This is a genomic window from Pseudomonas sp. IT-P100, from assembly GCF_949767185.1.
Classification (GTDB): domain Bacteria; phylum Pseudomonadota; class Gammaproteobacteria; order Pseudomonadales; family Pseudomonadaceae; genus Aquipseudomonas; species Aquipseudomonas fluorescens_B.
Genome location: NZ_CATKQK010000011.1, coordinates 341,698 through 399,368, shown reverse-complemented (window position 1 = coordinate 399,368; position 57,671 = coordinate 341,698). Strand labels below are relative to the sequence as shown.

At 57.6% G+C, this 57,671-nt stretch carries 47 protein-coding genes, 2 other RNA genes and 1 pseudogene (2 of these 50 only partly in view); 14 read left to right on the top strand and 36 right to left on the bottom strand.

The genetic code is table 11. From position 1 onward, the window contains the following. Positions 1-999, bottom strand: the 5' portion of a protein-coding gene (gene dnaX / locus ACM6IQ_RS09985; RefSeq protein ID WP_414878639.1) for a DNA polymerase III subunit gamma/tau. 1,095 nt of this gene lie to the left of the window's left edge; 999 of the gene's 2,094 nt are visible here — the first part of the coding sequence; the start codon lies at positions 997-999; the stop codon falls past the left edge of the window. Positions 1,000-1,141: 142 nt separating this feature from the next. Here dnaX and ACM6IQ_RS09980 point away from each other — a divergent pair, with 142 nt between their 5' ends. Then, positions 1,142-1,879 (top strand): substrate-binding periplasmic protein, encoded by a 738-nt coding sequence (locus ACM6IQ_RS09980; RefSeq protein ID WP_414878638.1) that lies wholly within the window; start codon positions 1,142-1,144, stop codon positions 1,877-1,879. Positions 1,880-1,925: 46 nt separating this feature from the next. On the opposite strand, the gene ACM6IQ_RS09975 is transcribed toward ACM6IQ_RS09980, so the two are convergent. Beyond that, positions 1,926-3,614, bottom strand: a complete 1,689-nt coding sequence (locus ACM6IQ_RS09975; RefSeq protein WP_414878637.1) for a putative bifunctional diguanylate cyclase/phosphodiesterase — start codon at positions 3,612-3,614, stop codon at positions 1,926-1,928. Positions 3,615-4,030: 416 nt separating this feature from the next. Between ACM6IQ_RS09975 and ACM6IQ_RS09970 the strand changes: the two genes are divergently transcribed. Beyond that, positions 4,031-4,345 (top strand): helix-turn-helix domain-containing protein, encoded by a 315-nt coding sequence (locus ACM6IQ_RS09970; RefSeq protein WP_017337518.1) that lies wholly within the window; start codon positions 4,031-4,033, stop codon positions 4,343-4,345. Between the two features lie 184 nt (positions 4,346-4,529). On the opposite strand, the gene ffs (ACM6IQ_RS09965) is transcribed toward ACM6IQ_RS09970, so the two are convergent. Beyond that, positions 4,530-4,626, bottom strand: an RNA gene (ffs, locus tag ACM6IQ_RS09965) — signal recognition particle sRNA small type. 370 nt (positions 4,627-4,996) lie between these two features. Between ffs (ACM6IQ_RS09965) and ACM6IQ_RS09960 the strand changes: the two genes are divergently transcribed. Beyond that, on the top strand, positions 4,997-5,380 hold the full coding sequence (locus tag ACM6IQ_RS09960) for a hypothetical protein (protein ID WP_226298892.1): 384 nt from the start codon (positions 4,997-4,999) through the stop codon (positions 5,378-5,380). A gap of 183 nt (positions 5,381-5,563) precedes the next feature. Here ACM6IQ_RS09960 and ACM6IQ_RS09955 read toward each other — a convergent pair whose 3' ends face one another. Both ACM6IQ_RS09955 and ACM6IQ_RS09950 read right to left on the bottom strand, forming a co-directional pair. Beyond that, a complete protein-coding gene (locus ACM6IQ_RS09955) occupies positions 5,564-7,303 on the bottom strand; it encodes a DUF262 domain-containing protein (protein WP_414878636.1) in 1,740 nt (579 codons plus the stop codon). A gap of 1,501 nt (positions 7,304-8,804) precedes the next feature. Next, positions 8,805-9,899: a HEPN domain-containing protein gene (locus tag ACM6IQ_RS09950; protein ID WP_226298890.1), complete on the bottom strand. Its 1,095-nt coding sequence runs from the start codon at positions 9,897-9,899 to the stop codon at positions 8,805-8,807. A 250-nt stretch (positions 9,900-10,149) separates the two neighbouring features. Here ACM6IQ_RS09950 and ACM6IQ_RS09945 point away from each other — a divergent pair, with 250 nt between their 5' ends. The 4 genes and pseudogenes from ACM6IQ_RS09945 to ACM6IQ_RS09930 all read left to right on the top strand — a co-directional run bounded on the left by ACM6IQ_RS09945 (position 10,150) and on the right by ACM6IQ_RS09930 (position 13,282). Continuing rightward, positions 10,150-10,377 (top strand): hypothetical protein, encoded by a 228-nt coding sequence (locus tag ACM6IQ_RS09945; RefSeq protein WP_414878635.1) that lies wholly within the window; start codon positions 10,150-10,152, stop codon positions 10,375-10,377. A gap of 163 nt (positions 10,378-10,540) precedes the next feature. Further along, positions 10,541-11,119 carry a recombinase family protein gene (locus tag ACM6IQ_RS09940; protein WP_150631645.1) on the top strand — a complete coding sequence of 193 codons (579 nt, stop codon included), beginning with the start codon at positions 10,541-10,543 and terminating at the stop codon, positions 11,117-11,119. Between the two features lie 555 nt (positions 11,120-11,674). After that, entirely contained in the window at positions 11,675-12,391 is a 717-nt protein-coding gene (locus ACM6IQ_RS09935; protein WP_150631647.1) for a hypothetical protein, read from the top strand. A gap of 360 nt (positions 12,392-12,751) precedes the next feature. Next, positions 12,752-13,282 (top strand): annotated as a pseudogene (locus tag ACM6IQ_RS09930) (ribonuclease H family protein). 160 nt (positions 13,283-13,442) lie between these two features. Here ACM6IQ_RS09930 and ACM6IQ_RS09925 read toward each other — a convergent pair. The 9 genes from ACM6IQ_RS09925 to ACM6IQ_RS09885 form a co-directional block, all read right to left on the bottom strand. Then, positions 13,443-15,404, bottom strand: a complete 1,962-nt coding sequence (locus tag ACM6IQ_RS09925; RefSeq protein WP_414878634.1) for a hypothetical protein — start codon at positions 15,402-15,404, stop codon at positions 13,443-13,445. Between the two features lie 40 nt (positions 15,405-15,444). Next, positions 15,445-15,810 carry a hypothetical protein gene (locus ACM6IQ_RS09920; RefSeq protein WP_150631649.1) on the bottom strand — a complete coding sequence of 122 codons (366 nt, stop codon included), beginning with the start codon at positions 15,808-15,810 and terminating at the stop codon, positions 15,445-15,447. A 302-nt stretch (positions 15,811-16,112) separates the two neighbouring features. Then, entirely contained in the window at positions 16,113-17,519 is a 1,407-nt protein-coding gene (locus ACM6IQ_RS09915; RefSeq protein ID WP_150631650.1) for a site-specific integrase, read from the bottom strand. An 80-nt stretch (positions 17,520-17,599) separates the two neighbouring features. After that, positions 17,600-17,696, bottom strand: an RNA gene (ffs, locus tag ACM6IQ_RS09910) — signal recognition particle sRNA small type. Between the two features lie 127 nt (positions 17,697-17,823). Further along, a complete protein-coding gene (locus tag ACM6IQ_RS09905; RefSeq protein WP_414878633.1) occupies positions 17,824-18,987 on the bottom strand; it encodes a putative zinc-binding metallopeptidase in 1,164 nt (387 codons plus the stop codon). Between the two features lie 229 nt (positions 18,988-19,216). Then, positions 19,217-21,574 (bottom strand): NAD-dependent DNA ligase LigA, encoded by a 2,358-nt coding sequence (gene ligA / locus ACM6IQ_RS09900; protein WP_414878632.1) that lies wholly within the window; start codon positions 21,572-21,574, stop codon positions 19,217-19,219. A gap of 156 nt (positions 21,575-21,730) precedes the next feature. Beyond that, entirely contained in the window at positions 21,731-22,585 is an 855-nt protein-coding gene (gene zipA, locus ACM6IQ_RS09895; protein ID WP_017337515.1) for a cell division protein ZipA, read from the bottom strand. Between the two features lie 258 nt (positions 22,586-22,843). Continuing rightward, on the bottom strand, positions 22,844-26,332 hold the full coding sequence (gene smc / locus ACM6IQ_RS09890; protein WP_017337514.1) for a chromosome segregation protein SMC: 3,489 nt from the start codon (positions 26,330-26,332) through the stop codon (positions 22,844-22,846). A gap of 2 nt (positions 26,333-26,334) precedes the next feature. Continuing rightward, positions 26,335-26,994 (bottom strand): GntR family transcriptional regulator, encoded by a 660-nt coding sequence (locus ACM6IQ_RS09885; protein ID WP_031318616.1) that lies wholly within the window; start codon positions 26,992-26,994, stop codon positions 26,335-26,337. Positions 26,995-27,262: 268 nt separating this feature from the next. Here ACM6IQ_RS09885 and xdhA point away from each other — a divergent pair, with 268 nt between their 5' ends. The 4 genes from xdhA to guaD all read left to right on the top strand — a co-directional run bounded on the left by xdhA (position 27,263) and on the right by guaD (position 33,386). Beyond that, positions 27,263-28,717, top strand: a complete 1,455-nt coding sequence (gene xdhA, locus ACM6IQ_RS09880; protein ID WP_414878631.1) for a xanthine dehydrogenase small subunit — start codon at positions 27,263-27,265, stop codon at positions 28,715-28,717. Then, positions 28,710-31,109, top strand: coding sequence for a xanthine dehydrogenase molybdopterin binding subunit (gene xdhB / locus ACM6IQ_RS09875; RefSeq protein ID WP_414878630.1), 2,400 nt, complete (start codon positions 28,710-28,712; stop codon positions 31,107-31,109). Before xdhA ends, xdhB begins: the two co-directional genes overlap by 8 nt. Before the next feature lie 118 nt (positions 31,110-31,227). Then, positions 31,228-32,073 (top strand): xanthine dehydrogenase accessory protein XdhC, encoded by an 846-nt coding sequence (xdhC, locus tag ACM6IQ_RS09870; protein WP_017337510.1) that lies wholly within the window; start codon positions 31,228-31,230, stop codon positions 32,071-32,073. 8 nt (positions 32,074-32,081) lie between these two features. Continuing rightward, positions 32,082-33,386 carry a guanine deaminase gene (guaD, locus tag ACM6IQ_RS09865; protein ID WP_414878629.1) on the top strand — a complete coding sequence of 435 codons (1,305 nt, stop codon included), beginning with the start codon at positions 32,082-32,084 and terminating at the stop codon, positions 33,384-33,386. A gap of 178 nt (positions 33,387-33,564) precedes the next feature. Here the strand turns inward: guaD and ACM6IQ_RS09860 are convergent, their stop codons facing one another. After that, positions 33,565-34,329, bottom strand: coding sequence for a GntR family transcriptional regulator (locus ACM6IQ_RS09860; protein WP_008027375.1), 765 nt, complete (start codon positions 34,327-34,329; stop codon positions 33,565-33,567). A gap of 291 nt (positions 34,330-34,620) precedes the next feature. Here ACM6IQ_RS09860 and ACM6IQ_RS09855 point away from each other — a divergent pair, with 291 nt between their 5' ends. Beyond that, entirely contained in the window at positions 34,621-35,811 is a 1,191-nt protein-coding gene (locus ACM6IQ_RS09855; protein WP_017337508.1) for a benzoate/H(+) symporter BenE family transporter, read from the top strand. A gap of 60 nt (positions 35,812-35,871) precedes the next feature. On the opposite strand, the gene ACM6IQ_RS09850 is transcribed toward ACM6IQ_RS09855, so the two are convergent. Beyond that, entirely contained in the window at positions 35,872-36,216 is a 345-nt protein-coding gene (locus tag ACM6IQ_RS09850; RefSeq protein ID WP_007896965.1) for a YggL family protein, read from the bottom strand. Between the two features lie 233 nt (positions 36,217-36,449). Here ACM6IQ_RS09850 and dacB point away from each other — a divergent pair, with 233 nt between their 5' ends. Then, entirely contained in the window at positions 36,450-37,910 is a 1,461-nt protein-coding gene (gene dacB / locus ACM6IQ_RS09845; protein ID WP_017337507.1) for a D-alanyl-D-alanine carboxypeptidase/D-alanyl-D-alanine-endopeptidase, read from the top strand. Between the two features lie 126 nt (positions 37,911-38,036). Here dacB and ACM6IQ_RS09840 read toward each other — a convergent pair whose 3' ends face one another. Together ACM6IQ_RS09840 and rlmKL are read right to left on the bottom strand one after the other, a co-directional pair. Then, positions 38,037-40,427 (bottom strand): diguanylate cyclase, encoded by a 2,391-nt coding sequence (locus tag ACM6IQ_RS09840; RefSeq protein ID WP_414878628.1) that lies wholly within the window; start codon positions 40,425-40,427, stop codon positions 38,037-38,039. A 143-nt stretch (positions 40,428-40,570) separates the two neighbouring features. Then, positions 40,571-42,841, bottom strand: a complete 2,271-nt coding sequence (rlmKL, locus tag ACM6IQ_RS09835; RefSeq protein ID WP_414878627.1) for a bifunctional 23S rRNA (guanine(2069)-N(7))-methyltransferase RlmK/23S rRNA (guanine(2445)-N(2))-methyltransferase RlmL — start codon at positions 42,839-42,841, stop codon at positions 40,571-40,573. A 531-nt stretch (positions 42,842-43,372) separates the two neighbouring features. Here rlmKL and rmf point away from each other — a divergent pair. After that, positions 43,373-43,588: a ribosome modulation factor gene (gene rmf, locus ACM6IQ_RS09830; protein ID WP_003223300.1), complete on the top strand. Its 216-nt coding sequence runs from the start codon at positions 43,373-43,375 to the stop codon at positions 43,586-43,588. Positions 43,589-43,893: 305 nt separating this feature from the next. Here rmf and ACM6IQ_RS09825 read toward each other — a convergent pair whose 3' ends face one another. From ACM6IQ_RS09825 to sctE, 18 genes are all read right to left on the bottom strand, one after another. Beyond that, on the bottom strand, positions 43,894-44,913 hold the full coding sequence (locus ACM6IQ_RS09825) for a quinone-dependent dihydroorotate dehydrogenase (protein WP_017337504.1): 1,020 nt from the start codon (positions 44,911-44,913) through the stop codon (positions 43,894-43,896). Positions 44,914-44,995: 82 nt separating this feature from the next. Continuing rightward, entirely contained in the window at positions 44,996-46,381 is a 1,386-nt protein-coding gene (locus ACM6IQ_RS09820) for a hypothetical protein (protein WP_414878626.1), read from the bottom strand. 45 nt (positions 46,382-46,426) lie between these two features. Continuing rightward, on the bottom strand, positions 46,427-46,873 hold the full coding sequence (locus tag ACM6IQ_RS09815) for a hypothetical protein (RefSeq protein WP_017337502.1): 447 nt from the start codon (positions 46,871-46,873) through the stop codon (positions 46,427-46,429). Beyond that, positions 46,870-47,556 carry an oxygen-regulated invasion protein OrgB gene (locus tag ACM6IQ_RS09810; protein WP_414878625.1) on the bottom strand — a complete coding sequence of 229 codons (687 nt, stop codon included), beginning with the start codon at positions 47,554-47,556 and terminating at the stop codon, positions 46,870-46,872. Before ACM6IQ_RS09810 ends, ACM6IQ_RS09815 begins: the two co-directional genes overlap by 4 nt. Beyond that, positions 47,528-48,097 (bottom strand): secretion system protein, encoded by a 570-nt coding sequence (locus ACM6IQ_RS09805; RefSeq protein ID WP_414878624.1) that lies wholly within the window; start codon positions 48,095-48,097, stop codon positions 47,528-47,530. The genes ACM6IQ_RS09810 and ACM6IQ_RS09805 overlap by 29 nt, the downstream gene beginning before the upstream one ends. Next, positions 48,081-48,803, bottom strand: coding sequence for an EscJ/YscJ/HrcJ family type III secretion inner membrane ring protein (locus ACM6IQ_RS09800; protein ID WP_414878623.1), 723 nt, complete (start codon positions 48,801-48,803; stop codon positions 48,081-48,083). Before ACM6IQ_RS09800 ends, ACM6IQ_RS09805 begins: the two co-directional genes overlap by 17 nt. Next, positions 48,800-49,108: a type III secretion system inner rod subunit SctI gene (sctI, locus tag ACM6IQ_RS09795; RefSeq protein ID WP_017337498.1), complete on the bottom strand. Its 309-nt coding sequence runs from the start codon at positions 49,106-49,108 to the stop codon at positions 48,800-48,802. The genes ACM6IQ_RS09800 and sctI overlap by 4 nt, the downstream gene beginning before the upstream one ends. Positions 49,109-49,165: 57 nt before the next feature. Next, positions 49,166-49,426: a type III secretion system needle filament subunit SctF gene (sctF, locus tag ACM6IQ_RS09790; protein WP_017337497.1), complete on the bottom strand. Its 261-nt coding sequence runs from the start codon at positions 49,424-49,426 to the stop codon at positions 49,166-49,168. 16 nt (positions 49,427-49,442) lie between these two features. Continuing rightward, entirely contained in the window at positions 49,443-50,609 is a 1,167-nt protein-coding gene (locus ACM6IQ_RS09785; protein WP_414878622.1) for a PrgH/EprH family type III secretion apparatus protein, read from the bottom strand. 118 nt (positions 50,610-50,727) lie between these two features. Further along, positions 50,728-51,219 carry a transglycosylase SLT domain-containing protein gene (locus ACM6IQ_RS09780; RefSeq protein WP_414878621.1) on the bottom strand — a complete coding sequence of 164 codons (492 nt, stop codon included), beginning with the start codon at positions 51,217-51,219 and terminating at the stop codon, positions 50,728-50,730. After that, complete coding sequence (locus ACM6IQ_RS09775; protein WP_414878620.1) at positions 51,216-52,454, bottom strand: winged helix-turn-helix domain-containing protein; 1,239 nt, start codon at positions 52,452-52,454, stop codon at positions 51,216-51,218. The genes ACM6IQ_RS09780 and ACM6IQ_RS09775 overlap by 4 nt, the downstream gene beginning before the upstream one ends. 413 nt (positions 52,455-52,867) lie before the next feature. After that, entirely contained in the window at positions 52,868-53,089 is a 222-nt protein-coding gene (locus ACM6IQ_RS09770; RefSeq protein WP_144425233.1) for a hypothetical protein, read from the bottom strand. After that, positions 53,068-53,454 (bottom strand): class I SAM-dependent methyltransferase, encoded by a 387-nt coding sequence (locus tag ACM6IQ_RS09765; protein ID WP_144425232.1) that lies wholly within the window; start codon positions 53,452-53,454, stop codon positions 53,068-53,070. Before ACM6IQ_RS09765 ends, ACM6IQ_RS09770 begins: the two co-directional genes overlap by 22 nt. 14 nt (positions 53,455-53,468) lie before the next feature. Then, on the bottom strand, positions 53,469-53,867 hold the full coding sequence (locus ACM6IQ_RS09760) for a hypothetical protein (protein ID WP_144425231.1): 399 nt from the start codon (positions 53,865-53,867) through the stop codon (positions 53,469-53,471). Between the two features lie 47 nt (positions 53,868-53,914). Then, positions 53,915-54,208 carry an acyl carrier protein gene (locus ACM6IQ_RS09755; RefSeq protein WP_414878619.1) on the bottom strand — a complete coding sequence of 98 codons (294 nt, stop codon included), beginning with the start codon at positions 54,206-54,208 and terminating at the stop codon, positions 53,915-53,917. Positions 54,209-54,284: 76 nt separating this feature from the next. Then, a complete protein-coding gene (locus ACM6IQ_RS09750; RefSeq protein ID WP_017337489.1) occupies positions 54,285-55,373 on the bottom strand; it encodes an IpaD/SipD/SspD family type III secretion system needle tip protein in 1,089 nt (362 codons plus the stop codon). Between the two features lie 14 nt (positions 55,374-55,387). Beyond that, complete coding sequence (locus tag ACM6IQ_RS09745) at positions 55,388-56,455, bottom strand: cell invasion protein (RefSeq protein ID WP_414878618.1); 1,068 nt, start codon at positions 56,453-56,455, stop codon at positions 55,388-55,390. A 24-nt stretch (positions 56,456-56,479) separates the two neighbouring features. Then, positions 56,480-57,671 carry the 3' portion of a type III secretion system translocon subunit SctE gene (sctE, locus tag ACM6IQ_RS09740; protein ID WP_414878617.1) on the bottom strand. The gene runs 572 nt beyond the window's last position, so 1,192 of the gene's 1,764 nt are visible here — the last part of the coding sequence; its start codon lies off the right edge, out of view; its stop codon occupies positions 56,480-56,482.

Below are 57,671 nucleotides of genomic sequence, written 5' to 3'. Positions count from 1 at the left end.
GATCAGGCCCATCTGGTAGTAGAACTGCACGTCTTCGGCCGGCAAGGCCTGGGCCAGCGCCAACACTCGGTCGCGGTCGCCGTGGCCGTTGTCGACGCCTTCAGGCAAGGCCTGGGCGATGGCGACACGGTGCAATACGTTAAGAATTTCCGAGAGCACGCCATTCCAGTCGGGGCCTTGTTCGGCCAGATGACGCACGGCTTCGAGCAACGCCTTGGCATCGCCTTCGATCAGCGCATGCAAAACGTCATACACCTGGCCGTGATCAAGCGTGCCGAGCATTGCCCGCACGTCGGCGGCCATGACTTTGCCTTCACCGAAGGCGATCGCCTGATCGGTGAGGCTCATGGCGTCGCGCATCGAGCCATCGGCGGCGCGGCCCAGCAGCCACAGCGCGTCGTCTTCGAACGGCACGTTCTCGACGCCCAGCACGTGGGTCAAATGCTCGACCACACGTTCCGGGGTCATGTTTTTCAGGGAGAACTGCAGACACCGCGAAAGAATGGTTGCAGGAAGTTTCTGCGGGTCAGTCGTCGCCAGAATGAATTTGACGTAGGGCGGCGGCTCTTCAAGGGTTTTCAGCAGCGCATTGAAGGAATGGCTGGAAAGCATGTGCACTTCGTCTATCAGGTAGACCTTGAAGCGCCCGCGGCTAGGGGCGTACTGCACGTTATCGAGCAGCTCACGGGTGTCCTCGACCTTGGTCCGGCTCGCGGCGTCGATCTCGATCAGGTCGACGAAGCGGCCTTCATCGATCTCACGGCACACCGAGCACTCGCCACAGGGCGTCGAAGTGATACCTGTTTCACAGTTCAGGCATTTGGCGATGATCCGCGCGATGGTGGTCTTGCCGACCCCGCGCGTCCCGGTAAACAGGTAGGCGTGGTGCAGCCGCTGGCTGTCCAAGGCATTGATCAGAGCCTTGAGCACATGGGTCTGGCCGACCATTTCGCGGAACGAGCGCGGACGCCATTTACGTGCAAGAACCTGATAACTCATCGAAAACCGTCGCCACGAAGGAACACAAGCGGCTAATGCTAGCGGAGCAAGGCCAAAATTGCATCCGGCGCGCTCGTCTAATCTGGCTAAGATGCACTTTGGGGCTTTTATCGGCTCGGGTTTCATCAGTACCGGAGCGTTTATGCGGCTGGCCTTGGGGGCACTGCTGTTGATGAGTCTGAACGGCGCGGCTGCCGAAACGCCGTTGCGCTTCGTGGTGCCTGATAGTTGGGCGATGCCGATGGTGCAACTGGAGCGCGGCCAGCCGACCCAGGGCATCCTGCATGACGTGATGGTCAGCCTCGCCACCCAGGTCGGCGTTCCGGCCGAATTTCACGTACTGCCCCGAGCGCGGGTGCAAGGCGCAATGGAACACGGCGAGGTCGATGTCCGCTGCTATGCCGCGCAATCGTGGCTGCCGAATCAGTCAGGGGACTACCTCTGGAGCATTCCACTCTGGACCCAGCCCGACGTGCTGATCAGCCGGCGACAACCGGAGATCGCGGTGACTCCGGCAAACTTGCCGCGACAAACCATCGGTACGGTGCTCGGTTACAGCTACCCGACCCTGCAACCGCTGTTTGACGCCAGCCACCTGCTTCGCGAAGACGCGCGCAACCAGGAACAAGTGCTGGAAAAGCTTCTGGCCGGACGCTATCGCTATGCCGTGAGTAACCAGTGGACACTGGACTGGTTCAATCAACGCTTGCTGCCTGAGCGGCAACTGCAAGGCGTGGCGGTGCTACAGGAGCAAAGTGTCGGTTGCTACGTGCGCAACGATCCGAAAGTGCCGGTGCAGCGAATCCTGCGCACCTTGCTGAGGATGAAAATGTCCGGGGAAATCGATGACATCATCCGGCTTTATGTTGGTAAACCCTGAAACCGCTCGCTCCCACATGCCTGACAAACGAAGTCGGGAGATTTGATCAAGCCCCCCGCCATTGCTGCGGCGCAACAAACCCTTCGACCCACTCCGGCACCTCCGCTGCCGGCATCGGCCGGGCGATGAAATAGCCCTGGGCAACCTCGCACCCCAGTTGCAACAGCCGCTCACCATGCTCAATGCTTTCCAGCCCCTCGGCGATCACCTGCCGGCCAAACGCCCGGGCCAGGCCAATGACCGCCGTGGTCAGGGCCAGGTCATCGTGATCATGCAGAATGTCGCGGATGAACGACTTGTCGATCTTGATGGTCTGGGTGCGCAAGCGCTTGAGGTAGCTCAGCGATGAGTACCCGGTGCCAAAGTCACCCAATGAAAACTGCACCCCGAGGGCCTGACAGGCCTGCAAACAAGCGCTGACATGCTGGATGTTTTCGATGGCCACCGACTCGACGATTTCCAGGTCGAGCATCTGCGGCGCGACCCGGGCATGCCGGGCGAGCATCTGGCTGAGGCGATCGACGAAATCGGCCCGCTGAAAATGCCGGGCGGCAATGTGGACGCTGATCGGCCAGCTCTGCCCCGCTTGCTGCCAGCGATCCAGCTGCAGCAACACCTGATCCATCACCCATTCACCAATATCGATGATCAGGTCCGTTTCCTCCACCAGCGGCAGAAACTCCCGGGCCGGCACCGTACCGTTTTGCGGGTGTTCCCAGCGCAACAGCGCCTCGAAGCCAACGACAACACCATGACGCATATTGACCTTGGGCTGGAAATACAGGCACAGCTCACCAGCGGCCAGCGCCTGGCGTACGCGTTCGACGGTCTGGTGAGTGGCCTTGACCTCTTGATCCCGGAACACATCGAACAAATGGAAGCGATTGCGCCCGCTCTGCTTGGCCACGTACATGGCCTGATCGGCATGACGCAGCAAGGTTTCAGCATCTTCATTGTCGTGGGGAAACAGGGTGACGCCGATGCTGGCATAGACATTCAAGACCTTGCCCTGCAGCGCGTACGGTGCAGAAATCGCCCCCAGCACTCGGATCAGCGCCGCACGCAGCTCCGGCACATCACGCACATAACGCAACACCAGCACGAACTCGTCACCGGCGAGCCGCGCCACTACATCCTCGCCGCGAACGATGTCGCGCAGACGCTTGGCCACCTCCACCAGCAGCAAATCGCCACTGGCGTGCCCGTAGCCGTCGTTGACCGCCTTGAAGCCGTCGAGGTCGAGCATGCACACCGCCAGCGGAATGTTTTCCTCGCGGGAGAAGGCCAGCGCCTGATCCAGCAGATCCGAGAGAAACGCGCGGTTGGGCAGACCGGTCAGCACGTCATGGCCGACTCGCCATTGCAAGGAATGCAACAGTTGGCGTTTTTCGCTGATGTCGAAGCGAATCGCCAGGTAACGGTGAATACGCCCGGTGGCGTCATCCAGCACCGGCACCAGCGTGCTTTCAACCCAATACAGACGGCCATCCTTGGCGCGATTGCAGATCTCGCCCTTCCAGACATTGCCCAACGCGATGGTGCGCCACATCCCGGCAAAAAAATCAGCGGAGTGCAGACCGGAGTTGAGCAGGCGATGGTTCTGCCCGAGCAGTTCGTCGCGGCTATAGCCGGATACGGCGCAAAACTGATCGTTGACGTAGGTAATCCGGCCGGTCAGGTCCGTCTCGGAAAAAATGGCGGCGGCATCCACGGCCCTGCGGTATTTCTCATCCATGAGTCAGGCTCACTGTCGCTAGCGGTGGTACCGCTCGACCAGCGCACAATGCCCGGAAGAGATGTTTTGAATCGTCCTGCGCAGAGCCACGTGATCACTCCATTTACAGCGATTGATGGCCCATTGGCAGCCGAACATCAACTAGGCTCAAAGACCCTGATAAAGGGCAGGAACAACGATTTCGGTAACATTTTGCAAGGCCTCAGGATCGCATCACGGCTCCGCATACCGCTCGCAGGAGCGCAATGCGGGCTCATCCATATCAGCCGAACTTCCGAAAACAGATCACCGAATACCCCTTTGGATCGGCGATTCTACGAAATGCATCACATTTTGCAAAGCAAGGTGATGGATCATGCAGTTGTCTAATGCAAAAATCTATCGTTAAGTTCTTGATTCTAAATGGGAATTGAGCGATGCAAATTTCAAGTTTGGGTCCAGCCATCCGGCGTTACCGCAAGGTCGCGGGGCTTACTCAGGCTGAACTCGGCGAAAAAACCGGTTTTGACCCCAAAACCATCAGCCGCTTCGAAACCGGCACCTACACTCCCAGCGTGGAAGCTCTGTTCCTGCTTGCCGACGTGCTGGACGTGAAGCTGAAAGCCTTTTTCGCAGATATGGGCGACGAAGACGAACAGCGGGCGTACCTGTTCGCAGTCATACACAAGGCCACCCCGAAGGATCTGGGAAAGCTGATTGCAGCGGTTGACCAGGCCTTGTCCAAGCCTTAGTGGCAGAAATGAAAAAAGGAGGCCGACTTGTCGTGATTCGACAGGTCGGCCTCCTTTTTTTGCGTCCGCTTTTCAAAAACCCAAACGACGAAAATCCGCCCTGGATGAAATCCATGGCAGAGCGACAAGACGGTTTTTTTGATGGATAACGCGAGAGAAGGCTCGCGAGGCGTTATGGAGGCAACCCCACCAGCCACACCCCGGCACACAATGTTCCCGCTGTGGCTGCTTCCTTCCGGATCTGACCAGGTTCACGGGTAATCGTTGCGGGGGGACCGATGGGGTCACCATAACGACGCTCACCTGTCTAAAAGGCTTTATAAATCAAAGACAAAAGCAAGGCCGCATTTATTCTTGGTTCTTCACACCCCTGACGCGGACATGATTGATGACGGTATTGTAAATCAGCAAGGTGTGCGCTTGGCAACCGCCTGTACCACTCTTATGCCCCACTTTTGTACCATAAGAGTCTAGGACCTAGACCGTTCGGCATTGAAATAAAATCCTATTACAACCAGGAAATATATCCGGTTCCGGCATTATTTTTTTTCGTTTTATAGATACCAATGGTTGGGTTACACAGGCAATCGAATGCGGCCACTTTGGGTCGCATGAAACTCGTTATCTGAATCAACCATAAGGAAAATCGATGTGAGCGGACAACATCCCTTTCAAGCAGTGATCGATGAGCTAACTGTTGCCGGAGTTCGGATCACCGGCTCCGAAAACGCCCACCGCCTCCTGTTCAAGCTATGCAGGCATAAGGGCATGCAAATGAATGGATCAGCAACCACTGCAGCAAGAAATGGTAACGTGAAAAGGCAGAAGGTAATTTCTCAGGCGAGGGCATTACTGGTCGAGTATCTCAAGACCGGCTTAATCGTACTGCCAGCTCACCTGATGGCCAAAGGAGCGGAGCAAAAGTACAAGCATGACGGAAATGCCACCGCGAATCGTAATCTGTGGCGAACCGGGTGGAAGTCACCCGCCCCAGCAAACAAAACCTATGGCGGTTTCAACACAGTTAAAGGCTGAGTTGCGACACCCACAAGGTTGAGATGCCCAGCTCGCCGCCGGGCACTCGTTACCTAAAGCCTCATTTTATTTTTAGGAGGCGGCTTGATGGTTTCGACAACAAGTAGTTGTCTTCGGACGAAGTTTCGCGTCTACGACAGGGATAAAACCTCTGCTAGATAATTTCTCTTCCTCCATAATACGTTACAACGACTGCGACCAACGGAACACTGCCCATTCGGCCAAAATTTTAGACCGTTGCTCGATAGACTTCGGCCCCCAACTTGACCACTTACTAGCTAAATCCCTAGGGGTGGTAAACATCGACTCTTTTTTATATCTAGTCTTTTTAACGGAGTACGGTGAATCCTGAAGAGAGGAGTTAAGCGGTGAGGACAGCGGTACGACATTCGCCAATAGATCCTTCATCTGCTTATGCTGTTCTTTGGTAAAAAGATTCGCCCATTCAGAATCTTCACTCAGGGTCTGGGGTAAAACATGCTCAATGGTAGGTGACAACGGCGGATTGTCTCCTTTCATATCACGATCGTATTCAACTAAAAGATAGCTACAGATATTCGCCCGACCGAGCGCTCGCTTCTCAACCGCACCCCTTACATCCGCATCATTCGGCCACTGTATAGTAGGCCTAATTTTAATCTGCCGCTTAAACTCACTAACGGTATGTTTCTTCATCTGCAACCAGAGACCTTTGAATACGGCATGCAGCCCCGTTGGCTCTAACCCTACTATAGCTCGCCTTACTAGAAAAGACTCTAATGCATCGAGCAGATCTACGACCGTTTTCTCAGTTATAGAAGCGTCCTCGAATGCAAGTAGCATAGACATAACATACGGGTATATTGAAGCAGGACGACGCAATCTCACCAAGCGCTCAAGGCGTTTGGAAATCTCTTTGCTCCCTGGCTGATGCCCTGTCTGGTCAATCGCTAAAAACGGACCTTGAAGGGGCTTCATATCCTTAATCATCTGCTCGGGAGTCAGTCCCTTCCAAGAAGCCCTAAGCTGCATAAAAAGCTCCGACTTTCTTGTATTACTATCTTGAATTAGGCAATAGGGAAAAAAGAAATACTCAGCCCTACCAACAAATGCCTCTTCAAAGGGTCTCCACACATGATCAAAAATGCGCTGCGCCTTAATTTGATTATCTGCTAAGCTTGCAAATATTTCATTCCTAACTAAGTCCACGACTCCAACTTTAACACCTCTAAAATTTAGCCTTTCGAAAATCTTTGTCGCTGCCGAAGCATCAGTGAGTTTAAGGTGTACAAACGAGAGATGGCGAGTGACGACAGCAACCGTCTCACGTAGAAAATTTCCGGCCTCATCGAGGTCCGCATGCGATTCAGCTCTCAGATGCCTAAGTATTCGGTAGTACTGAGTTACAAGATCACCATCTGCCTCACCACTCGGAGGTGGCAAATGTAGTTGCATTTCCGATAATTCGCTCTGTAAAACAGAGGGGCTATTGATCCGATCCCAAATAATTCGAAATTGACTTCGATCAGCAAAGGCAGGAACAACTCGTGTATTGATATCGAGGCCTCGTCGAGGAGCCAGGAGGAGGTACTCTCGCACCAGCTCAAGAGCTTCCTCCTTATCAATCGGAGCAATACACTCTACTACCGCCATCACAAAAATATATAAAGTCAGTATACGTTGCTGCCCATCAACTATCTCTAAAGCACGCATACGACCAACTGTATTCCCGCTGCGTGGCTTCTCATAAGCGACGATCGCCCCCATGAACTGAGTTTCCTCGACTTCAGATCTAACTTGATCTATGTCAGCCAGCAACTCAGAAAGTTGCTTCTGCCTCCAAACATAACTGCGTTGAAATATCGGAATATGAATTTGATCCGCATCTCGCAAAAGGCCTTCAAAATTTTGTTCATCCTGACTGTCTGTTATCCACTCCGACATAAAAAATCCTTATCTAGAAAATTAATTTTGACCGACCCAATGGGCCAGACAATACCCAATTCTCAAGGATGCACGCAAGCAAAATCGCGTTACCAGCCAGCACCGAAAATACGTGAACCCACCTAACAGCCAGGACTGCACACCATAACTGTAAATTTATTTGCTACCCGCAACGTAACATCACAAGTCACTACCAACATCTAATAGAATAATAAGCATAGCAACCCATATCTGATACGGATTACTTTTAGGCAAAAATGATAAACACACTATGAAAGTAAGGTGACAAATACGCTTCCCCTCACACCTGTTTTAGCAACTTGCCTAGCGAAGATTATTTACTTGGGGTGCTATGCATCTACTCCCGCCCAACTGGAGTGTTGGTCGGGCTTTCAGTCACGTTATCAAGGCGAGTAGATTAGGGCTATGAAGTAGCTCGTCGGCAAACCGACGCAACATCCTGAAGTGAGTGTCCCCTATAGACTCACGTACCTTCAGTCCACGGGCGTCCCTCCACTCCTTCATCCAGAAACCTTCTCGGAGGGCTTTAAGGTGTACATCTGGCTCATCGACGTGAGCGCCGCCATCCTTGTGAGCGGCAGCTCGAACGACATCTCCCCGGGTGTATGGCGCGTCATCACGAATAAGGACGGGCTGACTCCACCAATCAGGGCAAGCGAGCGTTGGTGAGCCTGCAGATATAGGGGCGTAGTGGATTGTCTCGCCAAAGACCATACCTGACAGCAACTCGCCAAACTCCAGAGGGCGTGGGAAATTGGGTGGCAAGTCTTTCGCAGTGGTCACCAACTGAAGAGTGTCTTTCCTGCCCATGTGCTTGAGCAGAGAGGTACAACTGCGCGTGTCGTAGAAAAGCACACGGATGACGACAGCGATCCGGAGGGCCTCCTCATGGGACCCTTGGTCATATGCTGCTACAGAGTTACGAAGAAAAATAATCTGGCGCTTAAGGTGCTGAGCTAGTTCTTGTTGGTTCATTTTCGAAACAGCCTCTAAATGGGCGTATCAAGGGGCAGGAGACGCAACTGTTTTCAGCCCAAAAATCTGTGACTGCTTTTAGTTAGGGACTGCCGTACCCTTTTCCTAGGAGGGGGCACGTACCTTCCCAATAAGCTAACCTGCCCAGACCACCCACTGGAATGGAAACCCACTATGACTACTTCCCACCACATACTACCCGACATCTTGCGCACTCTTAATGAAAACCAACTGGCCATAGCTGCTGCCGTCGAGGAGCTATCCAAATGGGCGGCTGAACGCGGTTCTCACGCGGTCGCTGGCCACATCCAGGATTGTCTGTCACATCTGGACAAGAACGCTGACTTCCTTGCCACGGCCATCGGTAGCCTTTACTTAGCATCTCCGCCTGCCTAACTCCTGAAAAGCCTGTCATTCAGCTTGGTTATTAGGCCTGTCTGACAGGCCTGCTTGCAGAGGAGCTTCATACGGTTCTTCAATTTTAACGAACCCTACTGCGACCAAATCACTCCTCAGATTCCAAACCAAACGGTAACTTAGAGAAATCCGCCAACCCTTTTGATTCAATCATCCGCAGAAGACAGTAGCGAATAAGCCTTTCAAGACCTTGGAAGGTTGGAGCCTTCTCCAAAATGCGTGCGTAGTCCCTATCAGGTTCAACAGGTTTTCCAAATTGCACATCCCCCCCACCAACCGAAGTTCTAATCCACTGCCCGAATGCAACACCTGTATGCACGTACCGACTTCGGAGGTCATATGCCGACTTAATATTCGACTCAATCACATCTGGCTTGAAGCGGGAAAATTCATGCGGAGACTCCGCACCATCAAAAAAATCATCGGCCAACAAGCCAACTAATGAACGTACGAATCTTCTTTTGACGGAAAGCATACGTCCACGCAGGTGTCTTGCAATTTTTTCACCTCCCGTCAAACCTACCCGTATAGCCTCCAACATATTAACGGTTTCAGAGTCCAAAATCTCCTCGTCGGAAAACTCAAAACAACTCGACATTATTTCGCCAGCGGTTATGAGGTTCAAATATGCAATCTCAGGATCATGTTCAGCGCTCTGGAGAGCCTGATGATAAAATTTGCATGCAGTTCTCACAATGGAAGTCAACTTTTCATCTACTGCACCCTTATACAAGAGCGCACTTAAGACAGATATGTTTTCCAGACGCAAAGGAACTCCAAAACACATCCGCCTCTGATGGGAGTTAAATGAAAGCCGATGATTGCAAATCCCGTTATACAAGTTTAAATCTGGCGTGTGAAAAAATCCTGAGCCTTCAAGGAGACCATGACAGTCAAATCTTTTACCGAACAAAACCGAGAGATATGAACATACTACATCCCCAACTGGCGAGTAATCGGGAACCATCACGCCTGCTGCCTTCTCGTAAGGCTGCGTTCTAAATGAAACGATAAAAGCGCTGCGTGAAGCTGGATTTTCTTCCCATCTTATGGACGCTAGCGGACTAGTAAACCCTCCCCAAGCATGCGTCACTAGAAGATCAGCGCTTTCGTACTCACCTACAAATCTACTTGTTGTAGAAATTAGAATTTTCTGAATAGTTTCATCCGGCCTTAGAGACATCTATTTTTCCTTGTGACTAGAAAACAAAAAATATTATTCTTTTATTCAGAAACATTTTAACAAAAGTCACACTCTGCCTACCGTTAAGCCGGCTATTTTTTCGTGAAAAATCTGAACACTCTAGATAAACATGTAGGCGGATTTCTTCCCCCCCTCCCCGCCCCCCATCCCATTATTTACCTTGTGAAGATTGCGCACTTAATATTCTATGGCCCTTCCTCCTTCCTCGATCGACCTTGGAGAACTACCCGTGAATCTGAAACCTATCGCAATCGCATTGTTAGTGCTGACTACAGCTCCAAGCATCGCTTCCGCCGGAGAAGGGTATGACGCTGGATACGATTGGGCGGAAGCAAATGACATTGATGACGCATCCGATTGTAGTACTCCTTCACCCTCATTCAACGACGGCTGCGAAGATTACGTGAATGAGAACACTCTAACTGCTAATAGCATCGAAGACGAAGACGAGGAATAACCCGCTCCTCTGCTTGGCTCAGTAAGTACACCCCACGAGCCAGGTCTTGACCACGAATTAGCCAACGAGAAGATGCGGCCTTCAGGCGGCTCAGATGTGTTGAAATTTACTGATCCACCCCATAGAATTCCGAGCCAACACATTGAGCCAGGACTGCATCGCCATGACCACAACCATCGCATATGTCCGCGTCAGCACCGACGACCAAACCACCGACGCGCAGCGCCACGGCATAGCAAAGCTCTACACGATTGCGAAGTGGTTCAGCGACGAGGCGACTAGCGGAGTGACCAAGGCGCTGCAACGGCCTGGCTTTGAAGCTCTGTACAAGTACGTCAGGAACGGTGACACAGTCGTTGTTGCGGCCATTGACCGCCTGGGTCGGGACACCATTGACGTACTGACTACTGTGGAGATGCTAAAAGAGAAAGGAGTGGCGGTGGTCTCGATACGCGAAGGCTTCGACTTATCGACGCCCATAGGAGACGCGATGCTGGCCATGCTCGCAGCGGTCGCGAAGTTGGAGCGCTCGAACATCAAGGCACGGCAGATGGCGGGCATCGAGCGAGCCAAAGCAGAGGGCAAGAAACTAGGGGCAGTCAAAAAAATCGACGACTACGCTGTCGCAACTTGGAGACGAGAAAACAAAGCAAGCATTGCGGACACGGCGAAGCAGTGGGGTATATCAACCGCAGCGGTCAAGCGTGCATGCGCGTCTACCAAGGCCGTCGAGGAAACATAGCCCTGACGCCGCACCACTGAAAACTCGCGGCGAAGACCCAAATAACGTTGAACTGCACTGTCTCCGACTGCGATAGATAATTACGGCCAGTCTAGGAGAAACCAGAGGCGCCCCTCAGGAATTACGGCCCATCCTTGTATAAGCAAGGGCTGTTGCCACCCCGAAGGGCATTACTGCCAGTCTATGTACAACCAAGCCGGCGTCCCGCCAGGCTGCGCATGACCATCCCATTCCCTGCGACCTAACGACCCTGCCTGGGCAACCACGGCGGGGTGTTTGCGTTTGCTATCACCGGACATCCATCCCATGAAACAACCATCCCCCCTGGTGCGCCTCAACCTGCACCTACGCAAAGATCACCTCGACCGACTAAGCCGTTTAGCTACTGCTATCAGCAAACGGAAAGGGCGCGACACACGGCTCGCGGAAGCCCTGGAGCTGGCCCTGGTTAGCGGCCTAACGTGGACCGAAGCTGACATGCTCGACCTGCTTCAGCCTGATAGAGAGGTGCCTTACTGGTGCGCCCTCGGCCCAGTCGTGCGGGCGAGGTAGACCGTGGTCGAAGAAAAGACACTCACCAACGACGAAACCACAAGAATAAGAACCCTACTGGCCTCAGGAATGACCCAGCGAGCAGTCCATAGAGAAACAGGCTTGAGTCGAAGGCAAATCGCTAAAGTGGGGACAATTGAGACGGCCGACGACAACCCTTTCAGCGACGAACCAGAAAGGTTAACAAAGGCCGCCGCAGCGAAAGCTATACACGCACTTAGCATCAGACCACAGGGTGTGAAGAACTCAGAGCTATCGTCCATTCTGGCCGCCCACTTTGGGTTTCGACGAAACAAAAACGACGGAAGCAGCGAGCTGAACATGTCGGATGGACAATTATCGTACCTGAAGAAAAAATCACGAGAGACTCAAGCTCTCTACCTACCTCCCCTTTTCATTCCTGAGTGGATGCCCCGACAAACACCTATCACTGCGTTCAAAACATTGCTGGAACATGCGAGCCACCTCCAGGATCGAATAAGTGAAATAGTCTTAGAGTTCTGCAGCGCTTATCCCGAATCATCGACTGCCAGGGTATATGAAGAACTCATCTGCATTGCGATTAAACAAGCAACAAAAGAACCTGTGGAGAGGCGGTGCGAGCGAAACATGGCTGCCGCGGAAGCGCTGCAGTCAAGGCTGGGGCCAACATCAGTGTCATTAGCTATCAGACAGACAGAACTCATATCCGACGACGAAATTGATGCTCTCTGCATTTAAGCCATCCAGGGCAGGCGCGAGCCAGGCAGTAGCGAAGCTGCTGCATGGGTCCATGGAGCCTGACCAACAATCACGACCGACTTAGGGAGATATGGTTAGTGATTCAACTACTAAAAATAATTATTTGAGACCCCTTCCTTGTTGGTCGACCTCGTCGGACACCTGACAGCAGCTTCGCTACTGCCAGCTACCACGGTCGCCCTTGTGCCTTGTCACTCAGTCACTCAGTGGCCCGGTGCGCCCCCCTTTTATATATACGTTGAAGTGGCCCGGTGCAGCCCTCTTTTATATATACGTTGAAGTGGCCCGGTGCAGCCCTCTCCTCCTTTCCTCCTTTTCCATGCAAATCCACACCCAGCAATGAGCAACCGCTCCGTCCCCCCCGATAAACCTTCTCCATCAGGAAATCAATGCATGACCACGTACACCATCTACGTCGACGGCGCTTGCCCGAGCAACGGCAAAGCCGGTTGGGGCGCCTACCTCACCAACCCGCATGGCGATACCTTGGAGCTAGCTGGTCCAGTCCCTGCTAACCAACCTCAGACCAATGGTCGAGCCGAACTGCTGGCACCATTGATGGCGCTCCGCCGATGCAAGCCGGGGGTTGCTATCACTATCGTTTCCGACAGCCAGTACGTTGTTAAAGGAGCGATGGAATGGCTTCCGGGCTGGAAGGCTAAGGGCTGGAGAAAGTAGGACAAGAAACCAGTCGAACATCGCGACCTATGGGAACTCATAGATCAAGCCATGCGGGAGCGGGATATCGCTTTCGAGTGGGTCCGTGGTCACAACGGTGATGCCGGCAACGCGCGCGCTGATGCACTCGCTATTCGGGGATCCAGTGGCGAATACATTTCGGAGTTGACCAGGACTGCCAAGACAACGTAACCGTCCAGGGGGATTCAGGGCCTTGTGTCTTCGCCCCCCTGGAGTTTTCAGGCCTTCATCACCCGCACCGTCGAAGGCATCCTGAAGGGCTTCAACAACGCCATCCAAAAGATTGCGAAGTCGTCACGAGCAAACCGAGGAGGCCGTAGGATGAATTCAATCAGTAGCCATGCGACTCGCGGAATCCCTGATAATTGTGATACTCGATCCATTCGACCACATCGTAAGGAACGTAAAGCTGCTGCTTTGCGCGAGAGATTGCGATGTACACGGCACAAATCCTCTGATCGAACTCATAGGCATCCTTGAACTTCACGTTGGTGAGCAACTCAGGCGTCAGCAGCACCCGGTCAAACTCCATCCCCCCCGCCTCTTCTGCCTTCATCAACATGCAGCGCTTACCAGACCGGCCGACCATCCTGTTCAATCGGGTCAAATCGGAAACCTTAAAGCCTTTTTCCAGCTCGGCCTCCACCCATAGAAACGACTCATCGAACAGGTTCGCGTCACGCACCTGTTGCCAGTCGGGCATGTCGCTGAAGTACGGATGCGGTCCCATTTCGCTGTGTTCGGGACTGTAGAAGTCCGGCTTGAACAATGCGATAGCAGTGCTCATGAAATGCCTGAGATCGTCCTGCGCCTTTTTGTCCGACAAACTGAACGCGCAGTTGGAATCGTGCAGTTGAATGGCCCACCTCGCCGTGTCCCAAGGGGACGCAGTCAGCACCACACAACCTTCAGGCGGCACGAAGCGCTCCGGATATATTTCGATACCAACATCAGCATTACGAGCGCCTTCGAAGGGAATCTTACTCTTCTGAGAATGCAGGGAAATCAAGGGGTTGAGCAGTCGCTCGACATTGCGACCTGAGCGCACGGAGTAGCTGACATTACTTTGCCGCACCTCACGCTTTCTTTGGACCTGCACACCGCTAGCTTGCTGATACTCGTCCCCCAGAGTTATCAGCACCTGACGCCCCCGCTCGATAATCTGCAAAAGCGACTCGGGAACGTCCTGACTTTCGTCAATGAGTACATGCGTATAGCGAGCGGGCACCATGCAGCCCGCCAGGCTCGCACGTTTTATCATTAACAATGCCTCGAACCCGGTCTGGCTGCCCCAGCCTGGGTTTGCCTCAAGGTAGCCCCACAGCCGGCTCGAATACTCAAGAAGCACCCTGGCATCTAGGCTGGACAAGGGTTGCTTGAAATGAGGCAGATGCTTGGCCGACAGACTGTGCCCCCTGGAGCGGGAAAAGCGCTCGATCACCTTGAGGCAAACATCAACGGTCGCTTGCGCATCGTGGCTACGAAAACCAAGAATATTCAGGTCCTGCGCCAGCGTCTGCCTGCCTGGGATCCTGACCGGCGTAATTGCGGGTTGAGTCCTGGCGCCGTGCAGCAGCACCTGCGCAAAGCTCCCGAACGTCCAGCCTGCTTTCCTATCACGCGTCCCTCCCATGCGCTCACGAAGGGCCTCCAGTTTTCCAGGCGTGTGCGCCAGCAACAATGTTTTTTCCGGCCGCAGATATTCCATCAAGGCACCAAGCATGTGGCTCTTGCCTATCCCCGCGTAACCCTGAACATGCAGGTCTTCGTCCAGATTCGCGCGGAAGATCCTGACCAACTTGTCTTGTGCAGCGCTCAACCAACGCTCGCGGTGTCTAGGTGTAACCACCTGTTCGCTGAATGGGTCGTTACTTCTACGATGGCGGACCTTGTACGCGACATCCCACCTACCATCTGGCAGCAGGTAATCCCGCGCCGATACTTCATCGGCTAGAAGAAAGCGCAGATTCAAACCTTTGACGGCGTTTAGACCGAAGTACAACTTCCGTGGATCGAACAACCGCCGTGCTTCTGACAACAACCCTATAGCCGCTGACTGTCGGGAATCGACGGACCACGCAATGAGCTTGGACAAAATTGTCTCTGCCGCACCAGCATTAAGGTCTTTCTCTGCTGCTTGAGCCAGATTCTGAATGACCAACACCGCCGCCAACTCCGGATCCGTCAAGACGCTAAGCGCATTTTCACCATCGGTAGCCAACAAGCTTGCGCAGGTTTCGTCCGTAATGGGCAAGAACACAGGGCCAGATAAATCAAAATGTTCCGGGTGCATAAAACCTCATAGCCAAGTAAGAACAGGACACATCACAAGATCAATCCCGGCCATACTCTTCGTTCATCTCAGGGTCATCCTCCTCTTGAGCATCCAGTGCCCGCGACGCCAACCTTTCAACTACTCGCGTGACATCATTCTGGATGGGCAAAGCGCTGCGGACGTCGTTAAGCCAACCCAATTCAACCAACCTGGAGCGCACCAATTGAATGGGTGCACCGAGACTGATACTCAAGTCCACGAGTACCTGGTTCGCGGTGTTGATGTTGTAGTGCTGATGGTCGATATAGATGATCCCATACCCGCGCCATTTGACATCATGGTGCTTAAGTACCGGTTCCAAATGCTCCGCCATAGTTTCGGCCACCATCCATTGCGCAAACTTTTCCCCGTTTGAGTCACCCATTCCTGGCACTTCCGTTAACGTCAAGCTGTACGTGATAACCACCCAGTGTGCCCGACACACCTACAACGTATGTTCCATGTTCGCCCATCAACTCAGCCCCTATCGCATCGACCTGCCCTTGAAACCCGTTGACCGTCATTTCGAACAGCCCGCCCAACCCCATAGCACTATACGCCAAGTTCAAGGGCGTCCTGTTCGATGGGACGTATAACCAGGAGGTGTACTCCAAGGTCGCCATTCTGAAAGCTGGTCACCGCCCTCCCCCCTACCGTCGAGCAATAGATATTTCAGCCAAGCACACTCTAGAACGACTCAAGGGTCACCAATTCCATTACAGGTGCCAATACGTCCGGTCTGAAGTCTTTACCATATCGACCAAACGTGATGCCTCCCGTTTGATGTCCCAGCACGCCACCGACCAGTGACTCAGCGACGCCCTTTTGTTTCAGGTGGTCAGCCAATGAATGGCGGAAACTATGAAAGTCCTTCTTCGCGACATCGCCACGGAATCCCAATTGTTCACGCACCCTGGTGAACCACTTCGACGGAGCTGCACTGTAGCCATGCTTCTTATGGCAGGTCAGCTCCGGAAAGACACGCTCGCTCCCCGTCGCCTTAACCTTCGTTACGTATTCCAGGAAACCCAACGCAAGGAGCCTGGAATGTATCGGTACAAGTCGTTCGGATGAGGTCGTCTTAAGCTTCTGGTCCGGCCTTGTAGCCCGTATGTGGATGCAGGCAATGCCGTCGATGGTAACCACGTCGTCAGTGTAAAGCTGACACAGTTCATTGAGCCTGGCCCCCGTGTAGAGCCCCAGGAGGGGCAGCCAGTATTGATTTGGCTTACGACCATGAGCCGGCGCATACGTGGCAGTGTTAAACAACGCCTTCAGGTCATCAGCACTGAAAGCGCTTCGCTCCTCGCTCACCTTGCGCCGTATACGTACACGTAGGCCATCGAACGGATTGCGGCTGCAATAACCCTCCCTCACCGCATACGAAAAGAACGTCGTCAAGTTCTTCACGTAGTTGTTGAAGGTCGTCACGCTGATGGTGGTCGTCGCCTCCGCAATCGACTGTTCAAGGGGCTGGTCGGGCAACTGGTGCAGGCGCGGGGGAAGCTTCAACGCAGTCTCCCGGAACAGGTGGGCATCCTTCCGGGTTATCTGGTCGATGGGCATGTCGCCAATGATTCGGGTCAGTAGCACCGCGACCGCACGCTTGTCGTCCAACGACTTGACCGAAACACCTTCCCGCCGCTGCTGAATCAGTTGCTCGTCGACCACGACAAGGAAGCCTGGCGATTGCTGAACAGGCATTGTTGCTATCACGGAAGGTGCAGCCGGAACGGCCTGAACGCCTACTGGGGACCGCTCCAGAGAGACTTGAGGCGAAGGCATAGCCGTACCGACCAATTGCTGCTGACGCAACCATGACGCCCAACAGGCAAGGCGCTTGCCCCCTGCTTCCCACGCCCCGCGAATGAACTCAAGCGATGGTCTGATGCCCTGGAACGCTTGCGTAAAGAGACCTTGTACCTGAGCCAGAATGTCACGCCCACGAATCAACGCCTCCCTCTTGCAGCGTGTCTGCAGGGAGCGGCGGATTTCTCTTTGGGGGAATAACGGACGAATGACATCCGGCACCACGATTCGGAAGTAATAGACCGAGTGGCGGGACAACATTAGGTAGGACGGGATGTTCGACACGGATGTATCACTCCTTGTACCACCACGTGGCAAAGGGTGAAAAACCGTTAAGAATCAGCTACTTAGGTAACTGGAGGCAACCCCACCAGCCACACCCCGGCACACAATGTTCCCGCTGTGGCTGCTTCCTTCCGGATCTGACCAGGTTCACGGGTAATCGTTGCGGGGGGACCGATGGGGTCACCATAACGACGCTCACCTGACGGCGAGCCGCGCCATTGTACCTGTCTGAGACGAAGTTACAACCGTTCGAGTGGATTAAAAATATGAACGGCTTCAAGGACATGCGGTACGCCTGAAAATCCTATTGCGCCAACACCTCATCCGCCCTGCCACCCTCCTGCTGGATCACCAGGTGAATGAAGTGCAACTTGGCGATTACCGCCGGCGGCAGGACGAATGGATAGAAATCCGGCTGGCCCATGCTGCGCGACAGTTCGTTGAGCATGCCGGCCAGTTCGATCCAGGCATTGACGAAGGACAGGAACGCCGCGCCGCCAGGATGTTGCGGATCGTAGAGCGTGTCGAGCGGGAACGGCTGGTAGTCGAAATCCATGTCCCGCGCGCTCATGCCGAAACCCAGGGCCGTGTCCACCGCGTCCATCATGTGCAGGTAATGCGCCCAGGTTTCTGCCCAGTCTTCCCATGGATGCATGGTGGCGTAGGCGCTGACGAACTGTTGCTGCCAGTCGAGCGGCGCGCCTTGCTGGTAATGGCGATCAAGGGCATCGGCGTAACTCGCGCGCTCATCACCAAACAGGTTGCGAAACGGTTCCAGCCACTGACCGCTGGCGATCAGCCGATCCCAGTAATAGTGCCCGACTTCATGACGAAAGTGCCCGAGCAGCGTGCGATAGGGTTCGTGCATTTGCACCCGGACCTGCTCGCGGTGGGCGTCGTCGGCTTCCTTGATATCAAGGGTGATCAGGCCGTTGGCATGACCGGTGGTCGGCGGTTTGCCTTCGAGATCGACACCCATGAAATCGAAGGCCAGTCCGGTCTCTTCGTCCACGGTTTTGGGGATGACCTGCAACCCCAGGCTGACCAACTGCGCGACCAGCCGACGCTTGGCGGTTTCAACTTTGCGCCAGCGTTCGTGATTTTCAGGAATCGATAAATCAGGAATGGTGCGATTCAGGCTACAGGCGATACATAACGCATCATGGTCGTTGGCGGGCAACAGCCAGTTGCACGCGGCAGGGGAATCGAGATTGGCGCAGCGGCGGAACACACCGGCGTCTGGATCGGCATCGAGAATCCAGGTGTCCGCGTGCAAGCCGGGTTGCAGCGACGATAAGCGACTGTGTTCAGGCTGATAGCCCAATGCCGCTGAACAGGCCAGGCACTGGCTGTTGCGAAAGAACAGCGACTGCCCACAGCGGCAATGCCAGACCTTGCTGTTGCGCGAACGCTCGCCGATGAAGGGGGCGGCAATGCGCGAGCTGAGCTGTTCGAAGAAGCGGTGCATGGCGATCTCTCCCTGGGGCTTGCCAAGACTAGATCATTGCCGCGCGAAGATCGTTCCCACGATAAACACACTGGTGTGCATTGCTTTTGTGGCGAGGGGATTTATCCCCGTTGGGCTGCGCAGCAGCCCCAAATCCGGCGATTGCATTATCACAGACAGATTGCGGGCACCGGTTTTGCGACGACTGCGTCGCCGAACGGGGATAAATCCCCTCGCCACAGGTTTTGTGTCAGACCGGGATGCCGTATTGTTTCAGGAAATCGACAAACGCTTCTTCATCGAGCACCTTCAACCCCAGCTCATTGGCCTTGGCCAACTTGGAGCCGGCCCCGGGCCCCGCCACCACGCAATGGGTCTTGGCCGATACCGAGCCGGCCACCTTGGCGCCGAGGCTTTCGAGTTTGTCCTTGGCGACGTCACGGCTCATCAATTCCAGCGAACCGGTCAGCACCCAGGTCTGCCCGGCCAGCGGCAGTCCTTCGACGACTTTCTTCTCGCTCTGCCAGTGCATACCAAAATCACGCAACTGCTTTTCGGCGGCTTCAGCGATCTGCCGATTGTCCGCAACCGCAAAAAACTCGCGGACCGAATTGGCCTGTTTCTCCGGCAGCGTCTGACGCATGTCCAGCCAGTCAGCGCCGAACACGCCTTCCAGCGAACCGAATCTGTCCGCCAGTTTCTGCGCCCCGCCCGGTCCGACCGACGGAATGTTCAGCTTGTCGAGGAAACCGCCCAGCGTCGTGCTGGCGGCAAATTCGGCCCCCAGCTCGCCCTGATCCTGAATCTGCAGGCCATGCTTGAGCAACTTCGCAATAACCTGCTGGTTATGCGCATCTTCAAAGAAGCTATGGATCTCGTGAGCCACTTCCAGGCCGACATCCGGCAAGTACGTGAGCACGTGCGGCAATGCTTGCTGAACCCGCTCCAGCGAGCCGAGAGAGCGCGCCAGAACCTTGGCCGTCTCTTCACCGACATCGGGAATACCGAGGGCGTAGATAAACCGCGCAAGGCTGGGTTTCTTGCTGTCTTCGATAGCGCTTAGCAGCTTCTTGCTCGACAGCTCCGCAAACCCTTCCAGATCGACAATGTCGTCAAACTTCAAGGCATACAGATCGGCCGGAGAACTCACCAGGCCTTCATCGACCAGTTGCTCGACGCTTTTATCGCCAAGCCCTTCAATGTCCATCGCACGACGCGAAACAAAGTGAATGATTGCCTGCTTGAGCTGCGCACCGCAGGCCAGTCGCCCGACACAGCGATACACCGCGCCTTCACTGACGGTCTCGCGCCCCTTGCTGCGTTTGACCAGCTGCGTGCGTTCGACATGGGAACCACACACCGGGCACTCCTGCGGAATCTGCACCGGACGCGCATCATCCGGACGGCGCTCCACGACCACTTGCACCACTTGCGGAATCACATCGCCCGCACGGCGGATGATCACGGTGTCGCCGATCATCAGGCCCAGACGCGCGACTTCGTCCATGTTGTGCAGCGTCGCGTTGGCCACGGTGACGCCCGCCACCTTGACCGGTTTCAAGCGCGCCACGGGCGTTACCGCACCAGTACGACCGACCTGGAACTCGACGTCGAGCAACTCGGTGAGCTCTTCCATGGCCGGAAATTTGTGGGCAATCGCCCAGCGCGGCTCGCGAGCGCGGAAACCCAGCTCACGCTGGGAGGCGATGCTGTTGACCTTGAACACCACGCCGTCGATTTCATAGGCCAGCCCGTTGCGGCGTTCACCGATGTCGCGGTAGTAATCCAGGCACTCATCGATACCGTGCGCCAGTTTCAACTCGCGACTGATGGGCAAGCCCCACGCCTGAAGCTGTTTCAGATTGCCGATGTGCGTGTCGGCAATGTCCGCCGAAACCTGGCCGATGCCATAGCAACAGAACTCCAGCGGGCGGTTGGCAGTGATCTTCGAATCCAGCTGGCGCAAACTGCCCGCCGCCGCGTTGCGCGGGTTGGCGAAGGTCTTGCCGCCGACTTCCAGTTGCGTTGCGTTGAGCCGTTCGAAACCCGCTTTGGACATGAACACTTCGCCGCGCACTTCGAGGGTCGCCGGCCAGCCGCTGCCTTGCAGTTTGAGCGGGATGTTGCGCACGGTGCGCACATTGACGCTGATGTCTTCGCCGGTGGTGCCGTCACCGCGGGTGGCGCCACGCACCAGCACACCGTCCTGATAAAGCAGGCTGACCGCCAGGCCATCTAGTTTCGGTTCGCAACTGTATTCCACCGCACCGCCGCCGCCAAACAGGTCGCCGGTCGGCAGATCGAGGCCTTCGGTCACCCGACGATCGAACTCGCGCATGTCGGTTTCTTCGAAGGCGTTGCCGAGGCTGAGCATCGGCACTTCGTGGCGCACCTGAGTGAACGCCGACAGCGCCGCGCTGCCGACGCGCTGGGTCGGCGAGTCGCTGGTGACGAGGTCGGGGTTGGCCGCTTCAAGGGCCTTCAACTCATGGAACAACCGGTCGTATTCGACGTCCGGAATGCTCGGCTCGTCCATCACGTGGTAGCGATAGTTGTGCTGATCCAGCTCAGCACGCAGCTCTAGAATGCGGGTTTTGGCGGCGGTCATGGGTGTTCTCTCATAAAGCAAAAGAGCAGCCGAGGCTGCTCAATCTCATTTCATCAAGATCAGGAGATCGCAGCCTCGTTTCACTCGACAGCTCCTACAGGTATTGCGATTTTCTGTAGGAGCTGTCGAGTGAAACGAGGCTGCGATCTTTTGACCTTAGCGTTTCTGGGTCAGGGCGCGACGTTCGAATTCAACGATGCGCTGACGGTAATGCTCGATCGTCTGTGCGGTCAGGACGCTGCGCTGGTCGTCTTTCAGTTCGCCGTTCAGTTCCTGGGACAGTTTGCGCGCCGCAGCCACCATCACGTCGAAGGCCTGCTTCGGATGACGCGGGCCTGGCAGACCGAGGAAGAAACTCACGGCCGGGGTGCTGAAGTGGTCGATGTCGTCCAGATCGAAGATGCCCGGCTTGACCGCATTGGCCATCGAGAACAGGACCTCGCCATTGCCGGCCATGCTTTCGTGGCGGTGGAAAATGTCCATCTCGCCGAAGCGCAGGCCGCTTTCCAGAATGTTCTGCAACAGCGCCGGGCCCTTGAAGCCGGCAGCGTCGCGGCAGATCACGCTGATGACCAGCACTTCTTCGGCTTGCGGTTGTTCCTTGTCACTGACTGACGGCGAGGCCTTGGTGTCATCCGGGAAATCGTCGTCACGGCTGCTGAAGCTCGGGCCGCCATCCAGATCCAGGCTGAGGTTCATGTCGCCTTGCGACGGTTCGCCATGGCCACGCTTGCCGCGCTTGGAACCCGATTCCCGCGGTTCACGGGCAGGCATGCTCACCGACGGCAGGTCGTGCTCGTCCAGTTGCGGTTCCTTGTGCGTATCCAGGACGCGGGGCGGGCCCAACAGCTCGGCGCTGGTGTCCTCGTCCGGCAAATTGGACAGGCTCCGGTCCAGACGGAATTTCAGTTTTCCCTTGCCGCCGCGCATGCGACGCCAGCCATCGAAAAGAATACCGGCAATGACAATAATGCCGATGACGATCAGCCACTCGCGCAGACCGATTTCCATGTAATCCCGTGCCTCTATAAAAAATGCTGAAAAATAAGGGGTTTACAACTCGCAAACCGCTTTAAAACGTGGCGCCAACTCTATGTTCTGACAGGCGTTTTGCCCACGTATACGAAAAATTGACATTAAACTAGCACGACCCAAGGCAACTTTACACCGTCTGTCACAATGGCTTGCGCGAATATGTCGATTGGCCAGCTAGTAGAAGCGATCAGAAAAGCCCTACAGACTAAAAATACTCGCCCTTCAAGCGCTGGTTCAGGCATCCACCATCGCCATCGCCTCCTCGACATCCACTGCCACCAGACGCGAGCATCCGGGTTCGTGCATCGTCACCCCCATCAATTGATCGGCCATTTCCATGGCGATCTTGTTGTGGGTGATGTAGATGAACTGCACCGTCTGCGACATCTCTTTCACCAGCCGTGCGTAGCGTCCAACGTTAGCGTCATCCAGCGGCGCATCCACTTCATCAAGCATGCAGAACGGCGCCGGATTCAATTTGAAGATCGCAAAAACCAGGGCCAGTGCGGTCAGGGCTTTTTCGCCGCCGGAGAGCAAATGGATGGTGCTGTTCTTCTTTCCGGGCGGCTGCGCCATGATCGTCACCCCTGTATCGAGTAGATCTTCGCCCGTCAGTTCCAAATACGCGCGTCCTCCACCGAAAACTTTTGGGAAAAGCGCCTGTAAACCGCCATTGATCTGATCAAAGGTATCTTTGAAGCGGTTGCGGGTTTCCTTGTCGATCTTGCGAATCACGTTCTCCAGGGTATCCAGCGCTTCGACCAGATCGTCGTTCTGCGCATCCAGATAACGTTTACGCTCTGATTGTTGCTGATATTCGTCGATGGCCGCGAGGTTGATCGCGCCGAGGCGCTGAATGCGCGCGGCAATGCGCTCGAGCTCCTCTTCGGCGTCCTTTTCGCTGGCTTCGGTCGTCAGCGTGGCGAGCACGCCGTGCAGGTCGTAGCCGTCTTCCAGCAATTGATCTTCCAGGGTCTTGCGGCGCACGGTCAGGGCTTGCCATTCCATGCGCTGCGTTTCCATCTGGCCACGAATCAACTGCGATTGCTGCTCGGCCTGGTTGCGGCGCTTCTCGGCGTCACGCAGTTCACGGTCGGCGTCTTCAAGGGCAATTTGTGCGGTCTTGAGTTCTTCGTCGACGGTCATGCGCTTGTCGAGCAACTCTTCGAGCTTGAGGCGCAGCTCTTCCAGCGGCGCCTCGCCCTCCTCCAGATTGAGGCTCAGCTGTTCGCGTTTTTCAGTCAGGCGCTCGGACTGCATCTCCAGCCGTTCCAGCGCCTGACGCGTCGAGTCGTGTTGCGCCTTGAGCGATCCCAGACGCACCGCCAATTGATGCGCGTGATCCTTGTGCTGACGGGCCTCCTGGCGCACGCGGTCCAGCCGCTCGCGCAGGCTGTCACGCTGGGCCAACAGCAATTCGCGCTGCTCGGTGTCCAGCGCCATGGCATCGAGGGCCTCCTGCAACTGCAGGCGCGCTTCGCCGATGTTTTCGTGCTCCAGAGCGCGCTGTTCGGCCAGCTCGGTGAGTTCTTCATCGAGCCGGGTACGGCGCAAGGTCAGTTGCTCGACCTTGGCCTTGCCCGCGGACAACTGAGCTTTCAATTCGCCTTGCTGACGCGCTTCGTCTTGCAGCAGACGGCGCAAATGCTCGCGGCCGTTTTCCTGCTGACGCTGTTGCGCCCGCAGATTTTGCAGTTGGGTTTCCAGAGTTTCGACTGTGGCTTCACGCTCTTCACGCTCAACAGTCAGGTGCTGGATTTCCTGACCACGGGCGAGCACGCCGCTTTCCGCTTCGCTGGCCCGGCGCACACGCAGAAAGTGGCGCCCGACCCAATAACCGTCGCGACTGATCAGGCTCTGGCCGGCGCTCAACTGACCACGCAGGGCCAAGGCCTGTTCGAGGCTTTCAACCGGTTTGACCTGCCCCAGCCAGGGCGACAGATCGACCTGCGCCTCGACCTTGTCGAGCAGGCTGCCGGGCACGCGCACGCCATCACTGGCGGGGCTGAGCAAACGCAAATCGCCCTGGGCAAAACCGGCCAGATCGAAATCACCGAAATCGTCCACCAGCACGGCTTGCAGATCGGCACCAAGCACGGTTTCCACCGCCAGCTCCCAACCGGCTTCAACCTTGAGGCCTTCGGCCAGTCGCGGGCGATCAGCCAAATGTTGTTCGCGCAGCCATTCAGCAGTGCCGGTGCCCGGATCGAGCGCGGCTTGCTGCAAGGCTTCAAGCGAGGCGAGACGGCCGTTGAGGCGCTGCAAATCGCCCTGCGCCTGTTGCTGGGCCGACAGCGCTTGCTGCAATTCCTGACGCAGTTGCTCAAGGCGCTCGACCTGGGCCTCTTCACTGGCCTGCAAGTCTTCCAGCGTCGCTTCACTCGCGGCGAGTTGCTCGCTGAGTTCCATGATCGCCAGGTCTTCCGGGTCCGCCGAGAGCAACGCGCGCTCTTCGCCGAGACGCTTCTGACGATCCGCCAGGCGTTCCATGCTGGTTTCCAGCTGCTGGATGCGCGATTGCTGGACTTCAGATTGGCGACGCGGTTCGGCGGCGGTCAGGTTGAACGTGTCCCACTGTTCCTGCCAACCGTGCATGGTGGTTTCGGATTCTTCCAGCGCGGCGGCGGCCTCTTCAGCGGCAGCGCTGGTGACTTCCTGTTCCGGCGTGAGCATGTCCAGCTCTTCGCCGAGGGTCAGCAGCAACGTGCGGTCGTGGCCCAGATGCGATTCGGTTTCCAGGCGCGCGCGCTCGGCTTCTTTCAAATCGTCCTGCAACTGACGCAAACGTTGCTGACCGTGCTGGATGCTCTGCTCGACCCGGGCGATGTCGCCGCCGACCGAATAGAAACGCCCCTGCACCAGATTGAAGCGCTCGGACAGGTCATGGTGCCCGTCACGCAAGCGTTCGATGCTCGCGTCGGCGTTGCGCTGCTCGGCAACCAGCGCTTCGAACGTGACTTCCTGGGTGCCGATGATCGCTTCGCGCTGACCGACCTGTTCGTTCAACGCCTGCCAGCGCAATGCAGACAGTTGCGCCTTGAGCTGACGCTCCTCGCCCTTGTATTCCTGATACTTCTTGGCCGCCTCGGCCTGGCGGTGCAGGCGTTCGAGCTGACGCGTGAGCTCTTCGCGCAAGTCCGTGAGGCGTTCCAGGTTTTCGTGGGTGCGCCGAATGCGGTTTTCGGTCTCGCGCCGGCGCTCCTTGTACTTGGAGATGCCCGCCGCTTCTTCAATAAAGTTGCGCAGGTCTTCGGGCTTGGACTCGATCAGTTTGGAGATCATCCCCTGCTCGATGATCGAGTAGCTGCGCGGGCCCAGGCCGGTACCGAGAAAGATATCGGTGATATCGCGGCGACGGCACTTGGTGCCGTTGAGGTAATACGTGGTCTGGCTGTCGCGGGTGACTTTGCGGCGAATGGAGATTTCCGCATAGGCGGCGTACTCGCCGAGCAAGGTGCCGTCGGAGTTATCGAACACCAGTTCGATGCTGGCCTGGCTCACCGGTTTACGGCTGGTCGAACCGTTGAAGATGACGTCGGTCATCGATTCGCCACGCAGGTTCTTGGCCGAGCTCTCGCCCATCACCCAACGTACGGCGTCGATGATGTTCGATTTGCCGCAACCATTGGGCCCGACCACCGCCGCCATGTTACTGGGGAAGTTCACCGTGGTCGGATCGACGAAGGATTTGAACCCCGCCAGCTTGATGCACTTGAGCCGCACGCTTAAGCGTCCGTCAGGGCAGAGATCACCAGATCGCAACTGCGCTGGCAATACGCCGTCAGCACGGTCCGGATCAGCGCATCGTCACGGGCGATCACGGCCGCCAGCAAGCGTTCGAACAGTTCCAGATACTCGCTCATCGAGGCCTTGCGCTGCTCCAGGGCGAGGAAATACGCACGGCTCATGGCCGGCTGCAGATTCTCGACGGTTTCCTGCAAGTACGGGTTGTTGGCAAACCCGTACGTGGCGCGCATCACATTGAAACTGTCGTCGACGAAGGTGTGAATGTCCTGGCGCTCGTAGCTTGCGGTCAGGCGCTGCTGGATCTGCACGAACGGCGCCAGGTCGGCCTGGACTTTCCACCCCGTGGCCACGGCATTGGCGAGCAGGATGTACATCTCGCCCATCAGCGCGCACAGGCTCCGCACCTTGTGCGCGGTGAGTTCGGTCACATGTGCGCCGCGTCGCGGCAGGATCGCGATCAGGTGGCGGCGCTCGAGGATCAGCAAGGCTTCACGGACCGAGCCGCGGCTGACATTGAGGGCCTGCGTGACCTTCTGTTCCTGGATGCGCTCCCCGGGCTTCATTTCGCCACGAATGATGCGTTCGGCGAGGTGGTGAGCAATTTGCTCGGCGAGGCTGTCCGGCGCCTTGAACGTCATGGTTGTCCCTTCAAACTCTTCGATCTGCACAAGCGGCGCAGTGTAGCGCAGATGAAGGGTCATGGCGGAGTGCCCACTCGGCGGTTTTTGGCACGAATCCCGCAAAAAAGCAGGCAATCCCGTGAGGGTCAATAATGAAGGAACAGGTTGTTGATCGACAAAATGCTATTTCCTGACCTTTAAGTCAGAAAATCATTGACCCGAAAGTCAGACCTGATAAATTCGGTCCAAGTCGGTTAACAACAATAATGAGTCTGCGAGGCCTTCCGTGATCCAGTTTTTACTAAACCAGGAACTCCGTAGCGAGCACGCCCTGGACCCGAACCTGACCGTGCTCAACTATCTGCGCGACCATGTGGGCAAACCCGGCACCAAAGAAGGCTGCGCCAGCGGCGACTGTGGCGCCTGCACCGTGGTGGTCGGCGAGCTGCAAACGGATGACGATGGCCGCGAACACATTCGCTATCGCAGCCTCAACTCGTGCCTGACGTTCGTTTCGTCGTTGCACGGCAAACAACTCATCAGCGTCGAAGACCTCAAGCACCAAGGCGAACTGCACAGCGTGCAGAAGGCCATGGTCGAGTGCCACGGCTCGCAGTGCGGTTTCTGCACCCCCGGCTTCGTGATGTCGCTGTTCGCGCTGCAAAAGAACAGCGATCAGCCGGACGCGCATAAAGCGCACGAAGCGCTGGCCGGCAACCTCTGCCGCTGCACCGGCTATCGGCCGATCCTGGAAGCAGCCGAGCAGTCCTGCTGCGGCAAGCAACCTGACCAGTTTGATGCTCGCGAAGCCGATACCATCGCCCGCCTGAAAGCCATCGCCCCCACCGATATCGGCGAACTCAACAGTGGCGACAAGCGCTGCCTGGTGCCGCTGACCGTCGCCGATCTGGCTGACCTCTACGACGCTTATCCACAAGCCCGGCTGCTGGCCGGCGGTACGGACCTGGCACTGGAAGTCACCCAGTTCCACCGCACCCTGCCGGTGATGATCTACGTCGGCAACGTCGCCGAAATGAAGCGCATCGAACGCTTTGACGATCGCCTGGAAATCGGCGCCGCCACCGCCCTCTCCGATTGCTACGAAGCCTTGAAAGCCGAGTACCCGGACTTCGGCGAATTGCTGCAGCGCTTCGCTTCCCTGCAGATTCGCAACCAGGGCACCCTCGGCGGCAACATCGGCAACGCCTCGCCCATCGGTGACTCGCCGCCCCTGCTGATCGCCCTCGGCGCGCAAATCGTCCTGTGCAAAGGCGAGGCCCGCCGCACCCTGGCGCTGGAAGATTACTTCATCGATTACCGCGTCACCGCGCGCCAGGAAAGCGAGTTCATCGAGAAGATCATCATCCCGCGTGCCAGTGCCGAGCGGCTGTTCCGTGCCTACAAGGTTTCCAAGCGTCTGGACGATGACATTTCCGCCGTCTGCGCCGCCTTCAACCTGCGCCTTGAGAACGGCGTGATCGCCGACGCCCGCGTGGCGTTTGGCGGTATGGCCGCCATCCCGAAACGCGCCGCCCACTGCGAAGCCGTGTTGCTCGGTTCACCGTTCAACAACGCCACCGTCGAACGCGCTTGCGCTGCGCTGGCCGAAGATTTCACGCCGCTCTCGGACTTCCGCGCCAGCAAGGAATACCGCCTGCTCAGCGCGCAGAACCTGCTGCGCAAATACTTCATCGAACTGCAAACGCCGCACATCGAGACTCGGGTGACCGCTTATGTCTAACCATCACGCCGTAGAGAAGACCCAGGCCGAACTGGCTGAACTGTTCGCCAAGGACCTGACCACCGGTGTCGGTCGCAGCGTCAAGCACGACAGCGCCGCCAAGCATGTATCCGGTGAAGCGCAGTACATCGACGATCGACTGGAATTTCCGAACCAGCTGCACGTTTATGCCCGGCTGTCGGACCGCGCCCACGCGAAAATCATCAGCATCGACACCCGGCCTTGCTACGCCTTCGAAGGCGTGCGCATCGCCATCACCCATGAAGACGTGCCAGGCCTGAAAGACATCGGCCCCTTGCTGCCGGGCGACCCATTGCTGGCCATCGATGACGTGCAGTTCGTCGGTCAACCCGTGCTCGCCGTTGCGGCGAAAGACCTGGAAACCGCGCGCAAAGCGGCGATGGCCGCGATCATCGAATACGAAGATCTGGAACCGGTGCTGGACGTGGTCGAAGCCCTGCGCAAACGCCACTTCGTGCTCGACAGCCACACGCATCAGCGGGGTGATTCGGCCGGTGCCCTGGCCACCGCCGAACATCGTATTCAAGGCACGCTGCACATCGGCGGCCAGGAACACTTCTACCTCGAAACCCAGATTTCTTCGGTGATGCCCACTGAAGATGGCGGGATGATCGTCTACTGCTCGACCCAGAACCCGACCGAAGTGCAGAAACTGGTGGCCGAGGTTCTGGACGTTTCGATGAACAAGATCGTCGTCGACATGCGCCGCATGGGCGGAGGCTTCGGTGGCAAGGAAACCCAGGCCGCGAGCCCGGCGTGCCTGTGCGCGGTGATCGCGCACCTCACCGGCCAACCGACCAAGATGCGCCTGCCGCGGGTCGAAGACATGCTGATGACCGGCAAGCGTCACCCGTTCTACGTCGAGTACGACGTCGGCTTCGACAACACCGGCCGCCTCCACGGCATCGCCCTGGAACTGGCAGGCAACTGCGGTTGTTCGCCGGACTTGTCGGCGTCGATTGTCGACCGCGCAATGTTCCACGCCGACAATTCGTATTACCTGGGCGATGCGACCATCAACGGTCACCGCTGCAAGACCAACACCGCGTCGAACACCGCTTACCGGGGTTTCGGCGGCCCGCAAGGGATGGTCGCCATCGAGGAAGTGATGGACGCGATCGCCCGCCATCTGGGCCTCGATCCGCTGGCGGTGCGCAAGGCCAACTACTATGGCAAGACCGAGCGCAACGTCACCCATTACTACCAGACCGTCGAGCACAACATGCTCGAGGAAATGACCGCCGAACTGGAAGAAAGCAGCCAGTACGCCGAGCGCCGCGAAGCGATTCGTCGCTACAACGCCAACAGCCCGATCCTGAAAAAAGGCCTGGCGCTGACGCCGGTTAAATTCGGTATTTCCTTCACCGCCAGTTTCCTCAATCAGGCCGGTGCGCTGGTCCATGTCTACACCGACGGCAGCATCCACCTCAACCATGGCGGCACGGAGATGGGCCAGGGCCTGAACACCAAAGTCGCGCAGGTCGTGGCCGAAGTGTTCCAGGTGGAAATGAACCGCGTGCAGATCACCGCGACCAATACCGACAAAGTGCCGAACACCTCGCCGACCGCAGCCTCCAGCGGCGCCGACCTGAACGGTAAAGCCGCACAGAACGCGGCGGAAATCATCAAGCAACGCCTCGTGGAATTTGCTGCGCGACAGTACAAGGTCAGTGAAGAAGACGTGGAATTCCACAACGGCCACGTGCGGGTTCGCGATCACATCCTGACCTTCGAAGCGCTGATCCAGCAGGCGTATTTCGCGCAGGTTTCGCTGTCGAGCACCGGGTTCTACAAGACCCCGAAAATCTTCTACGACCGCAGTCAGGCGCGTGGTCGGCCGTTCTATTACTACGCCTTCGGCGCGGCGTGCTGCGAAGTGATCATCGACACCCTGACCGGCGAGTACAAGATGCTGCGCACCGACATCCTCCACGACGTCGGCGCCTCGCTGAACCCGGCGATCGACATTGGCCAGGTCGAGGGCGGCTTTATCCAGGGCATGGGCTGGCTGACCATGGAAGAGCTGGTCTGGAATGCCAAGGGCAAGCTGATGACCAACGGCCCGGCGAGCTACAAGATCCCGGCGGTGGCGGACATGCCGCTGGACCTGCGGGTGAAGCTGGTGGAGAACCGCAAGAACCCGGAAGACACGGTGTTCCATTCCAAGGCAGTGGGTGAGCCGCCGTTCATGCTCGGCATTGCATCGTGGTGTGCGATCAAGGATGCGGTGGCGAGCCTGGGCGACTACAAGCATCAACCGAAAATCGATGCACCGGCGACGCCGGAGCGGGTGTTGTGGGGGTGTGAGCAGATGCGGCAGTTGAAGGCGGCGAAGGCCGTTGAAACTGAAACCGAGCTGGCTCCGCTCTAAGGACCGAGGCGCGGCCAATCGCTGGCAGGCCAGCTCCCACATTTGGAATGCATTCCCCTGTGGGAGCTAGCCCGCTGGCGATGAGGCCCGAACAGACCACACAGATGTCGAGGTGAATATGTACAACTGGATCGACGCCCTCGCCGACCTGCAAAACCGGGGTGAACCCTGCGTGTTGGTGACCATCATCGAAGAGCTCGGCTCGACGCCGCGCAATGCCGGTTCGAAGATGGTCATCAGTGCCACCCAGACCTTCGACACCATCGGTGGCGGGCATCTGGAATACAAGGCCATGCAGATCGGTCGCGACATGCTGGCCAGCGGCAAACAGGACACGCACCTGGAACGCTTCAGCCTCGGCGCCAGCCTGGGCCAGTGCTGTGGCGGCGTGACCGTGTTGCTGTTCGAACCGATGGGCCAGGTGCAGGCGCAGATCGCCGTGTTCGGCGCCGGCCATGTCGGCCGGGCGCTGGTGCCGCTGCTCGCCAGCCTACCCTGCCGGGTACGCTGGATCGATTCGCGGGAAGACGAATTCCCCGAACAGATCCCCCACGGCGTACGCAAGATCGTCACCGAAGAGCCGGTGGATGAAATCGACGACCTGCCCGCCGGCAGCTACTGCATCGTCATGACCCACAATCACCAGCTCGACCTCGAACTCACCGCCGCGATCCTCAAGCGCAACGACTTCGCCTACTTCGGCCTGATCGGCTCGAAGACCAAACGGGTGAAGTTCGAACATCGCCTGCGCGACCGTGGTTTTGACAGCAGCGTGCTGCAACGCATGCGCTGCCCGATGGGCATTGGCGAAGTCAAAGGCAAATTGCCTGTGGAAATCGCCATCTCCATCGCCGGCGAAATCATCGCCACCTATAACGCCAGTTTCGGCCAGCAGACCGCCAGCGCCGGATCATCGATTGCCAAACTGCTGCCTGCTTCACGCCGCAGCCAAGCCTCCCACTGAGAAAGCTCATGCCTCTGACTCGCAAAGCCTACCGCGCCGCCATCCTGCACAGCATCGCCGACCCCGCCATCGTTGGCATCGAAGCCTCCTACGAGTATTTCGAAGACGGCTTGCTGGTGGTCGATAACGGCCAGATCAGCGCGCTCGGCCACGCCAGCGAACTGCTGCCAACCCTGCCCGCCGATATCGAGATCACTCATTATCAAGACGCGCTGATCACCCCCGGCTTCATCGACACCCACATTCACCTGCCGCAAACCGGCATGGTCGGCGCCTACGGCGAGCAGTTGCTGGACTGGCTCAACACCTACACCTTCCCGTGTGAAAGCCAGTTCGCCGACAAGGCTCACGCCGACGAAGTCGCGGGCATTTTCATCAAGGAACTGCTGCGCAACGGCACCACCACCGCGCTGGTATTCGGCAGCGTGCACCCGCAATCGGTGAACTCGTTCTTCGAGGCCGCCGAGCAGCTGGACCTGCGGATGATCGCCGGCAAAGTGATGATGGACCGCAACGCGCCGGACTACCTGACCGACACTGCCGAATCCAGCTACGTCGAAAGCAAGGCGCTGATCGAGCGCTGGCACGGCAAGGGTCGCTTGCACTACGCCGTCACCCCGCGTTTCGCCCCGACCAGCACCCCGGAACAACTGACCCTCGCCGGCCAGTTGCTGAGCGAATATCCGGACCTGTACATGCAGACCCACATCAGCGAAAACCTCAAGGAAATCGAGTGGGTCAAGGAATTGTTCCCGGAGCGCAAGGGCTACCTCGACGTCTACGATCACTACCAGTTGCTGGGCGAGCGCTCGGTGTTCGCCCACGGCGTACACCTGTGCGACGACGAATGTGCGCGCCTGGCAGAAACCGGCTCGGCGATTGCGTTCTGCCCGACCTCGAACTTCTTCCTCGGCAGCGGCCTGTTCAATTTGCCGATGGCCGAGAAGCACAAGCTGAACGTCGGTTTGGGCACGGACGTGGGTGGCGGCACCAGTTTCTCGCTGCTGCAAACATTGAACGAGGCGTACAAAGTCATGCAGCTGCAAGGTGCACGACTGAGCCCGTTCAAATCGCTGTACCTGGCGACCCTCGGCGGTGCACGTGCGTTGCGTCTGGAAGACAGGATCGGCACGTTGCTGCCGGGTACCGATGCGGACTTCCTGGTGCTGGATTACAACGCGACGCCGTTGCTGAGCTATCGCTTGAAGCAGGCCAATAACATTGCCGAGACGTTGTTTGTGCTGATGACGCTGGGGGACGACCGGACGGTTCTGCAGACGTATGCGGCGGGGAATCAGGTGCATCAGCGCTAATTCTTTCAGGCATAAAAAATCCCCCAGTGGTGTTCAGCCCTGGGGGATTTTTGTTGCCGGTCGGATTGCTATCGCCGGCAGGCCAGCTCCCACAGTGATTTGTGGTGTCCACAGTATCTACCGTACATCCAACAACCTGTGGGAGCTGGCCTGCCAGCGATTGGGGCACCCCGGTCCATCAGATTTTCGCTGGCGAACGCCCTGGCTTCTTGGTCTGCAACAAATGCGAGAACACCGCATGCAAATCATCCGACGCACTTTCCTCGTCGAGGTTGAGTTTGCTGTCGATGTGATCCATGTGATGCATCATCAGGTTCACCGCCAACTCACCGTTGCGCGCTTCGATGGCGTCGATCAGTTGGGTGTGCTCGTCGTAGGAACAGTGCGAACGGTTGCCACTTTCATACTGGGCGATGATCAATGAAGTCTGGGACACCAGGCTGCGCTGGAAGCTGATCAGCGGAGCGTTCTTCGCCGCTTCGGCCAGCTTCAGGTGAAATTCGCCCGACAGACGAATGCCGGCACCGCGATCGCCACGGGAGAAGCTGTCGCGTTCGTCGTTGACCATTTGGCGCAATTCGGCGATCTGCTCGGCGGTGGCATGTTGTACCGCCAGTTCAGTGATCGCCCGCTCGACCAGACGCCGGGCGAGGAACACCTGCCGCGCTTCTTCGACACTCGGGCTGGCAACCACGGCACCACGGTTCGGCCGCAGCAGCACGACGCCTTCATGGGCCAGACGCGACAGCGCGCGGCGAATGATGGTGCGACTGACCCCGAATATTTCCCCCAGCGCTTCTTCGCTCAACTTGGTGCCGGGCGCCAGGCGCTGTTCGAGGATGGCCTCGAAGATATGCGCGTAGACAATATCGTCCTGGGTCCCGCTGCGGCCGGCTTTGCCTGCTCGCGGTTGTTTCTTGAGGGGTTGCAACTGTTCGTTCATGGGCACTCGAGTCGGGAGAACTGCGGCGAATTGACCGTGACTGTAATACGGCACAGTGGGTCGCTGGCAAGTATCGCGTAAAAAACACCGCGATTGTACACAATGGATGGTGGCAACACGACTGTACGGCTGTTTGTCGCCTTTGCTGTATTGCAACGATTGCTTACGTTTGAGTTTAGGCTTATCCGCAGAATCCGCAGCGCGATCTCCTGCAGTAGCCAAAAACCGGCTCCTGCAAGATTTCTTGCGCTGCTGTGGATATTTTCGTACGCATGAAGGAACACCGCTGTCATGAACGACGCCACGCACACGCAGCTCCGCCCGTTGGCGGATACGTCCCCTTCCGCCATCGTTGCAGGATTTATCGCGATGATGACCGGCTACACCAGTTCCCTGGTGCTGATGTTCCAGGCCGGGCAAGCGGCAGGCCTGACCAGCGGGCAGATTTCTTCGTGGATCTGGGCGATCTCCATTGGCATGGCGGTGTGCTCGATCGGCCTGTCCCTGCGTTATCGCACGCCGATCACCATCGCCTGGTCGACACCCGGCGCGGCGTTGCTGATCACCAGCCTGGGCGGTGTGAGCTACGGCGAAGCCATTGGCGCCTACATCACCTGCGCGGTGCTGGTGACAGTTTGTGGCTTGACCGGTAGCTTCGAACGCCTGGTGAAGAAGATTCCGGCGTCATTGGCCGCGGCGTTGCTGGCGGGGATTCTGTTCAAGATCGGCAGCGAAATTTTCGTCGCAGCCCAGCATCGCACTGCACTGGTATTGGGAATGTTCTTCACGTACCTGGTGGTCAAGCGTCTGTCGCCGCGCTACGCCGTACTCGCTGCATTGCTCATCGGTACGGCGTTGTCAGGGTTCATGGGGCTGCTGGATTTCAGTGCGTTTCACCTGGAAGTGGCGACACCGGTCTGGACCACGCCGCACTTTTCCCTGGCCGCGACCATCAGCATCGGCATCCCGCTGTTCGTCGTGGCGATGACCTCGCAGAACATGCCGGGCATCGCCGTGCTGCGCGCCGACGGCTACACGGTACCGGCCTCGCCGCTGATCACCACGACGGGCATCGCCTCGTTGCTGCTGGCGCCTTTCGGCTCCCACGGGATCAACCTGGCCGCCATCAGCGCGGCGATCTGCACCGGCCCGCATGCCCACGAGGATCGCAACAAGCGTTATACGGCGGCGGTCTGGTGCGGGATTTTCTACGGGATCGCCGGGGTCTTCGGCGCGACGCTGGCGGCGTTGTTCGCGGCGTTGCCAAAAGAACTGGTGCTGTCGATTGCGGCGCTGGCGCTGTTCGGTTCGATCATCAATGGCTTGAGCATTGCCATGGCCGAAGTGAAGGAACGTGAAGCGGCGTTGATCACCTTTATGGTCACGGCGTCGGGGCTGACGCTGTTTTCCATCGGTTCGGCATTCTGGGGGATTGTGGCGGGGGTGTTGACGCTGGTGATTCTGAATGGGCGTAAAGCCTGAAAGAGCAAAAGATTTTCACATAAAAAAACGGCGACCCGCGGGTCGCCGTTTTTCATGACATCAAGCTACCGGATTGATCGGCTTTTCCGGGTACCAGACGTCGATCAGCGGGCTGACGGTGGCTTCAGTCAGTTCGCTGCGGCCTTTGAGCCAGGCTTCAACAGCAGCACGCTGCTCTTCGGACACCGAGCCACGCTTCTGCAGGCAAACCAGACCGAAGTCGTCGCCGCCAACATAGCCCAGACCGTTGGCTTCCATGGCTTCTTTCAGGAACGCGTCGAGGAAAGCATCAATGGCTTCATCAGCCAAATCTTCTTTGAAATCCAGGTTCAGTTCGAAACCCAGCTCTTGAAATTCATCGACGCACAGTTTTTTGCGCAGACGCTGGGAACGGTTAGTCGCCATTGGAACAATCCTCATAAGTAATAACGGGCGGCACTTTAGCAGTTTAAGCCGCCAATTGCCCGATTCTCTGGGCTCGACACGTTACCGCCGGTAAAAAATAGCGGATAAGGTGGCCGGGGCACGGCACAAGCCGCTACACCTTGGGGCATAATGTCGACACTTTCATGACCACTGAGGGAATTTATCTTCATGCCCTCGTCTTTTTTCCCCTCGGCTGTAGGGTTTTATTTCACATGATCAAATCTTTGCGTCCATTGTTGCTGGCCAGTCTACTTCTCCCCCTGGCCCTCCCCGTTTCCGCCGCCTCCATCAACACCGGCCTGTCGCCCAACGTCGAAAAAGCCCTGAAGGCCAGCAAGCTGCAGGACAACGCCCTGTCACTGGTGATGATCCCGCTCAACGGTCCAGGCACGCCGACCATTTTCAATGCTGACGTCTCGGTCAACCCGGCCTCCACCATGAAACTCGTCACCACGTACGCCGCGCTGGAAATGCTCGGCCCGAACCACCAGTGGAAAACCGAGTTCTACACCGACGGCACGCTCAGCGGCGGCATTCTCAACGGCAACCTCTACCTCAAGGGTGGCGGCGACCCGAAACTGAACATGGAAAAACTCTGGCTGCTGATGCGCGACCTGCGCGCCAACGGTGTGACCCAAGTCACCGGCGACCTGGTGCTGGATCGTGGCTTCTTCGTCCAACCGCAATTGCCCGAGTTCAACGATGACGGCAATGACGAGAACAAGCCGTTCCTGGTCAAACCCGACTCGCTGCTGGTCAACCTCAAGGCCCTGCGCTTCGTGGCGCGCAACGACAACGGTCGGGTGCTGATTTCGGTCGAGCCGCCGATCTCCAGCATCCGCATCGAAAACCAGGTCAAGGCCGTCAACTCCAAGCAATGCACCGGTGGCGTGCGTTACAACCCGGTGACCCAGGCCGATGGCACCGTGAACGTGACCGTCGGCGGTCAACTGGGCGAGGGCTGCAGTTCCCAGACTTACCTGTCGCTGCTCGACCACTCGACTTATACCGCTGGCGCGGTCCGGGCAATCTGGAAAGAACTGGGTGGCAGCATTCAGGGCAAGGACGTTCTGGCACCCACGCCAAAAGATGCCAAGGTACTGGCTCGCGCCTTCTCCCCGGACCTGGCGGAAATCATCCGTGACATCAACAAATACAGTAACAACACCATGGCTCAGCAGTTGTTCCTGAGCCTGGGGCAGAAATTCCGCACCGACGCCGACGGCGACGACGCCAAGGCGGCCCAACGCGTAGTCCGTCAGTGGCTGGCGAAGAAAGGCATCACCGCGCCGCACCTGGTGATGGAGAACGGTTCCGGCCTCTCCCGCGCAGAACGTGTCAGTGCGCGTGAAATGGCCGCGATGCTGCAAGCCGCATGGCGCAGCCCGTACGCTGCCGAGTTCATCAGCTCGATGCCGATTGCCGGCACCGACGGCACCATGCGCAAACGCCTGAAGACGACGGCGATGCGCGGTGAAGCCCACGTCAAGACCGGCACCTTGAACACCGTGCGTGCGATCTCAGGCTACAGCCGCGACGTCAACGGCAATACCTGGGCGGTGGTGGCGATCCTCAACGACAAGGCACCGTTTGGTGCATCGTCGGTACTGGACCAGGTGCTGCTGGACTTGTATCGCCAGCCGAAACTGCCTGATACGGCTTCGGTGTTGTAAACACCGAAAATCCAATGTGGGCTAGCCTGCTAGCGATAGCGGTGTGTCAGTCGACACATGTATTGAATTACACACCGCTATCGCTAGCAGGCTAGCTCCCACAGGGGGGAGTGTGTACGGCCGGGGTTAATTCATCTCGCCCTGAACCCGATCCCGTCCCGCCTGCTTCGCCGCATACACCCCCGAGTCTGCCCGCAGCAGCAACGCATCCGCGCCCTCATCGACGCGCCAGCTGGCGATCCCGAAACTCGCGGTAACGATTCCGACGTCCTCGATCGGCGAGCTGCGCAATCCTTGCCACAGCTCCAGCGCCAACCCATACGCCTGCTCGCCGTCGATATCCGGGCAGAGCACCATGAACTCCTCGCCGCCCAGGCGACAGAACACGTCGGTGCGACGCAGCCGATGGCCGATACGCTCGCAAACGGCCTGCAACACCCGATCGCCCACTGCATGTCCGTGCTGGTCATTGATGCGTTTGAAGTGGTCGATGTCGAGCATGATCACCGACAATTCGCCGCCACCGCGCTCGACCCGGGCCATTTCGGAGGTCAGGCGCTCCTGGAAGTAGCGGCGGTTGTGGATCCCGGTCAGCGAGTCGGTAATCGACAGCGCCCGCAGCTCTTCTTCCACCCGTTTCAGGTCGGAGATGTCCGAAATGTAGCCATGCCAGAGCACGCCACCGCCGGGCAGCTCTTCCGGAGTCGCTTCACCCCGGACCCAGCGCAGGCCACGCACCGGCAGCAGCACACGGTATTCTTCGCGCCACGGGCTGAGCGTGTCTGCCGAGGCCCGGATGGAGGCGCGAACCCGGGTGGTGTCCTGGGGATGGATCCGGGTGAAAATCGCTTCAGCGTTGAGCAGCAACACGTCCGGTTCGAGCTCGTAAATCTCGCGAATGCCATCACTGGCGTAGATCACACTGAAGCGTCCGTCGAATTCCATCTTGAACTGGTAGATCCCGCCGGGCACATGGGCGCTGAGTTTCTTCAATAGCAGATCCCGTGCGGCGAGCGCCTCATGCACCCGCTTGCGCTCGGTGACGTCGATGCAGATTGCCAGGTGCCCGACCCACAGCCCTTGCTCGTCGAGCACCGGGGTCGCCAGCATGTTCACCGTCAAATGGCTGCCGTCACCGCGAACCAGGGTCCACTCCCGCGCTTCGTGACCGCCCTCCTCGCCGCCCTCGACCAACATGGCCTGGCAGGTCGGAATCGGCTTGCCGTAGCGCGCGCTCAATTCCGCCGAGCGCGCCGCCAATTCCCGGGGCAGGTGCAGGTTTTCCAGGGTCATGTGGCCCACCACGTCCATGCTGGAGTAGCCGAGCATCTGCTCCGCTCCGGCGTTGAACGTGCTGATGACGCCGCGCAGGTCGGTGGCGATGATCGCCACCTGAGTCGCGGCATTCAGCACGCCGCGCAGCTGACCATGGGTGCCGCGCAGTTCCTGCTCACGAGCGCGCAGCTCCTCGGTCCGCTGTTCCACCATGCTCAACGCCCGCTGGCGCTGGCTGACCAGCACATAAAGCAGCGCGCTGAGCATCAGGCTGAGCAAACCACCCAACACCACCACGCTGGTGACCGAAGAATGGTTGGCTTGCAGGAACGCTTCGCTTGGCTGGATATCGACTTGATAATCGTGATCGGCAAGCCCCAGCAACCGGGTCGCGGCCAACTCACTGACGGCAGGTCCGTTGGGGGATTCATAGAGCACTTCGTGTTGATCGTCGGTGGACAGGTCTAGGATGCGCACCGACAGGTAATCGTGTCCCGCCTCCGGCAGCCCGTCGGCCAGCAACTGACGCATGCTGATCACCGCCATCACGTAACCGTAGGGTTTGGACCCCGGACTGTCGCGGGAGATGACCGGCGCGACCAGCAGCACGCCCCGGGCATACGCCGGCTCGATACTGACCAGGTGCAGCGGCTGCGACACCGCCATCCGGGTATTCTGGTCGGCCCGTTCCAGGGTGGAGCGGCGCAGGGGTTGCGCGAGCAAGTCGTAACCCAACGGCGAGCCGAGCCGGCTTTGCGTCTGGCTATATACCACCACCACGTATTCATCCCGTTCGGCCGCCAGTTGCAGCTGGCCTTCGGCGTTGAGCTCACGAATGCTGAAATCGGATAAACCTTCCTCGCGCACCTGGCGCTCGAATTCCGCGCGCTCGGCACCGCTGACCCGCCGCGCAAACGAATACGCCTGGGTTCGGTGCAGCAGAGGTTGGGTGTAACCGTTGAATTCCTCGCGGTCGACGTCATCGGAATTGGCGAAGAACCGGCGCAGGCCGTCGAGGCGCTGCTCCTGATCTTCAAAACGCTCTTCGATACGGCTGTAACGTTCACTGGCCATCAGTTGGAAACGTTGCCGCAATTGCTGGTGAAACAGGTTCAGGGTCGACCAGGCCAACAGCCCCGTAAGCACTCCGCCGATGATCAATACCAGCAGCGCGACCAGCCAGGCCGAAACATCTTCACTGATAAAACCCAGGATCTTGGGGCGCACGGCGTGCAGCGACATAGAGGCAACTCAAAACGCCAGGTGCCGGAAAAGCCCATTGGCCATGCCTTGAGTTATAGCTATTAGCCATCAATTTGGCCAGCACTGAAAGAAGCCAAGAGCCTTTAAAAATCAAGGCTCTGTGGATCCAATGCCGGAAAGCGTCAACGTGCCATGATTTTCCAGGCCCGGTGGATCTTCCCATTGCGGGCAAAATCCGGATCAATGGTCTGCGCCGTGATTTCCTCGACCGCGTAACGCTCGGTGAGATTTTCCTCAAGGGCGAACTTGCGGAAGTTGTTGGAGAAGTACAACACGCCCCCCGGCGCCAGTCGTGCCATCGCCAGGTCGATCAGTTGCACCTGGTCACGCTGCACGTCGAAAATCCCTTCCATGCGCTTGGAGTTGGAGAAGGTTGGCGGGTCGATGAAGATCAGGTCGAACTCGTCACGGCAGGCGTCGAGCCAGACCATCACGTCGCTCTGCTCCAGACGGTTCTTGTCGGAGAAACCGTTCAGCGACAGGTTGCGACGCGCCCAGTCAAGGTAGGTTTTCGACAAGTCGACGCTGGTGGTGCTGCGCGCGCCGCCTTTGGCCGCGTGGACGCTGGCGGTCGCTGTGTAGCAATACAGGTTGAGGAAGCGCTTGCCGGCTGCCTCTTTCTGAATGCGCATGCGCATTGGCCGGTGGTCGAGGAACAGCCCGGTGTCGAGGTAGTCGGTGAGGTTGACCAGCAGCTTCACGCCACCTTCGTTGACCTCGACGAACTTGCCCTGCGCGGCCTGACGCTCGTATTGCTTGGTGCCGCTCTGACGTTCGCGACGCTTGACCACCACGCGGCTCTTGTCGATGTTCAACGCCTGCGGAATGGCTGCCAGGGCGTCGAACATGCGGGCCGAGGCTTTTTCCGGGTCGATGGATTTCGGCGCGGCGTATTCCTGGACGTGGACCCAATCCTGGTACAGATCGATGGCCATCGAATATTCCGGCATGTCGGCATCGTAGACGCGGTAGCAGTCGATGCCTTCACGCTTGACCCACTTGCCCAGCGCCTTGAGATTTTTTTGCAGGCGATTGGCAAACATCTGCCCGCCTTCGCTCAAGCGCGGCTGCTCGACGACTACCGGGGCCGGTTTGATCGGGTTGCCGTTCTTGTTGTACTTCTCGTACTTGCCCGGCGCCACATCGTTGTCGGCGACTTCGACTTCAGCTTGTTCGCGCTCGACTTGACGCTGTTCAGGGGTGCGACGTTCACCGGTGACGAACTGGTCCGGGGTGACCTTGATCAGCAGCAGCTTGCACGGCAACGCGCCGTTCCAGAACGAATACTGTTTGTGGCTGCGGATGCCCATGCGCTTGCCGAGATCCGGGGCGCCGGTGAACACCGCCGCTTCCCAGTTCAGGCAGGCCTGGCGCAGGCGCTCGCCAAGGTTCTGGTAGAGGTAGAGCAAGCTCGCCTCGTCGCCCAGACGCTCGCCATACGGCGGGTTGCAGATCACCAGGCCTTTCTGGTTCTGGTCCGGACGTGGTTCGAAGGTGCCGACTTCGCCCTGGTAAATTTTGATCCACTCACTCAGGCCGGCGCGTTCGACGTTGTTGCGGCCCGGCTGAATCAGGCGGGGATCGGCTTCGTAACCGCGAATCCACAGCGGTGGCTTGGCCAGGCCGGCCGCGGCGCGCTCGGTGGCTTCTTCGTGCAGCTTTTTCCACAGCGCCGGTACGTGACCGAGCCAGGCAGTAAAACCCCACTGCTCACGACGCAGGTTCGGCGCCATGTCGGCAGCAATCATCGCCGCTTCGACGAGGAACGTACCAACACCGCACATCGGGTCAGCCAGTGCGCCGCCCTCGGCCGCAATACGTGGCCAGCCGGAACGGATCAGGATGGCCGCCGCGAGGTTTTCCTTCAGCGGCGCCGCGCCCTGCTGCAAGCGATAGCCGCGCTGGTGCAGGCTGTGGCCGGAGAGGTCGAGGGAGAGGATGGCTTCGCCACGGTCCAGACGCAGGTGAATGCGCAGGTCCGGGTTGAGTTTGTCGATGGACGGGCGGTCGCCCTGCGGGGTGCGCAGTTTGTCGACGATGGCGTCTTTGACTTTCAAGGCGCCGAAGTGGGTGTTGTCGATACCCGAGCCATGGCCGCTGAACTCGACGGCCAGGGTGCCGTCGTTGAGCATGTGGTCTTGCCACTCGATATCGAGCACGCCGTGGTACAGGTCCTCGGCATCTTTCATCGGGAAACGCTTGAGCACCAGCAGTACCCGGTTCGCCAGACGCGACCACAGGCACAGGCGATAAGCGGTTTCCATGGTCGCCATGCCGCGCACGGCAGAGGTGTGCTCACGCGCTTCTTCAAGGCCAAGCCCGACGGCTTCCTCGATCAGCAGGCCTTCAAGGCCTTTGGGGCAAGTGAGGAAGAGTTCGAAACGATCGGACATGGTAATTCCAGAGCCTTTGGCTAAGTGGACCGGCAACGCATTGCCGGCCCGGTTTTCAATCAGGCGCTTTTCTAAAAGAGCGCCCGCGTGGCACGAAGGTGTGCCGTCCCACCCGTGCTGCTCGGGTTAGAAGAGCTTAGATGCACGGGCAGATAAAAAAGTTGAAGCAACAAAATGTCATAAGTTGACCCTTCGTCGAATAATGCCTCGACGCAACACGAGCCATTCTCACTAAAGGATTAACCCCATCATCTTGCGGAGGGCCGATCATACAGGGCTTTGACCAATAAATACGGGGCAAACATCGTGTTACTTATGGCCATAGCATCTTTATGGTTACGTCCTTATGACAAAATGATCATTCCCTCGATGTGACGCATTGGTTAGAACTCAACACAGGTTGGCGCCACAACGGACGTCAACACCCTGGCTCGCCACGCCGGCAGCGAGCCCCCCAACGGCAGACATTTCTGCCAGACCTCGATTGAGGTCAACGCGATAAATACAGTCAACAAGTGAGGGCAACACCCTATGAGAAGACTTAAGCGTGATCCGTTGGAAAGAGCATTTTTGCGCGGATATCAATATGGCGTTGGTGGCAAATCCCGTGAGCTTTGCCCATTTACTCTACCGTCGGTACGCCAAGCCTGGATTAACGGCTGGCGAGAAGGACGCGGCGACAACTGGGACGGTATGACCGGCACTGCGGGAATCCACAGACTCAACGAACTTCACGCCGTCGGCTAACACAGGGCACACACTCCGACACGACAACCTGATTACTGAACGACTTACCACGCACGCCCCATCCGGGCGGCGGGCTCCGGCCCAGGGGCTCCTTCGAGGAGCCCTTTTTTATGCCTGCAAATTACCTGGAATCCGAAATCTGCTTTTGTGGCGAGGAGCTTGCTCCCGCTGGGCTGCGAAGCGGCCCCGGAACGGGTCAATCCGGAATGTCAGGTAAAATGCGGTTGCAGGGTTTACGACTGCTTCGCAGCCGAGCGGGAGCAAGCTCCCTCGCCACAGATAAATCCCCTCGCCACAAGAGCCCTTCAGCGCAGCGCCGCGATGGCGTCGACGGATTCACGAATCAGCGCCGGGCCTTTGTAGATGAATCCAGAGTAGATCTGAACAAGGCTCGCACCCGCCGCGATTTTCTCGGCTGCATGCTTGCCTTCGGTGATGCCACCCACAGCGATGATCGGCAAGCGACCGGCCAATTCTGCGGCCAGCACTTTTACGGTGTGGGTGCTCTTGTCGCGAACCGGTGCGCCGGACAAGCCGCCCGCCTCGTCACCGTGCTCCATGCCTTCAACACCGACGCGGCTCAGGGTGGTGTTGGTGGCAATCACCGCATCCATCCCGGTTTCGATCAGCGCTTGCGCGACTTGAGCGGTTTCTTCGTCGGTCATGTCCGGTGCGATCTTGATGGCCAGCGGTACGTGCTTGCCGTGGCGCAAAGCCAGCTCCGCACGACGGGTCGCCAGGTCAGCCAGCAACTGCTTGAGCGAGTCTCCGAATTGCAGGCTGCGCAGGCCTGGCGTGTTCGGCGAGCTGACGTTGACCGTCACGTAGCTGGCGTGGGCGTAGACCTTGTCCAGGCAGATCAGGTAATCGTCAACCGCGCGTTCGACCGGCGTATCGAAATTCTTGCCGATGTTGATGCCCAGCACACCCTTGTACTTGGCCGCTGCCACGCGGGCCAGCAGGTGATCGACGCCGAGGTTATTGAAGCCCATGCGGTTGATGATCGCCTCGGCTTCCGGCAGGCGGAAAATCCGTGGTTTCGGGTTGCCCGGCTGCGGACGCGGGGTGATGGTGCCGATTTCGACAAAACCGAAACCCAGTTGCGCAAAACCATCAATGGCCGCGCCGTTCTTGTCCAGGCCCGCCGCCAGGCCTACCGGGTTCGGGAAGTCCAGCCCCATGACCGTCACCGGCATCTTCGCCGGAGCCTTGCACAGCAAGCCGTTGAGGCCCAAACGCCCGCCCGCGCCGATCAGGTCCAGGGACAGATCGTGGGAGGTTTCCGGGGAAAGTTTGAACAACAGCTGACGGGCCAGGGTGTACATGGGCGGGTTTGACTCTGGGCAATGAAAAGTGGCGGCGATTATAGCCGGGGTTGACCGGCACAGGCGATCTCTTTGCCCGGGCTCAAGGAACCACCGTCTCCTGCAGTGCGTAGGTGTTATCGGTGCGTTTGGCACTGCCAAAGACCAGCGGAAAGTAAATAATCATCGCCATCAGAGCGAGACAGCCGCTCATGATATGGCCCTGGTCACCGTCATCGACCCTGCAACTGCTCAGCAACGACGCTACCGCGCCCATGACCAAAGCGATGGCGTGCCCCGCCGAAAGACGTAACGCCCCGATATCAAGCAGCGCATCCGCCAACTGCGTCCGGGTCGGTCGCCGGACCTCCGCTCGGACCTCCAGGACCATTTGCCGCAAAGCTTCCGGATCGGAAAACACCGAGTCCCACCCAGGGTCTGGAGATAACACGTGCGAACTTTTGCAAAGAATGGAAATGACGTCGTCCACAACAATGCCGAAGCCATTGAGCACGCCCTGGATAGCATCCGCGCCCAGACTGTAACCAAGCTCTGCCGTGGCTCGGGCCGCACCACTCAGCGGTGCCAGCTGCCCCAGTTCTGCCAGAAAAAACTGCGCCGCGCCATAAGCTGCGGTCGCTACGCCGGTGGTTGCCGCGTTGGCGGAGCCGGCATTGTCCTGTAATGGAATGAAAACATTGGCCAAGCCTCTGGCCACTGTATAAATCGACCCGCCGACGACCGCCGGAAGCAACTTGTCAGACGCGCCTGTGAGGTGCGCCGCAATCAGGGCACCCATCGTGATGCTGGCCATGCACACACGCCCCAGGCGCGACGATAGATTTGCCGTACCGTCACACTCATTTCGAATCGCTCCGATCAAGGTCAGCGCCGGGCCGATCATTGTCATTGCGACCATTGCCCACGCTCGGCCGGCCTCAGGTGAATCGCCTTCGCGCAGAGATTGTTCGACGTGGTAGGCAACGACCTGGCGCAGCACCACCGTCAACGCAACGATCAATCCTGTACGACCAGCGACATTGAGTAGATTGAGTCCGGGCCCCTTGACCGCGTCCAGCCACTCCATGCCCGCCTGAAGCACGGTTTGCATTCGACTTTCATGGGTTTGCCCGGTATCTGCAGCATTCAACTCAATTACCCGTGCAAACAGTGACTCATCGACAAGTTCCTCGGGCAGATGCCCACGCTCAATGAATGCGTTGACCCGCCCAACCACAATCCGTTCTGTCTCACCCAATGGCCTATAGCATTCCTCCATCTGAAGGGTCACTTCACGATTCACCCGCTGCATGCCAGCAGCCACTTGCCTGGGCGTCCCCAATGCGAGTGCTGAAAAACGCGACGATGCAACGAGTGCTGATGGATCAAGCGCCACCGACTCGTTACGCGGCGTCGGATTACCTGCCGATGTGAGAGTTAAGCCTGGTAATGCAGTACCCCTTACTGCCGAGCCAGCAATCAATGTCATCCTTGTATCCTCTCTTTTATTGTTATGCGGGTTGTTTTCCCTGCCTCACCACTCGCTCTTTTCCCATGCATCGTCGCCCATCGGCTGGAACACATCGCGTGTGTAACTCATGACAAACACATTCATGCTGAAGGCCATACCGTTGGCGCCTTTGATCTCCTTATAGAGCTGTGTTTTTTCCAACCCGTCGTCTTTCAAGCGAACCAATAATTGCAGCGTCACAGCCATCAACGCCTTCGCACTTGGATACGCCGGTGTGACTCCGTCCGTGCCACGCAGCGAACGCAGGAACTCGTAGATGGCCTTTTCCCCCTGCCCCTCCATTGCCAATAGCCGCTGATACAACTCATCGAATTCGGGGTCCGGGCCGGGTCGCTTGCTGCCGTTGACATCGGGCGCTATGCCGGACGCCTGCAACAGGCGTGAGTCAAGCGGCACGACCGCAGACATCTGCTCAAGCCGATGAGTGTTCATCACCGTTTCAATCTTCATTCCACACCTCCGACAGGATTCGTACCGAAACCTAAACACAGCTCACCCAATCGCGTCATCGAGGCCTGATCGAGACATCGCACCGACTCGGGCAGATTTCCCAGTCGGGCCAACAACTGTGGCTCCAGTCGTTGGCAGACCGATTCGATATCAAACTCAAGCAATTGATCGGACAGACGGAACACGTAACGCTCCTCGGGTTGATAGTCGAGCACCAGTGCGCCAGGCCAAAGTCCTTGCAAGCGCAGCCGCAGCGCCTGACCTTGAGGTTTGCAGCGCGCAGGCAGCACCACCTGCAGCGGCGCCCCGGTGTCGGACCGCTCCGTCAGCCAGCGCTCGAGCATTTCATCCAGCCATTCAACGCGCGTCAGCAATTCTTGCAGTAACTGACGCGCGGCCTGAGCCAGATCCTTGCGCAACTGCAGCCCGAGCGTCTGCGACTCGAGCAAACCGTTCGCCAGGTTTTCGGCGGCGCGCAGAATGCCATTTGCATAACCCTCCTGAAACGCCTGGGCACGAATGGCCTGGGCTTCAGATTGAGCCTGCTCGACGCATTCACGGGCCCGGCGTTGCGCCTGTTGCTGTAATGAGCGCCGCTGGCGCGCCGCGTCGAGGTCTGCGCGAGCCACGAGGGCATCACTCGATGCCGGCACATCAGTCAGGATTCGGATGGAGTCGAGCATGCTGCACCGCCAGAAAGAAAAGAGCCGGATCGGCTTCTGTCGCCGGCCACTGGGTGTGCAGGCCGACCACGTGTGGAGAGAATTGCAACGCCAGCCGCTCGAGCAGCAGCGGCGGCAGGAACCCGGACAAACCCGACAGCGCGTTGAAGCCCGCCGCTTCAACCTGCTTCAACGGTTCCGATGACGACTCAAGCGGCACGCTGGCGCGAGGCCCCGGTCTGCAATTGGCGAATTGACGTAACGGCATCGGCAACTGCTGCAATGCACCGCCTCGCGCGAGCTGTGGACACAGTCGCCAGGCACCCATCAGGCACGCGATGTAAGGCAATTGTCGCCACTGCCGGATCCACTGCTGTGCGACGGCCGTCAGCGGCATCGGGGGCCATGGTCCTTGCTCGCCAAGCCCTTCCAGAAGCATCCGGTTGAGCACGCGCCGAGCATCGGGGCTGTCAAACCCCATCGGTATGCTCAACCGCTGCGGGTGCACATAATCCAGCGGCGCCGCAAGAATCCGCCGCAGGCGTTCAGCGCACGACGTCACGCGGCGCCCCTTTCAACAGTCGATAACCTAACCCTGCGCAACCTGCCAACAGCACCGCCGCCAACGACGCCAGCAGCCAGACCGGGCGCGAATCACTTTGCGTTGCTGACATCGACGGCGCGACGTGCTGCGTGGGCGAGCGCTGTGACAACACCACCGAGATGTTTGCGTACTCGACGGCGGCGAAACTGTTTTTGAGAAAGCGCTTGATGTCGGTAATCAGCAACTGTGGCTCGATGTCTCGCTCATGAATGGCCACGGCCGCCAGGTGAATGGGCCCGGCCTTGCGTCCGCCTTCACCGGCATCCAGGTCATAACTGACATGGACCCGCGCCGACACCACACCTTCGAGCAGACCCAGGGACTGTTCGATTCGCTGTTCCAGCGCCGAGTAAAGCCGTGCCTTTTCAGCCCTGGGGGAAGCGACCAGCGAATCGCTGGGAAACATCTCCGCCACTTGCAGTCGTGGCCTGGACGGCAGCGAATAGAGGTTGAGCAAATCGACAGCGGCGGAGAAATCGACCGGGTTGATTTTCACCGCGTACCCGGTTTTGCCGGCGTCGACTTTCGTCGCCGCGATGTTGTTGCGTTGCAGGACTGAAAGCACTTCGTTGGCCTGCTGTTGATCGAGCCCTTCCAGCAGACTCGGCTGCCGGCAGCCGACCAACGCCAGACACAGGAACATCAGCAACGCACCCGCCCTCATGACGCGCGCAACAACGTTTCGGCGGTGCTCACAGCCTTACGGACCAACACGTTGAGCAAATTGATGTCGACGTTGTATTGCCCCATTTGCTCCTGCAGCTGCGCCAATACTTCGGGGCTGGTGATATCAGGGCGCTGCATCAGTTGATTGATCGACGACACGTCCTGGCCGCTGTTGACCGCTGCACCGGCGAACGCGTCGATCAGTCGATTTTCAAGGGAAACGATCGGGCCCTCCTGCAGACTTCGCAGTTCAGTAACGGCCGTGGGCTCAATGAACGAACGGGAAATGCTTTGAATAGACATGCAGTGCACTCATGAAAATGGCCACCGAACAACGATGGCCAGTCAAAAGGAATGGAATCAGCGAGCGGCCTGGATGATCGCCATGTCGATGTCCTTGAAGCCCTTGATCGTGTTGGTCTGGGCGTTTCGGAATACGGTGTAGGAGGAGAATGCGGTCTGGTAAGCCGCCAGCTTCCCGGGATCTGACGCATCCAGCTTGAGATCCTCCAGTGCCTTGTCCAAAGCAGTCTTGAGCCCTGCTGCACCGTTTTCGAACGCTTCGGCCTGACGTCCGAGAAAATCATCGTGAAAGTCGATTGGGAAATCGATACCAGACATGTGTCACCTTCTAGATTTACTTGGGAAAATGCCAAGACGACGACGTCATCTTGATGTAGCCCTGAGGGCCGGTTTGAAACGACTTGCCCTTGAGCGAGTCATCCTTGAGCGCGACAGCGAAGTTCACGTAGCGATCACCCCACTGCCGATAAAAGCCGTCGACGTATTGGCGAGCCGCAGCCAACTCGGAATCCTGCAAATCGCCTTCGATGGCGAACGTGACACTGTCGTCGTGCCCGACGCGGTCGAACACCAGAGAAAGGCGACGCAACCCTTGTTCGGCCAGGTCTGCCAGCAGGTTGTCGTCCTGGACCTGAACCGTGACTTCCCGAGCGTAGGGCGCGGCCTTGAGCAAGACGTCGAGCAGTTGCGCCTGCATTTGCGGCGTGAGCAGATTGCGCTGGGCACTGAGCAGCAGCCGAGGCACCGCGGGGTCCTTGAGGTCGAGGGAATGCCAGGCCAGTTGCGGGTCGTGGTCGACCAGCAGTTTCTCCAGCCGACGGCGCTCCTGATCGATCACCAACACCTTGCCGGACACCCCGTTGTTGCGCATCAACACCTGCCGGCTCCAACCGGCGTCCCGCTCGGAAGCGACAAACACGTAAACCGTTTTGTCCCGCCCCTGCACCACGTCGACCTCGGCACTGGCGCCGCCAATCAGGCTGCGAACATCGGTTTCGGGCGCCGGCTCGGGCACAGACCAAAAGCCTAACGAAGTGATCAGCAGCACGAGGGCCAACCCTGCGCCGCCCCATTTGACGAGGGTTGGCTGCGGCCAGTGGCGGGCAGTCGTTTCGGTCAAAGAAAGGGGCTGTTTGCCGAGGAGTTCAGGTGCCCAGCCTTGGTCTTCACCGCGCAAGGCCACCTGCAAGTCACCGATCTGCTCCAGATGCTGGAATTCGCACTGCCGGGTTTCTCCGTGCTCGTTGAGCAGTCGCAAGGTCACACCGCCCTGCCCGCCGTCTGCCAGCAGCACCTCGAAATTGCAGCCGCCCGCGTCCAAGGGAATGAAGATGGCATCCTCGGGAACGCTGATTGAATGAGCTTCTCGGCCCAACAAATCGAGCGGTGCGACAATGAACAGCGTTCGAGGCTCACCAAGCGGGAATTCGCACCCCTGAAGCGGGCCGTTGAGGATCCGCAGAACACAGGGCTGTAGAGGGGGGGCTGACAGTTCTGTCACCGATCACGTTCCAGGCAGTGAATGAAAACCCATCCTAGAAGCGCTGCCCGGGAAGTTCCTGATCGAATTCTGCCGAACGGCCCCGGGCGGGATCAGAATCCCACCCGAATGGACCGGGCTAATGCCGCGGGGTTTTCTCCAGTAGGTCCTGCGGCTGCGCAAGCGTGTTTGGCATCAAGGTCTGGTAGCGTTGCCAGACCTTGCGCGCATAACGCAAACGGGCTGCCTGCCGACCCGGAGCATTGCCGGCGTTATAGGCCCCCACGGCCGTCCAGTTGTAGCCATAAAGTGATACAAAACCGGCCAGCACCGACGCCCCGACTTCGACCGACAGACAAGGCTCATCCAACAGACGCTGCTCGGTAATGCCCTGTGCGCTCAGTCGGTGCAGATGACTGCTGTTGATTTGCATCAGCCCGATATCGCGGGTGCCATTCTTGTTGTAATTCATCGCGTCCGCCATTTGTCCCGACTCCACGTCGGCAATGGCCTGAAGCAGCTCGGGCTCGATGGCATGTTGCTGCCCCGCCGAGACCCAACAATAGGCATGCGCCGGAACCGCACCCAGAGACATCAGCATCAGAAGGCCGCCAGTGCCCCAGCGGATCATGCCAACCGCCTGCCGCTGTCAAACGACGCGGCTTGCCGGTTGTCTTGCATTGCGCGATGCATCATCACGGCTTCCTGGGGATCACCGACAAGGGCGATACGTACCCGCAAAATCTGCGCCCGCATGCAGTTCGCGTCGTGGCGCAGACACTTGTCGATGCTTTGAATCGCCAGATCATGGCGCTGCCAATACCAGTGATGCCAGGCGTGAAAGTAATGAACATCAGCCTGATCGGCGCTCGACAGGCAGCGCTGAAAAAGCACCTGCGCAGCCTCCTCGCATCCGCGAAGGCTGGTCAGCAGGGCTAGCCGCGCGATGGTTTGCGTACTCCCCGGGTCCAGCGGCAACGCCCTGGAAATTGCCAGATGAGCTTCATCCAGCGCATGCCCCTGCTCACATAACCCGAGCATCGCCTGGCCCAGCCAGACATCGGCCACGCCACGCCAGACAGGGGCATAACGGTCATCCAGTTGCAGGCTGTATCGAAACTGCACCAGCGCATCGCGCAGGCTTTGTGGCGTGTGCCGCTCCACATTGCACAAACCATTGAGATAGGCGACCAGGGCCGGATAGGAAGCACAGCCCCTTTCAGAAGGACGCAGTCCCGGTAGGCGCTGGGCAACAAGACAGGTCAATGCACCGAGCCCCTCCCCCAGGTCCCCTCCGCCCACGCTCTGTCCATGAAGCAGCACATGATCGCTGCTACGGATCAACTCGATTGACCATTGCGACGGGTCATCCCGGAGCGTGCAACGACCGCTGAGGTAAAAGTCAGGCTTCAAACGCTCGACCAGATAACGGGCGTCGGTCGACTGGCCATAAGCAGCCATCAAACCTGAGGGGATGACGTGCAGCGCATCGCCGAATGCCATGGACAACTGGCGGGTCATTGCGTCCTGCAAATCCAGTGCGGCTGACTCGTGCAGATGGCGAAAAGGCAAAACGGCCAGCGAGGGTGCTGACGTTCTCGCCTGGCTCGGCCCGTCGAGTTCGACAGCCGGACAAGTGAATCGGTAACCCTGGCCATACACCGTCGCAATGAAATCCTTGTTCTCCTTGAGCAGCTTGCGCAAGGCATAAATGCAGCGAGTCAACGATTCCTCGGCGGCATCGGCATCGGGCCATACCATGTCGAGCAAATAATCCTTGCTGATCACTGTGCCGGCCGAACCGAGCAGCAGGCGCAGTACGTTCAGCTCTTTGGGGGGGACGTGAACTCCATGTCCGTCTCGCATCAGCGTTCCATCGCTTTGCAGTAGCCAACGGTCGAAAACGAACGACCTGAATGGCGATTGATCAGTGGCACTGTCCATACTCGGAGACTTCTCTATAGAAAGGTACTGAAGCGCGATCAAGCCGTTATTGAACCGGCTTGAAGATGAAAGCTGCGCGACTATAGAAAGTTGGTAGAGACAATTCCGTAGGAAAACGCCACAGACAAAAGAGGAATATACGACTAAGCATGTAGGCCCATTTCTACAATAAAAGTCTTTGGAAAATCGCACCACTCAAAGTCACAAAACAGCCTTGCCACACAAAAAATCTGCAGTGCCGTGAGCACTGCAGATTGAAAAGCCTTGGCTCCAAACCAGGCATTCGCCATAACACATTCAATCAGCTCGGTTTACACACAGCCACTGACTACAGGTTAAAACATCCCATCCAAAGATCGACTCCCACTAAACATAGAAGATGTCTCAAACTTTTTCATACCGGCCTTTAATGAATCCGGATCAACAAGCGCTTCGAATGAACGATCGCGATCCAGGCGCAGCCCTCCGTCTTTAACGAAAGTCATCGAGTAAGTTCGGTCAGCCTTTTCTCCCACCGCAGTTACGCTGCTCGGCGTCAGCCCGACTTTTTGCGCCATATCGACAAGTCTTGTTTGGGAGAAAAATTAGCGGGCGTTTCTTTTTCAACAAACTCATTGAATACAGCCTCCAACTCCGAGCTTGAAATATCCGGATTCTGATGAAGTTCCACATACACTTGCAGCACCATATGCATCAAGTCAAGCTCATGCCCGCCTAAAACGCTGTTATGTTCTGTTATTGTCAGTACGCCTCCATCATTTAGAAGTTCGGAAATTCGTGCCAGACTTTCCTGCTGAATTTCCGCACTGGGGAAATGATGCAGCGAGTGCTGGTACATTGCACAATCGAAGCCCTTACCATCTGAAAGTGGATTACCCTCATCCTGACCAGATAATCTGCCGAGACATTTCGCTTTGAACAAGTGAAACGACCTTGCTATTGTGATCCCAAGTGATCTTTAGCCGCTGTGTAATTATCGACTTTACTTGCACTATCCAAACCCTGATACCAATCGCGTATCGCATCAAGAAAAACACGATTATGCACCTGACTGCCGCCTTCAGGCACAAGGTCCATCAGCGCACTCATCAACTGTTCTTTACACGCTGGAGTAATGGACCAATCACTATTATCTGAATGATAGGTCATCATTTCTCTAACATCGCTATCCCTACCGATCTGTGCACCGTGAAGACTTAAAAAATCACCCAGAAAATATTCACTTCGAACATCCAGTCTTTCATACGATGGCAATACCTCATGCAAAACAGCGCCAGCCAAATGCATATTAGACACCGCTAGAACGTGAGAACTTCCGCCAACACCATTAATCATTTAAACGCCTGTCAAACTTAAAAATAAGAAGCCCGCACCACCCGGCATCATACGCCCCTTACACGTATCACCGAATTTCGAATATCCGCGACCGTGTTCCATTCGGACACCGCGACGGCAGGTAATTCGACGCCAAATGTTTCATTAAGCATCATGACAACCTCGATAATACTCATGGAATCGAAATACAAATCCTCCACCAACCGCGAACTGGTTTTGATTGCCCCGTGGCCCACCGAAAGATAATCCGACAAGGTTTTTACTACCTGACATTCAATTTCAAGATCACTACTCCGCATCCTGATCACCGCTATCAATCGAAACCACAGAACAACAGACACAGCTCCGACCTGACAGGTTCGAAACCGCGTCTGTTATAAACATTTAAAACCACGTATTTCGTAAAAACTTCTTAGATCAGAAATTCAACATCGCCTTAAGCATGTCCGCATACTGACTAAGATGAGCAGACAACGTCTTGTTGAAGTTGTCATGATAGGAGTTGGCGTTGGAGTACTTCTGGGTGAAGGATTGCAGCATGTTTTTCATGCGTTCTTCCTGGGCATTGAAGCCGGTTTGCCAGGCCTGGAATTTGGCGGTGTCCCAAATAATCTCGTAAACGTCAGGTGGCAGACTGTCCCTCATGGTGATCAACGGGCTAAGGTCCATGACCACGCTGTACGTACCGTCATTGTTCTGGTGGAGGCAGGAGGCCGGCAAGCCTAACGCTTTAAGCCATTTTTCTGCTTCCTCCTTTGTAGCACCGCCCATGCCTGGGGCCGGGAACAATACTGCCGTCGGATTCGGAGGTGAGTACTTTTCAATCAGCTTCTGCAAAGCGATCCTGATCGCGCCCGCGTTTATTTCGACTTCCTTCCCGTCATTCGTGCCTTCAATCCACTCCTTCATCATTGCGGTAATGTCTTTGTTGAAATCGGCAAAGAAGTCCGAGTAAGCCTTGATGATATGTTCATAACCGGCCAGGTAGCCGTTCTTGATCAGGTCGATCAATTCGAGCAGTTTGTCGAAGAAATCATCAGACGAACTGACACTCTGACTGAACTTCTCGTCGATTTGCGTTGGCAGCGGTTGTCCTGCTCCCAGGCCGAGCAAGATAGTTTCCTGCGCAGCATCAAGGCGCTGACGCTGTTCCATCGGCAGGGTTTCCCGGCAATGCGTCATCACCGCACCATATTGGGGTAAATACTGTGCCCACATTTGCCAGCGAAGGTCTTTCGTTTGAACCCGCTCGCCAAACTCCGCGATGAGGGTTTGCGCCGCTCCGCCAGCCAACAGGTTCTCAACCATTTTTTTGGCGGCCGGTTGGCACTTGAGCATATTTTCAAGATTGCGATTCAATACCTTTGCCGAACGCTCCAGCAATTGCGCGAGGGAAAAAGCGGCCTGAGCCTCGAGGGGCATTTCAGTTGGTAAAGGTGCGTTGGTCACAACATTGAAATCGACCGACAGATTAGCCGCTGGCGGTGTGAAATCGGAAATTCTCATATTTTCGTCCCTACTCAGGCCATTTTGCCAATGACTTCAATCCGCGATTGAAACAGCTGCATCACGATATCCATGAGCTTTTGCAACAGCGCCGCATCCGCCGAGTCTTTCTGCCCAATTTCATCGCTCAAGCTCTTCTGCGTGTTTTGCGCACTTTGTTGCAATACCTCTTTCTCCCGCGCCGCATGCTCGGCCATGCGAACCATGCTGGAGACCATCTGACTCATGCCCATCGAAATGGCGTTTAGCGCGCGGCCGATATCAAGTTTCTTCTCAATGCCTTTGCTGCCCATCTGGCTGAGCCAGTCCGACGTCTGGCCAACCTTTTGCGCCTTGAGAATTTCACCGTCGAACCATGCCTGCTCCTTGGGTGTCAGGGTCGAACCCTGAGGTTTGAAATCCACCGATTTCGTCCGGCCGAAGTCATCGAACACCTTGATCTTGTAGGTCGTTTCCGGGTTCCAGTCACCGCGACTGCGATCATGTTTAAGGTCACGTTCGATGTTGCCGGCGTCCAGGGAACTGCGCTTATGCAGGTCGATATCCGTATGCTTGAGCCCTTGCCCCTGAAAGGTCTTGGCCATGGCAAACCCGGCGATGGCACCGGAGACGACTGCTGCCGTAATGGCGCTGTACATGGCGGCCTTGCCGGATTCCATGATGGCGGCGCCCTGGGACTTGGCGGCATCAGCGGCCATCACACTGAAATGCCCGCGCAGTTGGGCATTGGCGACCCGCGCGATGTTCAACGCGATGATCGCGGCGACCAGCACGTTGGCGTGTTTCTCCCAGGCACCTGGGTCAAACACCAAATCTTCGCGGACCTCATCGTTGAGCATCAGTGCGGTTGCGGCAAAATCCTGCCAGTCGGATTCCCCGATCTGGTAGGCGTCAATAGCGCTCTGGAGCTCCACCGTTAAAGGAGTCCGGGTCAAAGAGTCATTAAGAATCTGCTTGTCAGTGAGCGCATTACTAAGGGAAAGCTCTTTGAGCGCGTCGGGTCTTTTCTGAGTAAGAAGCGCATCTTGCTGGCTAATCATTGGGCGTGAAAACACCACCCCGGTGTTGTTGATCGTGGTCATGACAAATACCTTTTATGAGTGGGTTCAGACGTGTCTGACCATTTGCAGGCTGACGGAGTGACTGCGTTGCATATCGGCAAAAACATGTTCGATATGCCGGGTCCGGTCTTGCATCGCCTTGCCGTAGTCTTCGACCAGCCGAGTGAGGTAGGAGGTAATTTCTTCGCTGATTGCCATGCGCACCTTCACGTCCGCCAGGTGTTCGGCCGCCTGGGCCTGATGCACGCCGCTTCGGACTCCCAGCACGCCCTGGGCTGCCACGCCGCCAAACTCGGTGAGGGCTTGAGCGATTTCGAGATTGGAGGTGTAACGGGCCAGGGATACGGCATCTGCGCCTTTGGTAACTAAACTGCGTAATTGGGTCAGCATCTGAGTCAGCGTGTTGCCGACCGAGGAAGCCACCTGTTTCATTGCCTGCACTGCTGCGGGAGCGGCCTGCGCCACCACGGATGCCAGTCTCGAAGCGACTGCGCCGATCATCGGCCCGACTACCTGAACCCCGACGATGGCGGCCAATGCGATGGCAGCAATGGTGGCGGCGATGCCCGCGATCATTCCGGCGATTTGCGCGATTTCCTTCGCCGTTTCGGAATCGACACCAAACGCCACGAGCGCTTTGGTGTAGAGGTCGGTAAAGAACTGGATGGCTTCCTGCATCACCGTCATCAGCGGCTTCATCGCCTCGGCCATGAACGACACGCCCGTGAGTTCCTTGACCACCTCGTCGGCAATCATGACCGCGGCCCCGATCACACCTACCGCGATAAGGACAGGGTTGACGGTCAGAACGCCGGCGGCGATGGTGGCGAAGGCCACCAAGGCGCCAACGATCTTGCCGATGCAGCCCATGGTCCTCTGCAACGCTTCGGCTTTACGCACTTCTTCCAGGTACTTTTCCGACTCGAGTTGCATTTTCTCCTGCAACTTGGCCTGCAATTCCAGAAACAGCTCCTGATTGAGCTCCTCCTTGTTCTGCGCCGACTCGCCGAGCAACTCGATGATCTTCAAGCGGTTCAGCAGGGCCAGTGCGCTGCTGCTCAGCGCCTTTTCATCCGATTGTTTAACCTGAGGTCCGCCGACGCCTGCCTCGAGGACTTTTGCGGTCACGATCGCGAGGACTTTTGCGGCGGCGTTGGCGGTTTCGATCAATTTCAGATGGGCATCGGTGGCTTTTTCAAAGGTCTGGGTATGAGTCGCCAACTCGCCTTTGAGCTGG

Coding starts and splice junctions, on each gene's coding strand:
- ACM6IQ_RS09980 (WP_414878638.1), top strand. CDS start 1,142: ATGCGGCTGGCCTTGGGGGCACTGCTGTTGATGAGTCTGAACGGCGCG.
- ACM6IQ_RS09975 (WP_414878637.1), bottom strand. CDS start 3,614: ATGGATGAGAAATACCGCAGGGCCGTGGATGCCGCCGCCATTTTTTCC.
- ACM6IQ_RS09970 (WP_017337518.1), top strand. CDS start 4,031: ATGCAAATTTCAAGTTTGGGTCCAGCCATCCGGCGTTACCGCAAGGTC.
- ACM6IQ_RS09955 (WP_414878636.1), bottom strand. CDS start 7,303: ATGTCGGAGTGGATAACAGACAGTCAGGATGAACAAAATTTTGAAGGC.
- ACM6IQ_RS09950 (WP_226298890.1), bottom strand. CDS start 9,899: ATGTCTCTAAGGCCGGATGAAACTATTCAGAAAATTCTAATTTCTACA.
- ACM6IQ_RS09940 (WP_150631645.1), top strand. CDS start 10,541: ATGACCACAACCATCGCATATGTCCGCGTCAGCACCGACGACCAAACC.
- ACM6IQ_RS09925 (WP_414878634.1), bottom strand. CDS start 15,404: ATGCACCCGGAACATTTTGATTTATCTGGCCCTGTGTTCTTGCCCATT.
- ACM6IQ_RS09920 (WP_150631649.1), bottom strand. CDS start 15,810: ATGGGTGACTCAAACGGGGAAAAGTTTGCGCAATGGATGGTGGCCGAA.
- ACM6IQ_RS09905 (WP_414878633.1), bottom strand. CDS start 18,987: ATGCACCGCTTCTTCGAACAGCTCAGCTCGCGCATTGCCGCCCCCTTC.
- ligA (WP_414878632.1), bottom strand. CDS start 21,574: ATGACCGCCGCCAAAACCCGCATTCTAGAGCTGCGTGCTGAGCTGGAT.
- zipA (WP_017337515.1), bottom strand. CDS start 22,585: ATGGAAATCGGTCTGCGCGAGTGGCTGATCGTCATCGGCATTATTGTC.
- ACM6IQ_RS09885 (WP_031318616.1), bottom strand. CDS start 26,994: ATGACGTTCAAGGCGCCGGACAGCCTCGCCGAGCAAATTGCTCACCAC.
- xdhB (WP_414878630.1), top strand. CDS start 28,710: ATGTCTAACCATCACGCCGTAGAGAAGACCCAGGCCGAACTGGCTGAA.
- xdhC (WP_017337510.1), top strand. CDS start 31,228: ATGTACAACTGGATCGACGCCCTCGCCGACCTGCAAAACCGGGGTGAA.
- guaD (WP_414878629.1), top strand. CDS start 32,082: ATGCCTCTGACTCGCAAAGCCTACCGCGCCGCCATCCTGCACAGCATC.
- ACM6IQ_RS09860 (WP_008027375.1), bottom strand. CDS start 34,329: ATGAACGAACAGTTGCAACCCCTCAAGAAACAACCGCGAGCAGGCAAA.
- ACM6IQ_RS09855 (WP_017337508.1), top strand. CDS start 34,621: ATGAACGACGCCACGCACACGCAGCTCCGCCCGTTGGCGGATACGTCC.
- ACM6IQ_RS09850 (WP_007896965.1), bottom strand. CDS start 36,216: ATGGCGACTAACCGTTCCCAGCGTCTGCGCAAAAAACTGTGCGTCGAT.
- dacB (WP_017337507.1), top strand. CDS start 36,450: ATGATCAAATCTTTGCGTCCATTGTTGCTGGCCAGTCTACTTCTCCCC.
- ACM6IQ_RS09840 (WP_414878628.1), bottom strand. CDS start 40,427: ATGTCGCTGCACGCCGTGCGCCCCAAGATCCTGGGTTTTATCAGTGAA.
- rlmKL (WP_414878627.1), bottom strand. CDS start 42,841: ATGTCCGATCGTTTCGAACTCTTCCTCACTTGCCCCAAAGGCCTTGAA.
- rmf (WP_003223300.1), top strand. CDS start 43,373: ATGAGAAGACTTAAGCGTGATCCGTTGGAAAGAGCATTTTTGCGCGGA.
- ACM6IQ_RS09825 (WP_017337504.1), bottom strand. CDS start 44,913: ATGTACACCCTGGCCCGTCAGCTGTTGTTCAAACTTTCCCCGGAAACC.
- ACM6IQ_RS09820 (WP_414878626.1), bottom strand. CDS start 46,381: ATGACATTGATTGCTGGCTCGGCAGTAAGGGGTACTGCATTACCAGGC.
- ACM6IQ_RS09815 (WP_017337502.1), bottom strand. CDS start 46,873: ATGAAGATTGAAACGGTGATGAACACTCATCGGCTTGAGCAGATGTCT.
- ACM6IQ_RS09810 (WP_414878625.1), bottom strand. CDS start 47,556: ATGCTCGACTCCATCCGAATCCTGACTGATGTGCCGGCATCGAGTGAT.
- ACM6IQ_RS09800 (WP_414878623.1), bottom strand. CDS start 48,803: ATGAGGGCGGGTGCGTTGCTGATGTTCCTGTGTCTGGCGTTGGTCGGC.
- sctI (WP_017337498.1), bottom strand. CDS start 49,108: ATGTCTATTCAAAGCATTTCCCGTTCGTTCATTGAGCCCACGGCCGTT.
- sctF (WP_017337497.1), bottom strand. CDS start 49,426: ATGTCTGGTATCGATTTCCCAATCGACTTTCACGATGATTTTCTCGGA.
- ACM6IQ_RS09780 (WP_414878621.1), bottom strand. CDS start 51,219: ATGATCCGCTGGGGCACTGGCGGCCTTCTGATGCTGATGTCTCTGGGT.
- ACM6IQ_RS09775 (WP_414878620.1), bottom strand. CDS start 52,454: ATGCGAGACGGACATGGAGTTCACGTCCCCCCCAAAGAGCTGAACGTA.
- ACM6IQ_RS09770 (WP_144425233.1), bottom strand. CDS start 53,089: ATGGCGCAAAAAGTCGGGCTGACGCCGAGCAGCGTAACTGCGGTGGGA.
- ACM6IQ_RS09760 (WP_144425231.1), bottom strand. CDS start 53,867: ATGATTAATGGTGTTGGCGGAAGTTCTCACGTTCTAGCGGTGTCTAAT.
- ACM6IQ_RS09750 (WP_017337489.1), bottom strand. CDS start 55,373: ATGAGAATTTCCGATTTCACACCGCCAGCGGCTAATCTGTCGGTCGAT.
- ACM6IQ_RS09745 (WP_414878618.1), bottom strand. CDS start 56,455: ATGACCACGATCAACAACACCGGGGTGGTGTTTTCACGCCCAATGATT.